At 63.6% G+C, this 54972-nt stretch carries 60 protein-coding genes (2 of these 60 only partly in view); 33 read left to right on the top strand and 27 right to left on the bottom strand.

Annotated features, from left to right (window positions below):
- Positions 1-2046, bottom strand: partial view of a DNA polymerase I gene (gene polA, locus AC1DZ8_RS24390; protein WP_477305136.1) — the 5' portion only. 888 nt of this gene lie to the left of the window's left edge; only the first 2046 of its 2934 coding nucleotides appear in the window; the start codon lies at positions 2044-2046; its stop codon lies beyond the left edge, outside the window.
- A gap of 444 nt (positions 2047-2490) precedes the next feature.
- Between polA and AC1DZ8_RS24385 the strand changes: the two genes are divergently transcribed.
- From AC1DZ8_RS24385 to AC1DZ8_RS24350, 8 genes are all read left to right on the top strand, one after another.
- Positions 2491-3876 carry a M20/M25/M40 family metallo-hydrolase gene (locus AC1DZ8_RS24385; protein ID WP_477305138.1) on the top strand — a complete coding sequence of 462 codons (1386 nt, stop codon included), beginning with the start codon at positions 2491-2493 and terminating at the stop codon, positions 3874-3876.
- Positions 3877-3954: 78 nt separating this feature from the next.
- Positions 3955-4575 carry a ribonuclease D gene (locus AC1DZ8_RS24380; protein WP_477305140.1) on the top strand — a complete coding sequence of 207 codons (621 nt, stop codon included), beginning with the start codon at positions 3955-3957 and terminating at the stop codon, positions 4573-4575.
- A gap of 91 nt (positions 4576-4666) precedes the next feature.
- Positions 4667-4873: a hypothetical protein gene (locus AC1DZ8_RS24375; protein ID WP_477305142.1), complete on the top strand. Its 207-nt coding sequence runs from the start codon at positions 4667-4669 to the stop codon at positions 4871-4873.
- Positions 4874-4980: 107 nt separating this feature from the next.
- Positions 4981-5235, top strand: a complete 255-nt coding sequence (locus AC1DZ8_RS24370; RefSeq protein ID WP_477305144.1) for a GlsB/YeaQ/YmgE family stress response membrane protein — start codon at positions 4981-4983, stop codon at positions 5233-5235.
- 34 nt (positions 5236-5269) lie between these two features.
- Positions 5270-5416, top strand: a complete 147-nt coding sequence (locus tag AC1DZ8_RS24365; RefSeq protein ID WP_477287638.1) for a hypothetical protein — start codon at positions 5270-5272, stop codon at positions 5414-5416.
- A 228-nt stretch (positions 5417-5644) separates the two neighbouring features.
- On the top strand, positions 5645-7930 hold the full coding sequence (locus tag AC1DZ8_RS24360) for a transglycosylase domain-containing protein (RefSeq protein ID WP_477305146.1): 2286 nt from the start codon (positions 5645-5647) through the stop codon (positions 7928-7930).
- Positions 7930-8268 carry a hypothetical protein gene (locus AC1DZ8_RS24355; RefSeq protein ID WP_477305148.1) on the top strand — a complete coding sequence of 113 codons (339 nt, stop codon included), beginning with the start codon at positions 7930-7932 and terminating at the stop codon, positions 8266-8268. Before AC1DZ8_RS24360 ends, AC1DZ8_RS24355 begins: the two co-directional genes overlap by 1 nt.
- 89 nt (positions 8269-8357) lie before the next feature.
- Positions 8358-9110: an SDR family NAD(P)-dependent oxidoreductase gene (locus AC1DZ8_RS24350; RefSeq protein ID WP_477305150.1), complete on the top strand. Its 753-nt coding sequence runs from the start codon at positions 8358-8360 to the stop codon at positions 9108-9110.
- A 15-nt stretch (positions 9111-9125) separates the two neighbouring features.
- Here AC1DZ8_RS24350 and AC1DZ8_RS24345 read toward each other — a convergent pair whose 3' ends face one another.
- The gene (locus AC1DZ8_RS24345; RefSeq protein WP_477305152.1) at positions 9126-10046 is read right to left on the bottom strand and encodes a zinc-binding dehydrogenase; all 921 of its coding nucleotides are present in this window, start codon (positions 10044-10046) and stop codon (positions 9126-9128) included.
- A 100-nt stretch (positions 10047-10146) separates the two neighbouring features.
- On the opposite strand from AC1DZ8_RS24345, the gene AC1DZ8_RS24340 reads away from it, so the two are divergent.
- Positions 10147-10980, top strand: coding sequence for an AraC family transcriptional regulator (locus tag AC1DZ8_RS24340; RefSeq protein WP_477305154.1), 834 nt, complete (start codon positions 10147-10149; stop codon positions 10978-10980).
- Position 10981: 1 nt separating this feature from the next.
- Here AC1DZ8_RS24340 and ybaL read toward each other — a convergent pair whose 3' ends face one another.
- Positions 10982-12781, bottom strand: a complete 1800-nt coding sequence (gene ybaL, locus AC1DZ8_RS24335; RefSeq protein WP_477305156.1) for a YbaL family putative K(+) efflux transporter — start codon at positions 12779-12781, stop codon at positions 10982-10984.
- Between the two features lie 204 nt (positions 12782-12985).
- The gene (locus tag AC1DZ8_RS24330) at positions 12986-13435 is read right to left on the bottom strand and encodes a host attachment family protein (protein WP_352585682.1); all 450 of its coding nucleotides are present in this window, start codon (positions 13433-13435) and stop codon (positions 12986-12988) included.
- A 418-nt stretch (positions 13436-13853) separates the two neighbouring features.
- Between AC1DZ8_RS24330 and cysG the strand changes: the two genes are divergently transcribed.
- The 7 genes from cysG (at position 13854) to AC1DZ8_RS24295 (ending at position 21274) form a co-directional block, all read left to right on the top strand.
- A complete protein-coding gene (cysG, locus tag AC1DZ8_RS24325) occupies positions 13854-15305 on the top strand; it encodes a siroheme synthase CysG (protein ID WP_477305158.1) in 1452 nt (483 codons plus the stop codon).
- Entirely contained in the window at positions 15302-15595 is a 294-nt protein-coding gene (locus tag AC1DZ8_RS24320) for a DUF2849 domain-containing protein (protein ID WP_477305160.1), read from the top strand. Before cysG ends, AC1DZ8_RS24320 begins: the two co-directional genes overlap by 4 nt.
- Before the next feature lie 46 nt (positions 15596-15641).
- Positions 15642-17312 carry a nitrite/sulfite reductase gene (locus tag AC1DZ8_RS24315; RefSeq protein WP_477305162.1) on the top strand — a complete coding sequence of 557 codons (1671 nt, stop codon included), beginning with the start codon at positions 15642-15644 and terminating at the stop codon, positions 17310-17312.
- Positions 17287-18051: a phosphoadenylyl-sulfate reductase gene (locus tag AC1DZ8_RS24310; RefSeq protein WP_477305164.1), complete on the top strand. Its 765-nt coding sequence runs from the start codon at positions 17287-17289 to the stop codon at positions 18049-18051. The genes AC1DZ8_RS24315 and AC1DZ8_RS24310 overlap by 26 nt, the downstream gene beginning before the upstream one ends.
- Before the next feature lie 170 nt (positions 18052-18221).
- Positions 18222-18755, top strand: coding sequence for a DUF934 domain-containing protein (locus AC1DZ8_RS24305; RefSeq protein ID WP_477305166.1), 534 nt, complete (start codon positions 18222-18224; stop codon positions 18753-18755).
- Positions 18756-18851: 96 nt separating this feature from the next.
- Entirely contained in the window at positions 18852-20459 is a 1608-nt protein-coding gene (locus AC1DZ8_RS24300; protein ID WP_477305168.1) for a GMC family oxidoreductase, read from the top strand.
- 194 nt (positions 20460-20653) lie between these two features.
- Positions 20654-21274, top strand: coding sequence for a DJ-1/PfpI family protein (locus AC1DZ8_RS24295; RefSeq protein ID WP_142868981.1), 621 nt, complete (start codon positions 20654-20656; stop codon positions 21272-21274).
- Between the two features lie 47 nt (positions 21275-21321).
- On the opposite strand, the gene AC1DZ8_RS24290 is transcribed toward AC1DZ8_RS24295, so the two are convergent.
- Together AC1DZ8_RS24290 and AC1DZ8_RS24285 are read right to left on the bottom strand one after the other, a co-directional pair.
- On the bottom strand, positions 21322-22344 hold the full coding sequence (locus AC1DZ8_RS24290) for a fatty acid desaturase (protein ID WP_477305170.1): 1023 nt from the start codon (positions 22342-22344) through the stop codon (positions 21322-21324).
- Between the two features lie 105 nt (positions 22345-22449).
- The gene (locus tag AC1DZ8_RS24285; RefSeq protein WP_477305172.1) at positions 22450-22650 is read right to left on the bottom strand and encodes a hypothetical protein; all 201 of its coding nucleotides are present in this window, start codon (positions 22648-22650) and stop codon (positions 22450-22452) included.
- 240 nt (positions 22651-22890) lie between these two features.
- Here AC1DZ8_RS24285 and grpE point away from each other — a divergent pair, with 240 nt between their 5' ends.
- A complete protein-coding gene (gene grpE, locus AC1DZ8_RS24280) occupies positions 22891-23520 on the top strand; it encodes a nucleotide exchange factor GrpE (protein ID WP_477305174.1) in 630 nt (209 codons plus the stop codon).
- Positions 23521-23647: 127 nt separating this feature from the next.
- Positions 23648-24286, top strand: a complete 639-nt coding sequence (locus AC1DZ8_RS24275; RefSeq protein WP_477287673.1) for a trimeric intracellular cation channel family protein — start codon at positions 23648-23650, stop codon at positions 24284-24286.
- 78 nt (positions 24287-24364) lie between these two features.
- On the opposite strand, the gene olsB is transcribed toward AC1DZ8_RS24275, so the two are convergent.
- From olsB to AC1DZ8_RS24245, 6 genes are all read right to left on the bottom strand, one after another.
- Positions 24365-25240, bottom strand: coding sequence for a l-ornithine N(alpha)-acyltransferase (gene olsB, locus AC1DZ8_RS24270; protein ID WP_477305376.1), 876 nt, complete (start codon positions 25238-25240; stop codon positions 24365-24367).
- Between the two features lie 175 nt (positions 25241-25415).
- Positions 25416-27707, bottom strand: coding sequence for a response regulator (locus tag AC1DZ8_RS24265; protein WP_477305176.1), 2292 nt, complete (start codon positions 27705-27707; stop codon positions 25416-25418).
- A gap of 143 nt (positions 27708-27850) precedes the next feature.
- Positions 27851-28840, bottom strand: a complete 990-nt coding sequence (gene acuI, locus AC1DZ8_RS24260; protein ID WP_477305178.1) for an acrylyl-CoA reductase (NADPH) — start codon at positions 28838-28840, stop codon at positions 27851-27853.
- Positions 28841-28921: 81 nt separating this feature from the next.
- Positions 28922-29410: a signal peptidase II gene (gene lspA, locus AC1DZ8_RS24255; protein ID WP_477305180.1), complete on the bottom strand. Its 489-nt coding sequence runs from the start codon at positions 29408-29410 to the stop codon at positions 28922-28924.
- A complete protein-coding gene (locus AC1DZ8_RS24250) occupies positions 29407-30264 on the bottom strand; it encodes a TrmH family RNA methyltransferase (RefSeq protein WP_477305182.1) in 858 nt (285 codons plus the stop codon). The genes lspA and AC1DZ8_RS24250 overlap by 4 nt, the downstream gene beginning before the upstream one ends.
- Positions 30265-30281: 17 nt before the next feature.
- Complete coding sequence (locus AC1DZ8_RS24245; RefSeq protein ID WP_477305184.1) at positions 30282-31358, bottom strand: RsmD family RNA methyltransferase; 1077 nt, start codon at positions 31356-31358, stop codon at positions 30282-30284.
- 282 nt (positions 31359-31640) lie between these two features.
- Between AC1DZ8_RS24245 and AC1DZ8_RS24240 the strand changes: the two genes are divergently transcribed.
- From AC1DZ8_RS24240 to AC1DZ8_RS24215, 6 genes are all read left to right on the top strand, one after another.
- Positions 31641-32864 (top strand): RNA ligase RtcB family protein, encoded by a 1224-nt coding sequence (locus AC1DZ8_RS24240; RefSeq protein WP_477305186.1) that lies wholly within the window; start codon positions 31641-31643, stop codon positions 32862-32864.
- Positions 32851-33468, top strand: a complete 618-nt coding sequence (gene prfH / locus AC1DZ8_RS24235) for a peptide chain release factor H (protein WP_477305188.1) — start codon at positions 32851-32853, stop codon at positions 33466-33468. The genes AC1DZ8_RS24240 and prfH overlap by 14 nt, the downstream gene beginning before the upstream one ends.
- A gap of 102 nt (positions 33469-33570) precedes the next feature.
- Positions 33571-34269 carry a helix-turn-helix transcriptional regulator gene (locus AC1DZ8_RS24230; protein ID WP_477305190.1) on the top strand — a complete coding sequence of 233 codons (699 nt, stop codon included), beginning with the start codon at positions 33571-33573 and terminating at the stop codon, positions 34267-34269.
- 91 nt (positions 34270-34360) lie between these two features.
- Positions 34361-34741, top strand: a complete 381-nt coding sequence (locus AC1DZ8_RS24225; protein ID WP_477305192.1) for a VOC family protein — start codon at positions 34361-34363, stop codon at positions 34739-34741.
- A complete protein-coding gene (locus AC1DZ8_RS24220; RefSeq protein ID WP_477305194.1) occupies positions 34738-35172 on the top strand; it encodes an EVE domain-containing protein in 435 nt (144 codons plus the stop codon). Before AC1DZ8_RS24225 ends, AC1DZ8_RS24220 begins: the two co-directional genes overlap by 4 nt.
- 99 nt (positions 35173-35271) lie before the next feature.
- The gene (locus AC1DZ8_RS24215; RefSeq protein WP_477305196.1) at positions 35272-35694 is read left to right on the top strand and encodes a VOC family protein; all 423 of its coding nucleotides are present in this window, start codon (positions 35272-35274) and stop codon (positions 35692-35694) included.
- Here AC1DZ8_RS24215 and lhpI read toward each other — a convergent pair.
- The 4 genes from lhpI to sppA all read right to left on the bottom strand — a co-directional run bounded on the left by lhpI (position 35684) and on the right by sppA (position 38400).
- A complete protein-coding gene (gene lhpI / locus AC1DZ8_RS24210; RefSeq protein ID WP_477305198.1) occupies positions 35684-36649 on the bottom strand; it encodes a bifunctional Delta(1)-pyrroline-2-carboxylate/Delta(1)-piperideine-2-carboxylate reductase in 966 nt (321 codons plus the stop codon). The two genes, AC1DZ8_RS24215 and lhpI, sit on opposite strands and share 11 nt — an antisense overlap.
- Positions 36650-36679: 30 nt before the next feature.
- Entirely contained in the window at positions 36680-37024 is a 345-nt protein-coding gene (locus AC1DZ8_RS24205; protein WP_477287698.1) for a LapA family protein, read from the bottom strand.
- Positions 37025-37078: 54 nt separating this feature from the next.
- On the bottom strand, positions 37079-37363 hold the full coding sequence (locus tag AC1DZ8_RS24200; RefSeq protein ID WP_006200394.1) for an integration host factor subunit beta: 285 nt from the start codon (positions 37361-37363) through the stop codon (positions 37079-37081).
- Between the two features lie 80 nt (positions 37364-37443).
- Positions 37444-38400 (bottom strand): signal peptide peptidase SppA, encoded by a 957-nt coding sequence (gene sppA, locus AC1DZ8_RS24195; RefSeq protein ID WP_477305200.1) that lies wholly within the window; start codon positions 38398-38400, stop codon positions 37444-37446.
- A 296-nt stretch (positions 38401-38696) separates the two neighbouring features.
- Between sppA and lptC the strand changes: the two genes are divergently transcribed.
- The 6 genes from lptC to ptsN all read left to right on the top strand — a co-directional run bounded on the left by lptC (position 38697) and on the right by ptsN (position 44029).
- Positions 38697-39410 (top strand): LPS export ABC transporter periplasmic protein LptC, encoded by a 714-nt coding sequence (lptC, locus tag AC1DZ8_RS24190; protein ID WP_477305202.1) that lies wholly within the window; start codon positions 38697-38699, stop codon positions 39408-39410.
- Positions 39397-39975 (top strand): LptA/OstA family protein, encoded by a 579-nt coding sequence (locus AC1DZ8_RS24185; protein ID WP_477305204.1) that lies wholly within the window; start codon positions 39397-39399, stop codon positions 39973-39975. The genes lptC and AC1DZ8_RS24185 overlap by 14 nt, the downstream gene beginning before the upstream one ends.
- Positions 39975-40793: an LPS export ABC transporter ATP-binding protein gene (gene lptB / locus AC1DZ8_RS24180; RefSeq protein ID WP_477305378.1), complete on the top strand. Its 819-nt coding sequence runs from the start codon at positions 39975-39977 to the stop codon at positions 40791-40793. The genes AC1DZ8_RS24185 and lptB overlap by 1 nt, the downstream gene beginning before the upstream one ends.
- Positions 40794-40998: 205 nt before the next feature.
- Positions 40999-42525, top strand: coding sequence for an RNA polymerase factor sigma-54 (gene rpoN / locus AC1DZ8_RS24175; RefSeq protein WP_477305206.1), 1527 nt, complete (start codon positions 40999-41001; stop codon positions 42523-42525).
- A 395-nt stretch (positions 42526-42920) separates the two neighbouring features.
- Positions 42921-43505 (top strand): ribosome hibernation-promoting factor, HPF/YfiA family, encoded by a 585-nt coding sequence (hpf, locus tag AC1DZ8_RS24170; RefSeq protein WP_477287710.1) that lies wholly within the window; start codon positions 42921-42923, stop codon positions 43503-43505.
- 59 nt (positions 43506-43564) lie between these two features.
- Positions 43565-44029: a PTS IIA-like nitrogen regulatory protein PtsN gene (ptsN, locus tag AC1DZ8_RS24165; protein ID WP_006200387.1), complete on the top strand. Its 465-nt coding sequence runs from the start codon at positions 43565-43567 to the stop codon at positions 44027-44029.
- Positions 44030-44100: 71 nt separating this feature from the next.
- Here ptsN and AC1DZ8_RS24160 read toward each other — a convergent pair whose 3' ends face one another.
- Both AC1DZ8_RS24160 and AC1DZ8_RS24155 read right to left on the bottom strand, forming a co-directional pair.
- Positions 44101-44358, bottom strand: coding sequence for a BQ00720 family protein (locus tag AC1DZ8_RS24160; protein ID WP_023683072.1), 258 nt, complete (start codon positions 44356-44358; stop codon positions 44101-44103).
- Between the two features lie 77 nt (positions 44359-44435).
- On the bottom strand, positions 44436-44861 hold the full coding sequence (locus AC1DZ8_RS24155) for an Hsp20 family protein (protein WP_013893014.1): 426 nt from the start codon (positions 44859-44861) through the stop codon (positions 44436-44438).
- Between the two features lie 144 nt (positions 44862-45005).
- On the opposite strand from AC1DZ8_RS24155, the gene AC1DZ8_RS24150 reads away from it, so the two are divergent.
- Entirely contained in the window at positions 45006-45947 is a 942-nt protein-coding gene (locus tag AC1DZ8_RS24150) for a nucleoside hydrolase (protein ID WP_477305211.1), read from the top strand.
- A 63-nt stretch (positions 45948-46010) separates the two neighbouring features.
- On the opposite strand, the gene AC1DZ8_RS24145 is transcribed toward AC1DZ8_RS24150, so the two are convergent.
- The 6 genes from AC1DZ8_RS24145 to AC1DZ8_RS24120 form a co-directional block, all read right to left on the bottom strand.
- Positions 46011-46382, bottom strand: coding sequence for a hypothetical protein (locus AC1DZ8_RS24145; RefSeq protein WP_477305213.1), 372 nt, complete (start codon positions 46380-46382; stop codon positions 46011-46013).
- A 13-nt stretch (positions 46383-46395) separates the two neighbouring features.
- Positions 46396-46668 (bottom strand): hypothetical protein, encoded by a 273-nt coding sequence (locus tag AC1DZ8_RS24140; protein WP_477305215.1) that lies wholly within the window; start codon positions 46666-46668, stop codon positions 46396-46398.
- 136 nt (positions 46669-46804) lie between these two features.
- A complete protein-coding gene (locus AC1DZ8_RS24135) occupies positions 46805-47419 on the bottom strand; it encodes a LysE family translocator (protein WP_477305217.1) in 615 nt (204 codons plus the stop codon).
- Positions 47420-47715: 296 nt separating this feature from the next.
- Positions 47716-49164, bottom strand: coding sequence for an amidase (locus AC1DZ8_RS24130; RefSeq protein WP_477305219.1), 1449 nt, complete (start codon positions 49162-49164; stop codon positions 47716-47718).
- A gap of 5 nt (positions 49165-49169) precedes the next feature.
- On the bottom strand, positions 49170-50078 hold the full coding sequence (locus AC1DZ8_RS24125) for a ribokinase (protein ID WP_477305221.1): 909 nt from the start codon (positions 50076-50078) through the stop codon (positions 49170-49172).
- 165 nt (positions 50079-50243) lie between these two features.
- Positions 50244-51149, bottom strand: a complete 906-nt coding sequence (locus tag AC1DZ8_RS24120) for a methylated-DNA--[protein]-cysteine S-methyltransferase (protein ID WP_477305223.1) — start codon at positions 51147-51149, stop codon at positions 50244-50246.
- A gap of 115 nt (positions 51150-51264) precedes the next feature.
- Between AC1DZ8_RS24120 and AC1DZ8_RS24115 the strand changes: the two genes are divergently transcribed.
- The gene (locus AC1DZ8_RS24115) at positions 51265-52080 is read left to right on the top strand and encodes a class I SAM-dependent methyltransferase (protein ID WP_477305225.1); all 816 of its coding nucleotides are present in this window, start codon (positions 51265-51267) and stop codon (positions 52078-52080) included.
- Positions 52081-52089: 9 nt separating this feature from the next.
- On the opposite strand, the gene AC1DZ8_RS24110 is transcribed toward AC1DZ8_RS24115, so the two are convergent.
- A complete protein-coding gene (locus AC1DZ8_RS24110) occupies positions 52090-52584 on the bottom strand; it encodes a DUF2244 domain-containing protein (RefSeq protein WP_477305227.1) in 495 nt (164 codons plus the stop codon).
- Between the two features lie 22 nt (positions 52585-52606).
- On the opposite strand from AC1DZ8_RS24110, the gene nth reads away from it, so the two are divergent.
- Entirely contained in the window at positions 52607-53413 is an 807-nt protein-coding gene (gene nth / locus AC1DZ8_RS24105; RefSeq protein ID WP_477305229.1) for an endonuclease III, read from the top strand.
- 31 nt (positions 53414-53444) lie between these two features.
- Here nth and AC1DZ8_RS24100 read toward each other — a convergent pair whose 3' ends face one another.
- Both AC1DZ8_RS24100 and AC1DZ8_RS24095 read right to left on the bottom strand, forming a co-directional pair.
- Positions 53445-54092, bottom strand: coding sequence for a glutathione S-transferase family protein (locus AC1DZ8_RS24100; RefSeq protein ID WP_477305231.1), 648 nt, complete (start codon positions 54090-54092; stop codon positions 53445-53447).
- Positions 54093-54342: 250 nt separating this feature from the next.
- On the bottom strand, positions 54343-54972 hold the end of the coding sequence (locus tag AC1DZ8_RS24095; protein WP_477401740.1) for a tripartite tricarboxylate transporter permease. The gene runs 879 nt beyond the window's last position; the window shows 630 of its 1509 coding nt (coding positions 880-1509); its start codon lies beyond the right edge, outside the window; it ends in the stop codon at positions 54343-54345.

The raw sequence follows: 54972 nt of genomic DNA, 5'->3' as shown, positions 1-54972 counted from the left end.
TTTCAGCTTGGTCAGCTGGCGCCAATCGACGATCTTGCGCGGCAGTTCGTGGCCCTCCGCAGCGAGATCCTCTAGAAGCTGCGCCGAGGTCGACCACTGCCCGGTCTTGGTCTTGGAGCCGCCGGGCAGGCCCATGCGGCCGAACAGGATGTCGCCGAGCTGCTTTGGCGAACCGATGTTGATGCGTTCGCCGACAAGGCCGTAGATTTCCTCTTCCAGCCGCGCCGCGCCTTGCGCCAGTTCGCCGGAGAGACGCGACAGGATCTGACGGTCGACCGAGATGCCGCGTTGTTCCATCCGGGCCAGCACCGGCACCAGCGGCCGCTCCAGCCGCTCATAGACCGAGACTAGCCCCTTGGCCGCCAGCCGCGGCTTCAGCACCTGCCATAGCCGCAACGCCACGTCGGCATGCCCCGCGGCGTAGGCGGTCGCCCTGTCGATGTCGACCTGCTCGAAGCCGACAGAGCTTCTTCCCGAACCGGCGAGATCCTTGAGCGGGGTGGTCGCATGGCCAAGCCATTTGTCGGCAAGAGACGACAAAGTGTGGTGGCCGGTGCCGGCATCGAGCACGTAGGAGATCAGCATGGTGTCGTCGAAGGGCGCGATGTCGATGCCGTGGCGGCTCATGACGACGATGTCGTATTTGGCGTCCTGGGCGATCTTGAGGACCGATTTGTCCTCAAGCAGCGGCTTCAGCAGCGCCAGCGCCTCGCGGACGGGGATCTGATTCTCCAGCGTGCCGCCGCCGAGCAGGTCGCCGGCGCCGCTCTTGTGCGCCAGCGGCACATAGGCGGCGCGGCCGGGGCCAACCGCCAGGGAGAAACCGATGAGGTCGGCCAGCATCGGGTCCGACGACGTCGTCTCGGTGTCGAAGGCGACGATGCCGGTCTCCTTTGCCTGGGCCAGCCAGTTCTTGAGCGTTGCCGTGTCGCGGATCGCGACATAGGCGTTGGGGTCGATTTTGGCGGCGGACGCCGCTTCGTGACGAAGCGCTGAAAGCAGGGAAGGGGTATCGCCGGCCTTGGCTTCAGCTTGTGCTGCTTCGTTGGTTCCGTCGCCGCGAGCAACTGCCGGTGCACCAGACCCGACATCGGGGCCGTGCGCGGTGTCGGCGCGCTCGACTGTCACAGCGACCGCCTGGACATCGCCGGCTTCGGTGCTGGTCGCCTCAGCCACGCGGCGGGTCAGCGAGGTGAATTCCATGGTTTTCAGGAAGCCGATCAGCTTCGGCCCGTCCGGTGCATGCAGCACGAAATCGTCGAGCCCGTCGGTCACCGGCACGTCGTTCTTCAGCGTCACCAACTGGCGCGATATGCGGGCCTTGTCGGCATTGGCGATGATGGATTCGCGCCTTTTGTCCTGCTTGATCTCGCCGGCACGCGCCAGCAGCGCGTCAAGGTCGCCGAACTGTTCCAGAAGCTGCGCTGCCGTCTTCGGCCCGATGCCGGGCACGCCGGGCACATTGTCGACGGAGTCGCCGGTCAGCGCCTGCAGGTCGATCATCTTTTCCGGCGGCACGCCCCATTTCTCGATCACCTCGGGAATGCCGATCTGGCGGTCCTTCATCGGGTCGTACATGCCGACCGAGGGGCCGACCAGCTGCATCAGATCCTTGTCGGAGGAGATGATGGTGGTATCGGCGCCGGCCTCGTGGGCAAGCTTGCAATAGGTGGCGATGAGATCGTCGGCCTCAAACCCTTCCATTTCGATGCAGGGCAGGTTGAAGGCTACGGTCGCTTGGCGGATCAGGCCGAATTGCGGGATCAGGTCTTCAGGCGGCGCGTTGCGGTTGGCCTTGTATTCCGGGTAGAGCTCGTTACGGAAGGTTTTCGACGAATAATCGAAAATGACGGCGAAATGCGTCGGCACAGTGCCTACATCGGTGTTGCGGGCGTCCTGCATCAGCTTCCACAGCATGTTGCAGAAGCCGGAGACAGCGCCGACCGGCAAGCCATCGGATTTGCGAGTCAGCGGCGGCAGCGCGTGGTAGGCGCGAAAGATGTAGCCGGAGCCGTCGATAAGGAAGAGATGATCGCCTTTTTTCATGCCGGCAGGGATAGCGCGGCAGGGCGGCGCGGTCCATGGCAAAGGCAGGCTTCCAACAGGTGTTGCGGCGCCATCCTGACAGAGCCTGCCTGTGAATGCCTCGTTGCGGAGGCTCGGCCGCTCACAGCCATGTTACAAAAGTGTAATTTTCGTGCCCTTGAAACGCCACGTTCGAAGACACAAATACACGTCATCGGCAGTTTTCGCCGAGTCCGGAGCAAGGCCCGTCCCCCGCCTATCCCGGACAACTGCGGCAGCCTATCCCCCCTCTCCGGGCTGCCGCAACGTTTCGAGTAAAGGCCGCCGTGGTTCCCCCTCCACCACGGCGGCTCTTTTTTTGCCTTTCAACAAGCAAATTCCAGCCCGTGGTCTAACGATCGCGGGCTTTTCGTTTCGATGCGCTGCCTTTACGGTCCCGGCACCGAAAAGAAAGGCCCGCCGGACATGTCCACAATCTCCCCCGTTCTCGACCGTCTCGACAAAAATCTCGACCAGAGCCTGGAGCGCCTGTTCGGCCTGCTCCGCATCAAGTCGATCTCCACCGATTCCGACTATGCCGCCGACTGCCGCAAGGCCGCAGAATGGCTGGTGGCCGACCTCAAGCTGATCGGTTTCGATGCCTCGGTGCGCAACACGCCCGGATATCCGATGGTGGTGGCGCATCACGATGGCCCGGCCGGTTCGCCGCATGTGCTGTTTTATGGCCATTACGACGTGCAGCCGGTCGACCCGATCGAGCTTTGGGAAAACGACCCGTTCGCGCCGGCGATCAAGGAGGTCGGACCCGGCCACAAGGTGATCACCGGTCGCGGTTCGGCCGACGACAAGGGGCAGCTGATGACCTTCGTCGAGGCCTGCCGCGCCTGGAAGCAGGTGCACGGCAATCTGCCCTGCCGCATCACCATCCTGTTCGAGGGCGAGGAGGAATCCGGCTCGCCGTCGCTAAAACCGTTCCTCGAGGCCAATGCCGAAGAGCTGAAGGCCGATTTCGCGCTGGTCTGCGATACCGGCATGTGGGACCGCGAGACACCGTCGATCTGCGTCAGCCTGCGCGGCATGGTCGGCGAGGAGATCACCGTGAAGGCCGCGGATCGCGACCTGCATTCGGGGCTTTATGGCGGCGCCGCCGCCAATCCGATCCGCATCCTGGCGAAGATTCTCGCCGACATTCATGACGAGAACGGCCACATCACCATTCCCGGCTTCTATAACGGGGTTGAGGAAACGCCGTCGCAGATCCTGAAATCCTGGGAAGGTCTCGGCGAGACCGCCGAGACCTTCCTCGGGCCGATCGGACTGTCGATCCCATCCGGCGAAAAAGGCCGCTCGGTGATGGAGCTGACCTGGGCGCGGCCGACAGCCGAGTTCAACGGCATAATCGGCGGCTATACCGGCAAAGGCTTCAAGACGGTGATTGCCGCGGAAGCGTCGTCGAAGATTTCCTTTCGCCTCGTCCACAAGCAGGACCCCGAGAAAATCCGCGTCGCCTTCCGGAAATTCGTCGAGGCGCGCATTCCAGCGGACTGCTCGGTCGAATTCCACCCGCATGGCGGCTCGCCAGCGATCCAGCTGTCCTACGACTCGCCGTTCCTGGCCAAGGCCAAGGATGCGCTGTCGGATGAATGGTCCAAGCAAGCGGTGACGACGGGCAGTGGCGGCTCGATCCCTGTGGTCGGTGATTTCCAGACCTATCTCGGCATGGAATCGCTGATGGTCGGGTTCGGCCTCGACGACGACCGCATCCACTCGCCCAACGAGAAATACGAGCTGACCTCCTTCCACAAGGGCCAGCGCTCCTGGGCTCGTATTCTCGATGCACTGACGCGCTAGGGGCGGAAAACCAGTTTCTGGTTGATTTTTCAGCGGATCGCGGCGAGGACGGCCGTAAACCGCGATCCGGAGAAAAAGATGAGCGACATCCGCTTCCATAAAAACGACCTGCCTGACCTGTCCCACTACAATGTCGACGCGGTGGCCATCGACACCGAGACGCTGGGGCTGAACCCGCATCGCGACCGGCTCTGCGTGGTGCAGATCTCGCCGGGCGATGGGTCGGCCGACGTGATCCAGATCGCGCCCGGCCAGAAGAAGGCGCCGAACCTGGTCAGCCTGCTGCGCAACCGCGGCATCACCAAACTGTTCCATTACGGCCGTTTCGACCTCGCCGTGCTCTACAATGCCTTCGGCGTCATGCCGGAGCCGGTGTTCTGCACCAAGATCGCCTCGCGGCTCACTCGCACCTACACCGACCGGCACGGCTTGAAGGACATCTGCTTCGAACTGCTCGGCGTCGGCCTGTCGAAGGTGCAGCAATCGTCGGACTGGGCGGCCGAGACCTTGTCGCCCGAACAGCTCGAATATGCCGCCTCCGACGTGCTCTATCTGCACCGGCTGCGCGACGTGCTGGCTGGACGCCTAGTGCGGGACGGGCGGAGCAAGGAAGCCGACGCCTGCTTCCGCTTCCTGCCGACGCGCGCCAAACTCGATCTGATGGGCTGGGGCGAGGAAGACATCTTCGCCCACAGCTGACGGTTCCGGTATCTCGGCCGGTCTGGAACCGGATGCGGGCGGCGGCGTTCTGTCGGCTGCAGATGCTTGTTCTGCGCGAAGAGGGGATCACATGGCAGACCGAAAGCCGATAGCAACCGCCCCGACGGACGGGTCCAAGGTCACGGTGCTCTGGAAAGGCGGCGACGGCGTCGTCAGCGAATCCGTGGGGCAGTTTCGCGACGGCGCCTGGTGGGTCTACACCGACAGCGATACCCAGAAGAAGGTCCAGCCGACCAGCTGGCGGCCTGCCTCCAGCGACGATGACGACGACCAGTAGCACCGCTGGCAGCGTCGCGCGCTTTAGCATAGCCTGAAGTCGTTGATAACGAGGCCGATTCGGGGCCTTCCGCTCCGTCGCCGCCTCTCTTCCTGGAGGGACTCGCCATGGGCATTGAAAGCCTTCTCATCTTCCTGATCATCGGCGCCATCGCCGGCTGGCTCGCCGGTCTCATCGTCTCGGGCTTCGGCTTCGGTCTGCTCGGCAACATCATCGTCGGCATCATCGGCGCTTTGATCGCCGGCTGGCTGTTCCCAAGGCTGGGCTTTGCCATTGGCGGTGGCATTCTGGCTGCCATCATCAACGCCACGATCGGCGCCGTCATCCTGCTGGTTCTGGTCAAGGTCCTGAAGCGAGCGTGACGCTCGAAGTTTTTTGCACCAACGGGAGCGCGCCATGAAACAGAATACCCTTTATCTCATCATCGGCGCGCTCGTGGTCGCGGTCATCGCGCTCGGCATCTATGTCTATCACGAACAGACAAAGCCCAAGGGCGTCGAGCTGAAGATCGACGACAAGGGTATTTCGATCCAGCAGAATTGAGCATTTCAGCCTGGCTGGGCTCGCTACCTGCCGCTGCGCAGATGCACGGTGGCAGACGCCCGGCTCAAGCGTCGTGAACAGCGCGGCATTGGTAGCCGGCGTTCTCGGATTTTAGAAATTCTTAAGGAATTTCAAAAGGGTGCATAAACCCTGCTTTAACGCGCCCTTAAACCGCCGCATCTACCCTTCAACCCGAGCGCCATTGGCACCGGGAAGACAGCGCAACGCATGGCGAACCGCAGAGACAGTCGCATCGAACCCAGCTTCGAGGGATCGCGCCCCGCGAAATCCCAGGACGGGTTTTCGGTGAACGAGGAGGATCGCGTCGTGCCGGGCAATCGCAAATCCTCCGCGGGACGCAAACCGGCCAAGGGAAAATCATCGCGCGGCAGGCGCGGTAAACCCCGGCGCGGCCTGTTCGGCGTGATGGCCCGGATGCTCTACTGGTGCTTCGTGCTCTGCATCTGGGGTGGCATCGCGGTGGCCGGCATCGTCGTTTACTACGGCGCCAAGATGCCGGCGGCCACCACCTGGTCGATCCCCGACCGCGCCCCCAACATCAAGATCGTTTCGGTCGACGGCCAGCTGCTTGCCAACAGGGGCATGAGCGGCGGTGAGGCGGTCGGCCTGCACGAAATGTCGCCCTACATTCCCGAAGCCGTCATCGCCATCGAGGACCGCCGCTTCTATTCGCATTTCGGCATCGATCCGATCGGCCTGTCGCGCGCCATGGTGACCAATGTGTTGGGCGGGCACTTCTCGCAAGGCGGTTCGACGCTGACCCAGCAGCTGGCCAAGAACCTGTTCCTGAAGCCCGACCGCACGCTGGAGCGCAAGGTGCAGGAAGTGCTGCTGGCACTGTGGCTGGAGCACAAGCATACCAAGGACCAGATCCTCGAAATGTACCTCAACCGGGTCTATTTCGGCTCCGGCGCCTATGGCGTCGAGGCGGCCTCGCGCCGCTATTTCGGCAAGAGCGCGCGCGATGTCACGCTTTCCGAGGCAGCCCTTCTCGCCGGCTTGCTGAAAGCGCCGTCACGGCTGTCGCCGGCGCGCGACCCGAAGGCAGCAGAGCAACGCTCGCAGCTGGTGCTGGCCGCCATGCGTGACGAAGGCAAGATCAGCGCCAAGGAACTGACCTCGGCCATGAGCGCGCCGGCGACGCGCGCGCCGTCTTACTGGACCGGTTCGGAAAACTATGTCGCCGACACCATAATGGAAGAACTGCCCGACCTGATCGGCGACGTGCGGAGCGACATCGTCGTCGACACCACCGTCGACCTCAATCTGCAGAAGCTTGCCGAACAGTCGATCCGCCGGCTGATCGACGAAAGCGGCAAGAAGCTCAATGTCAGCCAGGGCGCGCTGGTGTCGATCGACAATTCGGGTGCGGTGCGCGCCATGGTCGGCGGCTACGACTATTCGACCAGCCAGTTCGACCGCGCTTCGGAAGCGCGCCGCCAGCCGGGCTCGGCGTTCAAGCCGTTCGTTTATATGGCGGCACTCGAAGCCGGCCGCACGCCCGACAGCGTGCGCAATGACGCGCCGATCAAGATCGGCAAATGGACGCCGGACAATTACGGCGGCAAGTATTTTGGCAAGGTGACGCTGGCGACCGCTTTGGCGAAGTCGCTGAATTCGGTCGCTGCACAGCTGACAATGGAGGTTGGCCCCGACTCGGTGGTCGAGGCGGCACACCGCATGGGCATCCAGTCCGAGCTGACGGCCAACACTTCGATCGCGCTTGGCACCTCGGAAGTCACGCCGCTGGAGCTGACCTCGGCTTACGTGCCGTTCGCCAATGGCGGCTACAAGCCCGACATCCATTTCATCCGCCGCATCACCACGACCGAAGGCAAGGTGCTCTATGACGACAATGGCGGCAGCGCGCCGCGCGTCGTCAAGCAGGACATTGTCGGCATGATGAACTCGATGATGACCGGCACGGTCGAGACCGGTACGGCGAAGAAGGCGGCCTTCGCCTGGCCCTCGGCCGGCAAGACCGGCACCAGCCAGAATTCGCGCGACGCCTGGTTCGTCGGCTACACCGCCAATCTCACCACCGGCGTGTGGTTCGGCAATGATGACGGCACGCCGATGAAGAAGGTCACCGGCGGCGCGCTGCCGGCGCAGGCCTGGCACGAGTTCATGGTTGCCGCGCATGAAGGCGTGCCGGTGAGGCCGCTGCCCGGCACGTGGAAATCAACGCCGCCTGATACCATCGTCCCCGACGAGATACCGTCGGCCGGCAACAATCAAGTAGCGCCGGTCCCGTCGGCATCGGTCGGCCAATCAGCTCCGGCGGCTGCCCCAGCGGCTCCCGCGACCGCCCAGGCACCTACGCCTCCGGCGCGCGCTGTCCGCCCGGCCGAAACGGTTGATGCCGATGGTTTCGATATGCCCGGTGACGGCGGCACCACCGCCTCGATCAAGCATCCGGTGCCGCCCGGCAGCGTCGGCGGCCCAACCAAGAAGCGCAAGACGTCGATCCTGGATATTTTGGGCGGCGGCTGATGGCGAGCGAGCCTGTTCAGCCCGATGATGTGAGAGACTACAAGCGACTAGGCATGTGGCAATCGTTGTTGCTGCTTGGGATGACAGTCCTTGTCGTTGCCATTCGGCACCTGCCATATCTCTACTTTCCCAATCCAGCGTACCTCGATCAGGAAAGAATCGGCGCGATATACGGCTCCTTCATCATGGGGATTTTTTTGCCTTATGGTCTGGCGTGGGGCGTTGCGCGCTTGGCAGGGCGTTCTCGTAGCACGTTCTTATGGGTTCTTTGGTCGCTGGCCGGTTTGGTCTTTCTTCTGAGTCTCGGCCTGCTTGTGGCTTGTCCGACCTGCTATTGAAAGGCTAGGGCGCGGCCGGCTCCCTGGCCTCTTGGTGGCCCTCGCAATCTTAGCCATATTCGGTTAGATCACGCGCCGGAGACCACGCTATGGCTGAGACCGACACCAGAAAAACCATCGTGCTGACCGGCGCTAGCCGCGGCATCGGCCACGCAACGGTCAAGCGCTTTTCGCGTGAAGGCTGGCGGGTCATCACCTGTTCGCGTCAGGCCTTTGCCGAGGACTGCCCGTGGCCGGCCGGCCCGGAAGACCACATCAAGGTCGACCTCGCCGACCAGGAGGATGTCGGCATCGCGGTCTCGGAGATCCGCCATCGGCTGGAAGCGCATGGCGGCCAGCTGCACGCGCTGGTCAACAATGCCGGCATCTCGCCCAAGCTGAAGGACGGCAACAGCCGGATGAACTCGATCGACACGCCGATGCATGTCTGGCGCGACGTGTTCCAGGTCAATTTCTTCGCGCCGATCATGCTCGCGCGTGGCCTCTTCAAGGAGCTTGCCGCAGCGAAAGGCTCGATCGTCAACGTCACCTCGATCGCCGGCACCCGCGTGCATCCTTTCGCCGGCACCGCCTATGCGACCTCGAAGGCAGCACTTGGCTCGCTGACGCGCGAGATGGCACATGATTTCGGCCCGCATGGCATCCGCGTCAATGCGATTGCGCCGGGCGAGATCGACACCGCGATCCTGTCGCCGGGCACCGACAAGATCGTCGAGACGATCCCGCTCAGGCGCCTTGGCACCACGGCGGAAGTCGCCGACATCATCTTTTTCCTGTGCTCGCAGCAGGCGTCCTATGTGACGGGCTCGGAAATCCACATCAATGGTGGCCAGCACGTCTGAGCACGGGCAAGCTGCTCATCCGGCCATGGTGAGAACAGCCTTGCCGCTGAAGCTGCGCTGTCGCAGGGCGTCCAGGGCCTGGCCGATGTCTGTCCAGGGCATGGTCAGGGACACGCGGGTTTCCAGCCGGCCAACCGCGACCAGAGCAAGCAGTGAGGCGATATCGGCGCCAATGGCTGGACCTGATGTGTAGTAGGCGAAGGTCTGAAGCCGCGCGCCCTCGTGGCCGGGAACGAACTGCCTGAAGCCAATCGGCGTCAGTTCGCCGCTGCTTGAGCCGAACATGACGATGGTGCCGCCCGGCGCGACGCGTTCGATGGCGTGAGCGAGGCTTTGGCCGCCGACCGACTCGGTGATCAGCGAGAACGGCCCCTCAGCCAGCTCGATCGACTCTACAACCTGCTGGGCTCCGAGGCCGCGGAGATCCTCGGCGTGCCGGGTGGCGGCGATGGCGGTCACCGTCGCGCCTTGCTCGCGGGCGATCTGAATCTGGAAGCGGCCGACCGCACCACTGGCGCCGGTGATCAGGACGTGCTGTCCCGCGAGGTCGCCGCCGTGGCGCAAGACCCTCAGGGCAGTCGTGCCCGCAACCGGAAGCGTGGCGGCGGAAGCGAAGCTGACCTTGTCCGGGATGACGGCGACACGGTCGGTTGAAACGGCGACATGTTCGGCCCAGCCGGCCTCGTCGACCAATGCCACAACCCGGGCGCCCACGGCTGGCCCGGAGCCATCGGCAGCTGCCTCTTCGACAATGCCGACGACGTCCTGACCAGGTATCCAGCCCTCCGGACGTATGGTGAGCAGCCGCAATTCGCCGCGGTTCAACGAGGTCGCATGGACTGAGACAAGCGCTTCGTTCGCAAGCGGACGGGGTTGGTCGACCTCGGCGAGCCTCAGCCCGCTGGGGCTGTCGGGGGACATGACGAGGGCGCGCATGGGTCATACCTTCAATCTGGTTTGTAGACCCGGACCCTATCGACTCTCCCGAGCAAAGAATTTAGCTATCATGGCGAATAGTCGCTAAAATCAGTCAATCATGAAACAGCCACTTCGCTACCCCTGGGTCGACTTCGATGTCGATGATGTGCTGACGCCAGCCATTGCTGTGCGGGTCGACATACCCGAGACCAAGGCGGAAGCGGGCGTCCATTGGCACCGCAAGGGCCAGCTCGTCTTCGCGCTCGGCGGCGGTGTCACTTGCCGTGTCCCGAGCGGTCTATGGATGGTGCCGCCGCATTGCGGGGTGTGGATTCCCGGCGGGATGGAACACAGCAACATCGCCACCGCCAATGCCCGGATTTTCTTCGTCTATGTCGAACCCGGAGCCGCCGATCTGCCGGACCGCTGCCGCACGCTGTCGATCTCGCCAATGCTGCGCGAGCTGATCATCGAGCTGTCCGACTGCGCGCCGGACGATGCAAGGTGCGCCTTCCTGGGAAGCGTCCTGCTTGCCGAACTGCCTGATATGCCGGTCCAGCAGCTGCATCTGCCGATCTCCGCCGAGCCGCGCCTGCGGCGGATCGCCGAAGCGTTGGCTGAGGACCCAGCCGACCGCAGCACGCTGGCGGAGTGGGCCAATCGCCTCGCGCTCTCAGAAAGCAGTCTTGCCCGTCTGGTGGTGAAGGAGACCGGCTTGAGCTTCGGCCGCTGGCGCCAGCAATTGCACCTGATCGTCGCCATACGCGAGTTGGCCTCCGGCGCCAGCGTACAGCAGGTCTCGGGCGATCTCGGCTATGAATCGGTGACCGCCTTCATCACCATGTTCAAGAAGGCGCTGGGCAAGCCGCCGGGAAAATATCTCAGCGATATCGCGCAGAATGGCGGTTCCGCATTTGCCACAGATCAACCTGGATTGGACAAGAACGCGTAGCTCAAATCGGCTGTGGTTTGACGTCCTTGGCCAGTTCGTCCGGCAGCGAAGAGGTCGGGGCCATCACCACCTCGACAATGCCGCGGGCGATTTCGCGCTCGCCCATAATAACGGTGTCGGCGCCGAGCCCCTTGAGATGCTCGACCTCGGCGTCGGAATGGGCCCGCGCAATGACGTTGATGGCGGGATTGGCGGCGCGAGCCCGGAGCACGATCTGCCCGGCCTCAAAGGCGTTGGGGATGGCAAGGATCAATCGTTTGGCGCCCTGCGGATTGGCGGCGGCAAATACGCCGGCATTGGCGGCATTGCCGGAGACGGTTTCGACGCCGTCGTCTCTCAGCCTCGCCAGCGTCTTGTCCGCGTCCTCAATGACCAGGAAGGGCAGCGATGCAGCTTTCAGCGCAGCACCCACCAGGCTGCCGACGCGGCCGTAGCCGATCAGGATGGTGTGATCGGAAAGCGTCGTGTGCGGTGGCGGGCCATCCTCTTTGGCCGCGGCGGCCACCGAGGCAACTTGTCCCGGCTGTGTCGCCGGGTCGACCGGTTTTGCCTCTTCCGGTGGCGCTGCCTTGGCGCTACGCGCGTCCAGCCATGGCTTCATCCAGTCGAGAGCCAAAAACATCAACGGATTGACGAGAATCGACAGGATGGCGCCGGCCAGGATCAGGTCGCGGCCCTGTTCGGGCAACAGTTTCAGTCCGACGCCGAGTTCGGCCAGGATGAAGGAGAATTCGCCGATCTGGGCGAGGCTGGCCGAGATCATCAAGGCGGTCGCCAGCGGATAGCGGAAGGCGATGACGATGACGAAGGCGGCCAGCGACTTGCCGATGACGATGATGGCCAGCGTCGCCAGGATCGGCCAGCCATTGCTCATCAGGCTGAACGGGTCGAACAGCATGCCGACCGAGACGAAGAACAGCACCGAGAAAGCGTCGCGTAGCGGCAGCGATTCTTCCGCCGCGCGGTGGCTGAGTTCGGATTCGCTCATGATCATGCCGGCGAAGAAGGCGCCGAGCGCCAGCGAGACGCCGAACAGTTTGGCGGCGCCGAAGGCGACGCCGAGCGCGATCGCCAGCACCGCCAGTCGGAACAGCTCGCGCGAGCCGGTATGGGCGACATAGTGCAGGATCCACGGAATAACCCGACGACCGACCACCAACATGACGACGACGAAAGCGACAACCTTGGCCAGGGTAAGGCCGACGACGCCCCAGATGCCGTAGCTGGCAGGTAGCGACAACAGGCTCGCATGATCATCGATCTGTGGCTGGCCGCCGAGCACGCCGGCCAGCGCCGGCAGCAGCACCAGGGCCAGCACCATGGCCAGGTCCTCGACGATCAGCCAGCCGACGGCGATGCGGCCGCGCTCGGTCTCGATCAGTCGCCGCTCCTGCAGCGCGCGCAGCAGGACCACGGTGGACGCCACCGAAAGCGCCAGGCCGAAGACCAGGCCGGCGCCCATCGACCAGCCGAGCATCCAGGCCAGGCCGACGCCGAGCGCGGTGGCAAAGCCGATCTGGACAATGGCGCCGGGCACGGCGATGGCGCGGACCGAGAGAAGATCCTTCAGTGAGAAATGCAGGCCGACGCCGAACATGAGCAGGATGACGCCGATTTCGGCCAGCTCATTGGCAAGGCTGGCATCGGCAACAAAGCCAGGCGTGTTCGGCCCGACCAGCACGCCGGCGACGAGGTAGCCGACCAGCGGCGGAATGCGAAAACGGTTGGCAAGTGCTCCGAAGATGAATGCCAGCCCCAGACCGGCGACGATGGTGGCGATAAGGGGCGTGTCATGCGGCATTGTCTATGGAGCGCCTTTCAAAAACAGGGATGTCGGGGTGCGTCGCCCGAAGCCGCCGCCTTTGCAATATGCTGGAGGGGGTGCCGGCGATGCAACCCGCAAGGCGGAAATTGGTGGCCATACATGCCGAAAAACGAAAGGCGCGCGCAGCAAAACTCTTGCGCGCGCCGCATAGCTGAAGCCGGATAGTCATCCGGTTGGAGTTCAGGCCGCCTGCAGCATGGCCTCGATGTCGATCACGGCGTGATTGGTCAGTGTCTTTGGGATTTCGGCCTGTACCTTGTCGGTGACTTCCTTGTGCAATTTCTTGCGCATCGTGCCGAGCACCAGGGGTGGCGCAATCAGCACGATGTTGTCGAAGATGCCGTTATGGGCGAACTTGTAGAGCCGGTCGGCGATCTCCTCGGCGAAGCGTTCCTTGCCCTGCCGGTGCCAGTCGGTATCCTCGCCCGTGCTGCGGTTGCCGGATGCGCCGTCATTGTAGCGGCCGGGGCTATCGCTGCCTTGCTCGCGCGTTGCCGGATTGTCCTGCTTCATCTCCTGGAAGAGCTGCAGGTTCGGATAGAGATTGTCGCCTTCGTTCTTCAGGAACAGCGCTTTCTCGCCATCGGCCACCATGACCAGAAGGCCATGTTTCAGGTTGATTTTGTTCATTGCGCGCTCCTGCTTGAAGGTTTCATCCAGCCAACGATTGTCAGCTTCGGCAAGGTCAGAACGCGTGGTGGAGCCGGAACGTTCCACTGTTTTGCCGGAGCCGGCAGCGGCCCCCGCTCCGCGACGATTCAACGGACTTGGCAGAGCGAAGCGCCTCCGACGGCTTTAATCTACTAAATTGGTAGAATTTAGAAAAAACAATTTTGCGGCTCGGGTCACTCCTGGATAAAAGAGCCGCAGAACAAGGCCTGCGGCAGCAGCTTGAATCCGCCTGGTATGCGGATGTGGAATATTTTTCTCTTGGCCTTCCGGGTTGCGGAAAAGCGATTGCCTCCCGTCAGGCGATGCGCGAGTGGGTTCCTTCAGCTTTTTCACGCTCGCGCGTAAAACTGCCAAACTATTCCGGAATCTGTTCGTCATGTCGCAGGCCAATCCCAAGCTCAACGCATTCCCGGTGTTCATGCGGGTCGAGGGCGAAGCCGTGGCCATCGTCGGCGGCGGCGACGAGGCTTTGGCCAAGGCGCGGCTGCTCGATCAGTCGAGCGCTGCGCTGCGCATCGTCACCGATGCTGCCGACGCCGAATTGCTGAGCTTCATCGCCGCGACCGGCGCCACCCACATTGACGCTCCATACGATGCCGCGCATCTCGAAGGTGCGGTCATGGTGCTTGCCGCCAGCGGCGACGAGGCGCTCGACCGCCGCGTGGCCGAGGATGCGCGCGCCTTGAGCATTCCGGTCAATGCCGTCGACCGGCCGGAGCTCTGTGATTTCTTCACCCCGGCGCTGGTCAATCGTGCACCGGTCGCCATCGCCATCGGCACCGAGGGTGCCGGGCCCGTGCTGGCGCAGATGCTGCGCAGCCGCATCGACCGGATGCTCGCGCCGTCGCTCGGGCCGCTGGCAACGCTTGCCGCCTCGTTTCGCGGTGCAGCCGAAAAGCTGCTGCCGAAAGGCAATGCCCGCCGCCAGTTCTGGGGGAGTTTTTTCCAGGGCGCGCCGGCCCGTGCCGTCGAGGCCGGCGAGCTTTCGCAGGCGCATGATGCCGCCGTCGATCTGTTGCTGTCGAAAGCTCCGGTTTCGGGCCATGTCGCCCTGGTTGGCGCCGGTCCCGGCGCCGAGGATCTTTTGACGTTGCGCGCTCATCGCCTGCTGATGGAAGCCGACGTCATCGTTTATGACGCGCTGGTGCCGGAGGCGATCGTCGCCATGGGCCGCCGCGACGCCGAGCGCCTGCCGGTGGGAAAGCGCAAGGGCTGCCACTCCAAGAGCCAGGAAGAAATCAATGCGCTGCTGGTTGAACTCGGCCGCGACGGCAAGCGCGTCGTGCGTCTGAAGTCGGGCGATCCGCTGGTGTTCGGCCGCGCCGGCGAGGAAATGGCGGCATTGCGTGATGCCGGCATCGCCTATGATGTGGTTCCGGGCGTCACCGCGGCCTTCGCCGCCGCCGCCGATTTCGAACTGCCGCTGACGTTGCGCGGCGTGTCGTCGTCGATGGTGTTCACCACCGGCCATGATCTCAAGGGCAATTCGCTGCCGGATTGGGCCAAGCTTGCCATTTCCGGCGCCACCGTCGCCGTCTATATGGGCCGCTCGGTCGCGGCCGAGGTTGCGGGGCGGCTGATCGAGGCCGGCCTGTCGCCGGATACGGCGGTCGCCGTGGTCGAGAATGCCAGCCTGCAGAACCGCCGCCGTTTCCACGGCACGCTGGCCGACCTGCCGTCGCTGGAAGCGCGCGCCGATCTGACCGGTCCGGTGATGACCATCATCGGCGACGCGGTTGCGGGCGCCAATTTTGAACGTTCCGAGCCGCTCGCGGCACATAGTCATGAGGGCGCTGCCAACGCGGCTGCCGCAGAGGTCGAACAATGAAGATACTGACCGGCAACCGTCTCACCGACGGCATCGCCGTCTGGTATGCCGATGGCGGCTGGGCCGAAACGGTGGACCACGCCGATCTCGCCCATGACAAGGCGGCCGAGGATCGGCTGGAAGCGATCGGCGCCAAGGCCTATGCCGACAATGAAGTGGTCGACGTCAACCTGATCGACGCTGAGGTCGTCAATGGCGTCGTCGAGCCGGTGCGGTTGCGCGAAAAGATCCGCGCTGCTGGCCCGACCATCCGCAACGATCTGGGCAAGCAGGCCGAGCGGGCGGCATAGCCGGGATTTTGAGTGAAACGGGCGGACGCGCCCTGAAAGACGAAGCATGTACCGTTACGATGAGTTCGATCACGATTTTGTCCATGCCCGTGTCGCCGAGTTCAGCGACCAGGTCGAGCGCCGGCTGTCCGGCAAAATCACCGAGGACCAGTTCCGGCCGCTCAGGCTGATGAACGGCGTCTATCTGCAACTGCACGCCTACATGCTGCGCATTGCGGTGCCCTACGGCACGCTGAACGGCAAGCAGCTGCGGATGCTCGGCCACATCGCGCGCAAATACGACAAGGGTTACGGCCACTTCACCACGCGCCAGAACATTCAGTTCAACTGGCCGGCGCTGTCCGACATTCCGGCGATCCTGGCCGATCTCGCCAGTGTGGAAATGCACGCAATCCAGACCAGCGGCAATTGCATCCGCAACGTCACCGCCGACCATTTTGCCGGCGCCGCCGCCGACGAAGTTGCCGATCCGCGCCCCTATGCCGAGATCCTGCGGCAGTGGTCGTCAGTGCATCCCGAATTCTCGTTCCTGCCGCGCAAGTTCAAGATCGCGGTGACCGGGGCCGAGCGCGACCGCGCCGCCATCCAGACGCATGACATCGGCCTGCATCTGAAGAAGAACGCTGCCGGCGAGCTCGGCTTTGCCGTCTATGTCGGCGGTGGCCAGGGCCGCACGCCGATGGTGGCCAAGAAAATCCGCGATTTCCTGCCGGAAGCAGACCTTCTGTCCTACTGCACGGCGATCCTGCGCGTTTACAACCTCTATGGCCGCCGCGACAACAAGTACAAGGCGCGCATCAAGATCCTGGTGCACGAGACCGGCGTCGAGGAAATCACCCGCCAGGTCGAGGCCGAATGGCAGGAACTGAAGGACGCCGAGCTGAAGCTGCCGGATGCCGACATCCGTGCCATCGACGCCTATTTTGCGCCGCCGGCACTAGCCGATCGGCCGGAAGGCGACGCCGCTATCAAACTGGCGCGGCTTGATTCCAAAAGCTTCTCGGACTGGCTCGACCAGAATGTCGTGACGCATCGCCATCCCGACTATGCGGCGGTGACGATTTCGCTCAAGGGCATTGGCGAAGTGCCGGGTGACGCCACCGACAGCCAGATGGAAGCGGTCGCGGACATCGCCGAAAAATTCGCTTTCGACGAGCTGCGCGTCAGCCATGAGCAGAACCTCATCCTGCCGCATGTGGCGCGCGCCGATCTGAAGGCGGTCTATGACGCGCTGGTCGATATCGGCCTGGCGACGGCCAATTCCAACCTGATCAGCGACATCATTTCCTGCCCCGGCCTCGACTATTGCGCGCTGGCGACGGCGCGCTCGATCCCGATCGCCCAGGAGATTTCGCTTCGCTTCGCCTCGCTCGAGCGGCAGCGCGAGATCGGCGAACTGAAGCTGAAGATCTCCGGCTGCATCAATGCCTGCGGCCACCACCATGTCGGCCATATCGGCATTCTCGGCGTCGAGAAGAAAGGCTCCGAGCTCTACCAGGTGACGCTTGGCGGCTCGGCCGACGAGAATACCTCGGTCGGCGAGATCATCGGCCGCGGCTTCTCCTCGGAAGAGATCACCGATGCCATCGAGCAGATCGTCGACACCTATCTCGGCCTTCGGCTCAGTCCCAGTGAAAGATTCATCGACGCCTACCGCCGTGTCGGTCCCGCGCCGTTCAAGGAGGCGCTCTATGCTGGCGAAACCAAGGCCGCTTGACCGTATCGTCGACGTCGATGACAGCATCGCCGCGAAAGCGGCGGGCTTCGATGCGCTGTACGGACATCTGAAGCCGCTTGAGATCATCGAACGCGCGGCCCGCGAGCTGTTTCACGATGAAATCGCGGCAGTGTCGTCCTTCGGCGCGGATTCGGCGGTGCTGCTGCACATGATCGCCGAGGTCGACCGCACGCTGCCGGTGATCTTCCTCGACACCGGCAAGCATTTTGAGGAGACGCTCGGCTATCGCGATGCGCTCGCCGCCGATTTCGGGCTGACCAACATCAGGGTGATCAAGCCAGAGGAAGCGGCGCTCGAACGGATCGATCCGACTGGCGATCTGCACCAGACCAACACCGACGCCTGCTGCGACGTGCGCAAGGTCGAGCCGCTGGCGCGCGGCGTAGCGCCCTTCCGCGCCTGGTTCACCGGGCGCAAGCGCTTCCAGGCCTCGACGCGGGCTGCACTGCCGGTGTTCGAGGCGGTCGGCCCGCGCGTGCGCATCAACCCGCTGGCGCACTGGACGACATCCGACCAGGCCGACTACATGCGGGCGCATGCGTTGCGCGAGAACCCGCTGGTTGCCTACGGCTATCTGTCGATCGGCTGCTTCCCGTGCACGCAGCCGGTGCAGCCGGGCGAGGATGCGCGCAGCGGCCGCTGGGCCGGTCATGCCAAGACAGAGTGCGGCATTCACCTCTCCGGGTTGGAGAAGTCGCTGACTGACGCATCCCTTTAGGATATGCCGATATTCAGGTGAGGCCGGTCTGCAAATGGCGGCGTCCTGCGCTTCCCGTGCTCACGTACTTCAAGTACGCTCCGCTCCGGTTCTCGGTATCAGCCATTTTCGACTCGGCCTGACCTGAATCTCAACACATCCTCAGCTTGTTTGAATTTTAGGAATTTTTGATGACTGAACCGACGACACCGGAGACCCGGCTCTGGACCCCGACGGGTTTTCGCGAGGATGAGTGGGCGCATGCCGAAAGCGCCGAGGCGCTTTCGAGCAATGGCCGCTTCATCCTGCCGCTGCAGGCGTTTCTCGGCCTCGATCCAGAGGTGCGCCGCTCGGCCAAGGAGCGCCTTGGCGTTGCGTTGCAGCCCGGCGACCAGCTGGAAAAGATCGCCGATCTGCTCGACCAGCTGTCGCTGGTGGCGCTGGCCTTTCCGGCCTTCAACGATGGCCGCTCGTTTTCCAAGGGCGAGCTGCTGCGCAGCCGCTACCATTTCGAGGGCGCGGTCCGTGCCACCGGGCAGGTTCTTGTCGACCAGTTGCCGCATATGCTGCGGCTCGGCTTCGACGAATTCGAGATTTCCAATCCAGTGCTGCTGAAGCGGCTCGAAGAGGGCCGCGTCGGCGGGCTGGGGCTGTATTATCAGCCGACCGAAGCGTCTGAGCCGAAGGGGCCGAAATACTCCTGGCGGCGGCTGCGGGACAACTGACGCAGCGGCAATTCCACCCGCCTTTACATCGGCTGAAATCAAGCCTTCTCTTGGCTGTCACGACGGAAACATCCGCGGGACGCCAGGGAGGAAGCCATGGATTTCGACTATGTCATCGCCGGCGGCGGCTCCGCCGGCTGCACGCTTGCCGCACGGCTTTCGGAAGACGCGTCGAAAACCGTCTGCCTGATCGAAGCCGGTGGCGAGGGCAGGAACCTGCTCATCCGTGCGCCGGCAGGCATCATCGCTTTGCTGCCGGGCCGGCCGAAGATCAACAATTGGGGATTGCAGACGGTGCCGCAGCAAGGGCTCGGCGGCCGCAACGGCTACCAGCCGCGCGGCAAGGCGCTTGGCGGCTCCAGCGCCATCAACGCCATGCTTTACACGCGAGGGCACCGCGGCGATTACGACGAATGGGCCGACCTTGGCTGCCAGGGCTGGTCGTGGGACGAGGTGCTGCCCTATTTCAGGCGTGCCGAAGGCAATCAACGCGGCGCGGACGCGCTGCATGGCGGCGACGGGCCGCTCAGGGTCGGCGAACAGCAGGAGCCGCGGCCGATCTCAAAAGCCTTTGTCGAGGCTTGTGGCGAAAACCAGATCCGCCGCAATGACGATTTCAACGGGCCGGAACAGGAAGGGGCGGGGCTTTATCAGGTCACACAGTTCTGGGGCGGGGCCAGGAATGGCGAGCGCTGCTCGGCGGCCGCCGCCTATCTGCATCCGGCGATGAACCGGCCGAACCTGACCGTTATCACCGGCGCGCATGCGACCGGCATTGTGCTCGACGGCAAACGCGCCAGCGGGGTGCGCTATCGCAAGGGCAACAGCGAAGCGGTGGCGAAAGCCAGGCGCGAAGTCATCGTCTGCGGCGGCGCCTTCGGCTCGCCGCAGCTTCTGCTGTTGTCCGGCATCGGCCCGGCAGCCGAACTTGCCATGCACGGGATTCCAGTCATCCACGAACTGCCCGGCGTCGGCAAGAACCTGCAGGACCATCTCGATTTCATCCTGGCCTGGAAATCGCGCGAGACGGATCTGATGGGCATCGGTTTGCGCGGTCTGCCCGCCCTGCTCAGGCATATGCTGCGCTGGCGCAGAAACGGCATCGGCATGATCGCCACGCCCTATGCGGAAGGCGGTGCTTTCCTCAAATCCGATCCGGCGATCGACAGGCCCGATCTGCAACTGCATTTCTGCATCGCCATCGTCGACGATCATGGCCGCAAGCTGCATCTGGGCTACGGCTTTTCCTGCCATGTCTGCGTGCTCAGACCGCATTCGCGCGGCGAGGTCGGGCTGTCGAGCCCGGACCCGCTGGCGCCGCCGCGCATCGATCCGCGCTTTTTATCCGACGAACGGGACGGTGCCCTGCTGCTCAAGGGTGTCAGGATGATGCGCGGCATATTGGAGGCGCCGGCACTGGCGAAATACCGCGACAAGGAGATCTATACCGCCGGCGTTTCCGCTGATGCCGAGTTGATGGCGCACATCCGCGCCCGCGCCGACACGATCTATCACCCGGTCGGCACTTGCAAGATGGGTGTCGATGCCATGGCCGTCGTCGATCCTGAGCTCAAGGTGCGCGGGCTGCAGGGACTGCGTGTCGTCGATGCCTCGGTGATGCCGACCTTGATCGGCGGCAATACCAATGCGCCGACCATCATGATTGCCGAAAAGGCGGCTGACATGATCAGGGCCGCTGCCTGATTTCCCGCTTGGTGGTCGGACCAACGTTGCCGTTTCCCGCTGGATGCGTTGATGGGTCGCCCAACTCACCTCCAGAAAACTCAATCTGGTCAGACCAATTGTGCGATTTGGGCTTTCCCTGTCACGAGCCTGCCCTTAGGATAGGGTCATTATTTCGCGATCCGAAATAATGGCCAGCAAGGGAGGAGACCGGCATGGCAGGCAAAAAGATATTGATGCTCGTTGGCGAGTTCAGCGAGGAATATGAGATTTTCGTCTTTGAACAGGCCATGCATGCGGTTGGCCACACCGTCCATGTCGTCTGTCCCGACAAGAAGGCCGGCGACATCTTGAAGACTTCGCTGCACGATTTCGAGGGCCACCAGACCTATACGGAAAAGCTCGGCCACGACTACATCCTGAACAAGACGTTTTCCGAGGTCGATCCGGCGCAATATGATGCCGTCTATGCCGCCGGCGGGCGCGGTCCCGAATATATCCGCATCGACAAAAGGGTGCAGGCGCTGGTCAGGCATTTCCATGAGACCGGCAAGCCGATCTTCACCATCTGCCATGGCGTGCAGATCCTGATTGCGGTCGACGGCGTGGTGCGCGGCCGGGAAGTGGCGGCGCTGCAATATTGCGAGCCGGAAGTGACGCTGGCCGGAGGCATCTACATCGATGTCGCGCCGACCGGCGCCCATGTCGACGGCAATCTGGTGTCGGCCAAGGGTTGGCCCGGCCTTGCCGCCTTCATGCGCGAATGTCTGAAGGTGCTCGGCACCGAGATCCGCGACGGCAAGGCGCTGATGCGCGACGAGCGCAAGGCCGCCTGAGCCGGTTTTTGGAAGATGCCGCCGCGCCTTTGGTGCGGCGGTTTATTCTAGGCTAAGGCCCGCGCTTCGCGAAACGAGATCAGCTTGCGGCGCTGTTCGTCCCATAGCGCCAGCTTGACGCAGCGCAGGCTGTCGAGCAGCGTGACGCGGCCGATGCCGCGCAGTTCCGGATAATCGCGCAGCACTTCCTGCAGCCGGTAACCCGGCACCTTGGCCGAGAGATGGTGGACGTGGTGGACGCCGATATTGCCGGTGAACCAGTTCAGCACTGGCGGCAGGTCGTAATAGGACGAGCCGTGCAGCGCGGCATGCTGGAACTCCCACTCTTCGTCTTTCGCCCATTCCGTCTCCTCGAACTGGTGCTGGACGTAGAACAGCCAGATGCCCGCCGAACCGGCGAGGACGACGATGGGCAGATGGACAATCAGGAAAGCGCCGGGGCCGATCCACCAGATGAGCAGGGCTGCGGCAATCGCAATGGCGAGATTCGTCGTCATCGACGACACCCAGGGCGTCAGGCCGCCGCGCATCATGCCGATCGGAAGTCTCTGCTCGAAGATGAACAGCCAGATCGGCCCGAGGCCGAACATCACCAGCGGATGGCGGTAAAGACGATAGGCCAGGCGCCCGCGCCATGACAGGCGCCGGTACTCGGCCAGGGTCAGCGTGCGGATGTCGCCCATGCCGCGTTCGTCAAGATTACCGGCGCTGGCATGGTGCACGGCGTGGGCGCGTCGCCAGCAATCATAGGGCGTCAGCGTCAGCACGCCCAGCGCACGGCCGATCCAGTCGTCAGCGGTGCGGTTGGCGAAGAAGGAACCGTGGCCGCAATCGTGCTGGATCATGAAGATCCGCACCAGAAAGCCGGCAGCGGGAAGGATGAGGACCAGGCCCCACCAGTGGCCGTAGGAATAGGCGGCCGAAGAGAGCGCCCAGAGCGTAACGAAAGGAATGAGGGTGATGGCGAGTTCGAGAGCGCTACGCCGCCGGTCGGGCTTCTTGTAGCGCGCCAGAATCTTCAACCAGGCGCGCTTGCTGTTTGCGGCCGTCTCGGGGGAAATCATGTTCATCAGGAAGCATAGGCGTGGCTTGCCGTTGCCGCAAGGCACAGCTCACGCTAAATTACTGCGCGTAATTGTCACGCGATCCGGTAGTTGCGCGTGCCCGACGCGGCGCTACTGCCGGCGCTGGCCGCCTGCCACGCTGGCTTCTATGCCATCCAGACGGTCGAGCAGATCCCGAAAATGCTCCGGAATGTCGGCCTCGGTGCGGAATGCCGGCAAGCTGCGCAGGAAGCGCTTCGTTGCCTCGGTGCCGAACTGGCGCCTGAGATCGGCGGCGAGCTCTTCGCTCCTGTTGCCGTTGTTGCCTGTCATTGTCCCAAAAATCCTGTGTTGGCTTCGAAACTCCTCCGGCCACGAAATGGTTCCCCCATAGCGGGGTATTGGCAAGCAAAGCCGGCAATCACGGTAAAATTTGAATTAATTTTGAAGGATCTTCGCGATCGGGGCCAAGGTCCTCCGAATGGCTCCAAGCATCGCTTGCCCCTTGATTTTTGGCCACCAAACCTCGATATCGGGCGCAAATCCAAACCATTCGAATGACGGGAAATGGCGATGAGCGACCAGACAAAAGACGAACGCGCGCCCGAGGATATCGAAACGGCCGAGGCCGAGCGCACGCAAGGCGGCATCGACGGCGACTATGAAGCGCTGGTGCGGCTGCTGAAGGAAAATGAAGAACTGAAGGACCGCGCGCTGCGCGTCGCGGCCGAGATGGAGAATTTGCGCCGCCGCACCGCCCGCGATGTGCACGACGCGCGCGCCTATGCGGTGGCCAATTTCGCCCGCGACATGCTGTCGGTGTCGGACAATCTGCGCCGCGCGCTTGATGCCATTCCGGCCGAGGCCAAGGCGGCCGGAGATGCCGGCTTCAAGGCGCTGATCGACGGCGTCGAGATCACCGAGCGCGCCATGCTGTCGGCGCTGGAACGGCACGGGGTGAAGAAGCTTGACCCGGAAGGCGAGAAGTTCGACCCGAATTTCCATCAGGCGATGTTCGAGGTGCCCAATCCCGATGTGCCCGCCAACACCGTGGTCCAGGTCGTGCAGCCGGGCTATTCGATCGGCGAGCGCGTGCTGCGGCCAGCCATGGTCGGCGTCGCCAAGGGCGGCCCCAAATTCGCTGCCGCCGAGACGCCGGTCGAGCCGGGTCCGGTGAATGATGAGGCCGAGAGGGATGCGTGAGTAGAGAATAGGCAGTAGGCAGTAGGCAGTAGGCAGTAGGGAATAGGCAGGCGTATCAATCGCGCGGCTTCGTGTTATTCATACTTTCCCTAATTCCTAATTCCTACTGCCCAATCCCTACTACCTCATGTCCCTGACACCCATCGACCTCCTCGACTATGCTGGCGTCGCCGTGTTTGCCGCGACCGGGGCGCTTGCGGCTTCGCGCAAGCAGCTCGACATTATCGGCTTCCTGTTCCTGGCCAGCGTCACCGGCATCGGCGGGGGCACGCTGCGTGACGTCATCCTCAACCTGCCTGTCTTTTGGGTCGCCAACTCCGGCTATGTGCTGATCTGCGCGGCGGTTGCGGTGCTGGTCTTCTTCATCGCCCACCGCTTCGACTCGCGCTGGAAATGGCTGCTCTGGCTCGACGCGATCGGATTGGCGGCCTTTTCGGTGATGGGCGCAGCCAAGGGGCTGGCGATCACCGGTTCCCCGGTCGTCGCCGTCATCATGGGCGTGCTGACCGCCACATTCGGCGGCATTCTGCGCGATCTGCTGGCCGGCGAGCCGTCGGTGCTGCTGAGGCCCGAAATCTACGTCAGCGCGGCGCTCGCGGGCGCCGGCCTTTATACGCTTGGCGATCTTGCCGGACTGCCGCCGCTTGCCTCTGATCTCGCCGGTTTTGTCGCGGCGTTCCTGGTGCGCGGCGGCGCGCTCAAATTCGGCTGGACGTTTCCGTCCTACAAGAGCCGCCCGGGAAGGCGTCCGGAGGATATTCCGTAAGGAGAGGGATTAGTGAGTAGGGAATAGTCAGTAGTGAGAAGGCATTAATCACGGCAGCCTTCACTACTGCCTACTGCCTTACGCCGCAAACCGCTGCGCTTCGCCGCCATAGTAGTTCACATAGCGGGCGCCGATTTCCTTGACCGGCATCACCACGAACACATCGACGGTCGAGAATTCGCGGTCGATGACGCAGCCGTCGCCGATGCGGGCGCCGACGCGCAGATAGCCCTTGACCAGCGGCGGCATGGCCGCAATCGCCGCCTTGGCGTTGACCGCCTCGATCGGCATCAAATCCATCGAGCAATAGCGTCCGGCGACCGCCCGCACATCCCAGGCCGAATTGGTGCGGCAGTGATGGGCAAGATAGGTGAGCGCCTCGGCATGCGCCGCCGGCACCGTGCCGTGGAACGAGGCGCAGCCAGTCATCACGCCGATTTCATAGTGATTGATGTAAGCCCAGATGCCTTGCCACAACGCCTCGATGGTACGCTTGGAGCGGTATTCCTTAAGAACACAGGAGCGGCCGAGCTCGAGGAAGCGCTGGCCCGGATGGCGCGCGATGAGCTTGGTCAGCTCGAATTCGCCTTCGGAATAGAAGCCGCCGGCGGTCGCCGCGATCTCTTGCCGCAGCAGGCGATAGGTGCCGACGATGCGGCGGTGCTCGGGGCCGGAGATCGAGGTGTCCAACACCAGCAGATGGTCGCAGAGCGGGTCGAAGCGGTCGGCGTCACGCCGATCCTGCGCCTGGAACAGGTCTTTCCTGGCGCCAAGCTCGTCATAAAATACCCGGTAGCGCACTTCCTGCGCGGCAGCGATCTCGGCCTCGTTGCGGGCAAGCCGCACTTCGAGATTGCCGATCCGGCCCAGCGGAGCGCCTGTTGCGACGGCATCGGCACTACGCGCGGCGAGCAAAGCGCCGCCTGCGTTGGGCCGAGTGTCACATTCCGGCATAACTGTATGCACGAGTGATTCTCCTTCGAGCCATCCCTCTTGGCACGGGGATACGGTGTAGGTGCAACAGGATTGTGACAGTACCGTGATACGGCGCTGCGGGCAATACTTCGTCGGCTGGCGAAAACCCTCAACCGGCTACCTTACGTGATGACAGACGCACGCCGAGGTGGCCTCAGGCGGCGACCTGGCCCTCGACAGCATGGACCAGCGCCTCGGGGTCGAGCGGCTTGGTGACGAAGCCGCTGGCACCGTGGGCGAGCACGGTGTGGCGGGTCTTTTCCTGGCTGTCGGCCGAAAGCACCATGATCGGAACCGGCGGCATGGCCATTTCTTCCTCGTGGCGGCGGATGGCGGCAATCGCGTCCAGCCCGTCCATCACCGGCATGTGCAAATCCATCAGCACAACATCGAAACGGTGTTTCAGCCCGGCTTCGGTGATTGCCTCGACCGCGGCCTTGCCGTTGCCGACAACCTTCACCCGATGCCCTGCCTTCAGAAGCGTGGCGCGGGCCAGCATGGCGTTGATGTCATTGTCTTCGGCGATCAGCACCGACAGGCCTTGCTGGCGCGCGCCGACGGCACGAAGGGAGGCCGCGCCACTTTTTTCCGGCTTCTTGGGAAGGGGTAAAGCAGGAGCATGGCTGGTCAACAATACGCGCAGCAGTGTTTCGCCGCGCACCGGCCTTGCCAGGAAGGTGGTGTAGCCGCTGGCGCGGAATTCGCCAAGCATGCCGCGGTCGGTCGGAGCGATCAGCGTGATCGCCTCGCAATTGGTAAAGCCGCTCTGGCGCAGGCGCTTGAGCAGCCTGCCGTCGCTGTCTTCCATGGCGGCATCGATGAACAGCACGTCGCAATGTTCGGCGAAAGGAGCCGCCTGGGAACTGGTCGCGGCGACATCGACGGCACCGCCATGGGCGAGGATGGTGCGAGCGATGGCATCGGCCTCCACAGCGTTGTTCGACACGATCACGGCGCGCCGGCCGGCGAGGATATTTTGCCGGTTCTGCGGCGCTTCGGTTGCCCCTGTGGCCGGGAGTTCGAAGACGAATTCAGATCCCTCGCCAAGCCGGCTCGACACCGAAATGGCGCCGCCCATGGCCGTCACCAGGCGCCTCGATATCGCAAGGCCGAGGCCGGCGCCGCCATGGGCGCGGGTCGAGGTGCCGTCGGACTGTTCAAATTCCTCGAAGATGCGCTCCATGTCTTCTTCGCGCAGACCGGGGCCGGTGTCGGCGACGGTGAAGCAGATGCGGTCGCTGGTCTCGGTGCGGGCTCGTGCGACCGAGACCAGCACACCGCCGGTGTCGGTGAATTTGATCGCATTGCCGATGAGGTTGAGCAGCACCTGTCTCACTCTTCCCGGATCGGCCATGATCATCTGCGGCACGTCGGGTTCGACGTGACAGCCGAGGCCGATGTTCTTGGCGAAGGCCTTCGCCGCCATCAGTTCGATGATGTTGTCGGCAATCTCGCGCACAGATGTCGGTTGCGGCTCCGGGTCGAAGCGGCCGGCCTCGATCTTGGAATAATCGAGCAGGTCCTCGATCAGCGCCAAAAGCGCGCTGGCCGAGGTCGAGACGGCGCCGACATAGGTGCGCTGCTCCGGCGACAGATTGGTGTCGGCCAGCAACTTGGCCATGCCCATGATGCCGTTCATCGGCGTGCGGATTTCATGGCTGACGGTGGCGAGGAAGCGCGACTTGGCCTGGCTGGCATACTCGGCGCGCTCGCGCGCGGTGATCAGCGAGGATTCGGCGCGCTTGCGGGCGGTGATGTCGCGGGCAATCGCCCGGTGCGAAACGGCGCCTGAGTCCTTGTCGCGCACCGACAGTTCGATCCACGAGAACCAGCGCGGGCCGTTCGGCGTGCGGATGGAGACGTCGGTGGAACTCAGGCATTCGTGATCCGAAAAGGCGGCGTCGGGAACGATGCCGACATCGATGCCGAGGTCGGCCAGCGTCCTGCCGGCAAGATCGCGCTGATCTGTTCCGACGAGGCCGGCGAAAACCTTGTTGGCATAGACGATGTGGCCGTCGCGGTCGCGGTGGACGACGAGATCGCCGAGCGCATCGATCAAGCCGCGAAAACGCTCCTCGCTCTCCTGCATCTCCCACATGCGGTCGGCCAGCGTCTCGATCTCGGCGCGGCTGCGGGCGGCTGTTTCGTCGAGCAAGGCCGTCGCGCGATGGACGGTGTGGCGGTTGCGCAGGTGCATGGCGACGCCGCCAAGGCCGGTCGCCAGCAGGCCGAGCGTGAGGAAGATCGGCGCGCCGGTGAGGTGGGACAGGCCCGCCAGCACGACACTGGCGACGACGGTCAGGAACAGCAGGCCTTCGTGCGTGGTGCGCGGAAAATCCGGCGCCAGCGGCGGTGGGACAACAAGCTGCCGCTTCGGCGCCGTCGGGCTCGGCCCGTCGACGCTCTCGGCACGGTTGTTCTCTTTCCTGGCGGACTCCGCGATCATGCGGAAATCCTTGCCAGATAGAGATTATGGAAAAGCGCGGCGGATCGTTCGAATTTTAGCGGTCATGCATTTTTGGGGTCTTCCGCAGCGCATGATCCTTTCCGAAACCCGGATACCACTTTCGGGATCATGCTTCGGGAGCCTCACATATCGACGACCGCCCGGCCCCTGATCTTGCCTTCGACGATGTCGTGAGCGGCGGGGATGATGCCGTCGAAGCCGATGGTCGTCGACAGGCCGGCGAGCTTTTCCAGGTCGAGATCGGTGCCGATGCGGCGCCAGGCTTCGAGGCGCACCGCCTTGGGCGCCATCACCGAATCGATGCCGAGCAGCGAGACACCGCGCAGAATGAACGGGGCGACGCTCGACGGCAGATCCATGCCGCCGGCCAGGCCACAGGCGGCGACCGCACCGCCGTAGGAGGTCATCGACAGCACATTGGCCAGCGTGTGGCTGCCGACGGCGTCGATGCCGCCTGCCCAGCGCTCCTTGACCAGCGGCTTGGCCGGCTGGGACAACTCCTCGCGCGAAATCACTTCCGCGGCACCGAGGTCGATCAGATACGGGCTCTCGGCATTGCGGCCGGTCGAGGCGATGACGTGGTAGCCGAGGCTGGACAGGATCGAGACCGCGACCGAACCGACGCCGCCGGCGGCGCCCGTCACCACCACCGGGCCGCGATCAGGCACAATTCCGTGCCGCTCCAACGCCATAACGCACAGCATCGCCGTATAGCCGGCGGTGCCAACCGCCATTGCATCGTGGGCGCTGATGCCGTCGGGCAACGGCACCAGCCAGTCGCCTCTGACGCGGGCGCGCCCGGCATAGGCGCCGAAATGCGTTTCGCCGACGCCCCAGCCGTTGAGGATCACCTTGTCACCCTTGCGCCAGTCGGCATGCGATGACGAGAGAACGGTGCCGGCGAAATCGATGCCTGGCACCAGCGGCCAGCGGCGGATCACCGGCGCCTTGCCTGTTATGGCCAACCCGTCCTTGTAGTTGACCGTCGTTGCCTCGACCGCGACGGTGACATCGCCTTCCATCAGATCGGTCTCAGTGAGATCGACGATCTCGACCGACTGCTTCTTGTCGGCATCGCGCGAAACGAGGATGGCTTTGAACGTCTCGGACATTTTTTCTCCTCGATCAGGCAGCTGTGAAGGCCGGCAAAGGCTGGCCGGACTGTGCGGCGACCGTCCGGCGACGTCAATTGGTCAAGCGTCCGGACCTTGCGGCTTCGCCTCACGCCGCCAGCCGATGAGTTCGTCGAAGACGATCAGCACGGCGCCGACCGAAATGCAGGCGTCGGCGAGGTTGAAGACAGCGAAGGACCACGTCTGCGTGTGGAACAGGATGTAATCGATGACGTGACCATAGGTAACGCGATCGACGAGATTACCGAGCGCGCCGCCGACGATCAGCGCAAAGCCGATGCGGGCAAACACGTGGCTGCGCGGCGTGAGTGTCGCAAGATAAAGCACGACAGCGACAACGAGGGTGGCAATGACCACTAGGCCAGTATCGCTCAAGGACGAAAACATCGAAAAGGCGATGCCGGTGTTGAAGGTGCGAAACAGCGCCAGGAAAGGCACCAGATCAATCTTCTCCTGAAAGGCGAGGCTGGTCTCCACCAGATGTTTTATCCACTGGTCGAGCGCAAAGGCGACGATGGCCAGCAGGACGTAGGGGGACCATGATTTCACGATTTGGCGTCCTCGGGAGCAAGCTTCAGCGCACCGCGCCGGATCTCGAACAGCATCACGCCAGTGGCGACCGCTAGGTTTAGCGAATCGGCGCGGCCCGCCTGCGGAATCCGGAGCAACCTGTCGCAGCTTTCGGCCAGATTGTCGGGCAGGCCCTGCTGCTCATTGCCCATCATCAACAGCACCGGCCCTCTGGAGAAATCGACCGAGCGGTAATCGACCGCACCCTTCAGATGGGTGCCGACGACAAGGCCGGAAAAGCTGTTGCGCCAGGCCAGAAATGCTTCCGGCGTGGCCCTGGTTACCGGCACGGCGAAGATCGAGCCCATGGTGGCGCGCACGGTCTCGACGGAAAACGGATCGGTGGTCTCGCCAACCAGGATGACACCCTTGGCGCCGACGGCATCGACGGTGCGGATGACTGTGCCGAGATTGCCGGGATCGCGCACTCGGTCGAGCGCCACCCAGACATCGCCATCGTGGGCGCGGATGTCCTTCAGTGGCAGCAGTTTCTGCTGGAAGACGCCGACCACCATTTGTGGGTTGTCGCGGCGAGTGATGGCGACCAGCACCTTTTCGGAGACTTCAAGCACGGTGCCGCCGGCGGCGACCGTGCGCGCCGCAACCTTCTCGACCGCCGCATTGCCGCGTCCGGCCTTGGCGAAGACCAGCGTCCTGATCGACCAGCCGAGGTCGAGCGCGTCGATCACCAGCTTCAGCCCTTCGGCCATGAAGGCGTTCTGCTGGTCGCGGAATTTCTTCTGCGCCAGCGCCTTGATGTCCTTGATCAGCGGGTTGGCAAGGCTGGTGACTTCCTTCACCTGGCCCGGCGCGCCGGCGTGCCGCTCGTTCATTCAAGACTCCCGGGCATTCAGGCCACCCAGCGCGAAAACAGCGATGTCGACAGCGCCCGCCCAGCGGATTGCTCGCGGATGATCAGTTCGCCTGACTCAACCGTACCGCCCATGCCGGCGAAGGTGTCGCGCATCAAGGCATGGATGGCGAAGAAGGAGGCGCGGATCGAATAGGCGGTGAGCACCACTGCCAGCGGCTTCGGCGTCAGGATCGCGCGGCAAAGGTCTGTCAGGCCGGGCAGGTCCTCGAACAATTGCCAGACCTCGCCCTTGGGGCCGCGGCCATAGGCGGGCGGGTCGAACAGGATGATGTCGTAACGGCTGCCGCGGCGCTCCTCGCGCTCGGCGAATTTCACCGCATCGTCGACGATCCAGCGGATCGGCTTGCTGCCGAGGCCGGCCATCTCCTGGTTTTCGCGCGCCCAGCCGATCGCCTTCTTTGAGGCATCGACATGGGTGACCTCGGCGCCGGCGCGGGCCGCCACCAGCGAGGCAAGGCCGGTATAGCCGAACAGGTTCAGCACCTTGACCGGACGCTTCGCCGCCGCGATCAGCCCGGCCATGTGGTCCCAGTGCGAGGCCTGCTCGGGAAAGACGCCGACATGGCGAAACGAGGTGAAGCGGCCGAGATAGTCGATGCCGTCATGCTTCATCGGCCAGGTCTCGCCGAGCGGCGTTTTGGGAAAACGCCAGCGGCCGATGCCTTCCTCGTCGGTGTCGCCGGTGAAGATGGCGTCGGCGCGGTCCCAATCCCTGGCCGGCAAGGCCTTTTGCCAGATCGCCTGACCCTCGGGCCGCACGATGCGATAGGGCCCGTATTGTTCGAGTTTTTCGCCGGCGCCGCTGTCGAGCAGCGCATAGTCCTGATTGGGCGCCACTTCGAGGATCACCGGCAGGCGCTCGGCGGGCAGGGCGCCATCGCGGCGGGCAAGGATGCGAGGCGCTGGCTTCGGATCAGACCGGTCGTCCGGTTTCGTGTCGTGACGCCTGGCTTCCGGTCGCACTGGCGCAGCGGCCGGCTGCGGCCGCACGTGTTCGGCCCTGCCTTTTGCGGGCGGGCGGTTGTCGCGGCGTTTGTCGCGAAAAGACTTCAAGCAGGAGCGTCTCCGGGCCGAGTGGCCGCTTTTGGCATGTGGGCCGCGGCGGCGCAACAAGCGATGACGCTCGTACTGTTGCAGCCACGCACTTGTGTTTTCGCTCGCTTCCTCTAAGAGGGCCGCCTTGTTGTTTCTGGAATGGGAGCGAAAGATGACGACCATCTTCACAGCGCACCCCTTGAGGGTTCCGGCGTAAGCCAGCATTTTTGCTGACGGACGCCGGTCGAACGGATGCCTGACGGCGTCCGAATCCGGACCTGTATCCAGAGATGTTCCATCATGGGCAATCTTATCGGGGGCCTCGGCTCCTCTTCGTCGTGCGTGGCGCAGCCCGCGCACATCCACCATTGTTATTCGCCGCAGACATGGATCGAGGGCGCGGCGCTCCAGCAGTTGAACAACGTCGCGGCGCTGCCCGGCGTCAGCTCGGTTGCGGCCTTTCCAGACCTGCATCCCGGCAAATACGGCCCGACCGGCATTGCCGTGCTGTCCAGGCGTTTGCATCCGCAGCTGATCGGCAACGATATCGGCTGCGGCATGTCGCTGTTCGAACTCGACCTGCCGCTGCGCAAGCTCAGGATCGACAAGGCGGCTGAGCGTCTGCGCCAGCTCGAGGCCGAAAATGTCTTCGATCCAGCCGAGGCGCTTGGGCGCTCCGACCTGCCGCGGGATCTCTATCCCGAGGCGCTCGGCACGATCGGCGGCGGCAACCATTTCTGCGAGCTGCAAGCGGTCGACGGGACGATCGACGCTGCCGGGGAAAGCCTGTTCGATCGCCAGAAGCTCTATCTTCTGGTGCATTCGGGCTCGCGCGGCCTCGGCGCCTTTGTCTTCGGGCAGATGCTCGATCGGCTGTCCACTCTAACCGAGGGGCTCGATCCCGACAGCGCGGACGGAATCTACTGGCGGCGCCAGCACGATGTCTGTGTCGCCTGGGCCTCACTCAACCGCGCCTTGATCGCCGAACGTGCGGCGGCTGCGCTGAAAAGCGATGTCCGGCTGGTCAGCGATATCCCGCACAACCTTGTTCGCGACCGGGGTGACGGACTGGTGCATCACAAGGGCTCGGCGGCGATTGCTGCCGGCGACATCGCGCCGATCGCCGGTTCGCGGGCAAGCCTGAGCTATGTCGTAAGGGCACTGGACGGCAGCGGGTTGTCGCTGGGCGCCATTTCGCATGGCGCCGGCCGCAAATACGACCGCGCCACCATGCATGGCCGCGTCGGCCGCAACAAGTCGGAGCGCGACGCGCTGTTGCGAAATGAATGGGGCGGGCAGCTGATCTGCGACGACCGCAATCTGGTCATCGAGGAAGCGGCAACCGCCTACAAGGATGCCGGCCAGGTGGTGCGGGATCTCTCCGAGGCCGGGCTGGTGACGGCACTGGCGGCGATGAGGCCGCTGGTAACCTACAAGAAGGCCATCGAAGGTCCGCCCGATCGCACGCGTGGCAAACCAAACCGCGACCGCCGGGAAAGGAGGGATCGCCATGCCCGCGATTGATCTTCTCGTCACCTCTGGCAACGGGCCGGTGGAATGCCGCGTTGCGCTGATGGCGCTGGTTGGAATCATCGAAGCCGAAGCCGCCCGGCGCGGCGGCACCGTCGAGACCACCTTCGGCCATCAGCCGGACCGGCACGGCGCCAAATCCGCTTTGCTTTCCGTCGAAGGCGCATCCGCGCCGGCGCTGGCGGCGGAGTATTGCGGGACCGTCAAATTCGTCTTCAAAAGTACGGTGCGCCCGGGCCACAAACGCCAGAACTGGTTTGTCGGCGTGAAGACGGTGGATCTGGCGGCGGCAGCGCCTGCCGATGCTTCGATCGCACTCTCCGATGTGCGCTTCGAAACACTGCGCGCTGGCGGTCCCGGCGGGCAGCATCAGAACACCACAGACAGTGCGGTGCGCGCCGTGCATCTGCCGACAGGCATCGTGGTGACGGCACGCAACGAGCGTTCGCAACATCGCAACAAGGCCATCGCGCTCAGGCGGCTGGAAGCCATGCTGCGGGTTCTCGCCGACCGCGAGGTAGAGCAGTCGAAGGCGGACATCTTCATCGCCAACAAGGCGTTGGAGCGCGGCAATGAGGTCAAGGTGTTTCGCCTCTGACGGGAGCGGGCGCGGCAGCATTCCGAGTGGCTCGGACCGTCATGGCTTCCTGCCGCGCCCATGCGGCTCTATCGTGGGTCTGGTCGCAACTCCTCGAGAATCATGTCCCGTTCCGAACGCCTGCTCGACCTGATCCAGATCCTGCGCCGGCATCGCCGGCCGGTCAGCGGCCACACGCTTGCCGGCGAGATGGGCGTTTCGATCCGCACGCTCTACCGCGACATCGCCACGCTGCAGGGCCAAGGCGCGCCGATCGAGGGCGAGGCGGGGCTGGGCTATGTGCTGAAGCCCGGCTTCATGCTGCCGCCGCTGATGTTCACCGACGAGGAAATCGAGGCCATCGTGCTGGGGTCGCGTTGGGTTGCCAGACAACCGGACAAGCGGCTGTCGGAGGCAGCCACCGATGCGCTGGCCAAGATCGCCGCCGTGCTGCCGGACGATCTGCGCGAGGATCTCGATGCCACCGCGCTTCTGGTCGGGCCACGCAACGAATTGGTCGAAAGCGTCGACCTCGGCGTGGTGCGGCAGGCGATCCGCAACGAGAGAAAACTCGGCTTTCTCTACCGTGATGCCGGCGGCGCCGCGTCCGAACGCATGGTCTGGCCGTTTGCGCTCGGTTTTTTCGACAAGGTGCGAGTGGTGGCGGCCTGGTGCGAGACGCGGCAGGATTTCCGCCATTTTCGCGCCGACCGCATGTCCGATCTCAACACCACCGATATCCGCTATCCACGCCGGCGGCAGGTGCTGCTGAAGGAATGGCGGGCGACATTGGATGCGTCGAAGCGTCAGCCCGGCGCCTGATGCTTCTTTCCGCCTGCTTGTCGATCGCTGCTGCCAGAATCTGACAGTAGGGCCGCCTATGCTCCTCCAATCGAAACCTTGGAGAGCAGACATGAACACCCCCAATTTCGTCATCCTCTATGTCGACAGCCCGGAGCGGAGCGGCGCCTTCTACAGCGCGCTCTTGGGACGCCAGCCGGTGGAGACGTCACCGACCTTCGTGCTGTTCGTGCTCGACAATGGCTTCAAGCTCGGCCTGTGGTCGCGCCACACCGTGGAGCCGTCGGCGGCGGCCGCGGGCGGCGGTGCGGAGTTGGTCTTCGCACTGGACCGGCCTGATGCGGTGGACGCCGCCCACAGCGACTGGGCAGGGCGCGGCCTGACCATCCTGCAAACGCCGACCGACATGGATTTCGGCCGCACGTTCGTTGCGCTCGACCCCGACAACCACCGGCTGCGCGTCTATTGGATGAACGACGGAGAACAGGGATGAGCGCTCATTGGATCGCGGTGGCCTCGGCGCAGCATGTGCGCCGCGGCCGCGAGGCCGGCTTCATGCAGGTCAATCACGGCAAGGCGGCACCGCTGCGCCGGATCAAGCCCGGCGACGGTGTGGTCTATTACTCGCCGACCACCATTTTGCGCGAGAAGGACGGCCTGCAGGCATTCACCGCCATCGGCACGGTGCGCGAAGGCGAGCCGTATCAGGGCGACATGGGCGGCGGCTTCACGCCGTTCCGGCGCGACGTTGCATGGTCGAACGGGGCGGAAGCGCCGATCAAGCCGTTGCTCGAACAACTCGACTTCACCAGGGGCAAATCGAACTGGGGCTATCAGCTGCGCTTCGGCCTGTTCGAGATCAGCCAGCATGATTTCCGGCTGATCGCGCAGGCGATGGGCGCCAACATCGCCGAGGCGGCGTGAGGTCTTCGGCTTGATGGCTGCCGACGCCAAGCCGCCAGCAGCCTGGCGACAACAGGTATCATGGTTTGAACCGCTGCAACTTGTTCCAAGGAGAATAGTATGGACTTCGTATCGATCCGCATCATCACCGATGAGATCAAACCTCTTGTGGCCTTCTACGAGGCGATCACCGGCCTTGGCGCAAGCTGGTTCACGCCAGATTTCGCCGAACTGGCAACTGCTTCCTGCACGCTGGCGATCGGCAGTACGCGCACTTTGGCGCTGTTCGGCACCGATGTGGCGCAGCCGGCCGCCAATCGTTCGGCGATCATCGAGTTTCGCGTTGCAGATGTCGACGCCGAGTACGGCAAACTGGCGGAAATCATTGGTGATTTCGGGCAGACGCCGACGACGATGCCGTGGGGTAACCGATCGCTGCTGCTGCGCGATCCCGATGGCAATCTGGTGAACTTCTTCACGCCGGTCAGCGCCGAAGCGATCAGAAAGTTCGATCGCAGGGCTCCGGCGGACGCTACGGCTTGAGCGCGTTGTAGACGGCGATGCCGGCGGCGAGATCCTCGAGCGCGGCGCCGACCGACTTGAACAGCGTGATCTCGCCGGGGCTCTGCCGGCCCTGTTTTTCGCCGCGCGCCAGCTCGTGCAGATCGGCGACGATGGCTTCCGGCTTGAGCACGCCGGAGGCGAGCGGCTGGACGATGTCGCCGGCTTCCTTGGTGGCGCCGGCGCGGGTGTCGACATAGATGCGGGCGCGCTTGATCGCATCGTCATCGCTTTCGCGCATAGTCGGCGTGAAGCCGCCGACCAGATCGACATGCGCGCCCGGCTTCAGCAGCGCGCCCTTGACCAGCGGCGTCGTCGTGATCGTCGCCGACGAGACGATGTCAGCCTGACCAAGTTCGGCGTCGAGATCGCTAGCGGCCTCGGCCGCAAAACCTTGCTCGCGCAAATCCGCCACGACCTTTTCGGCATTGGCCGGCGTGCGGTTCCAGATGCGGATGGTCTTGATCGGCCGCACCGCCGAATGCGCCTTGGCCAGGAATGGCGACAGCGCGCCGGCGCCGACCACCAGGAGCCGCGAGGCGTCCTCGCGGGCGAGATAGGAGGCAGCTAGCGCCGAGGCGCAAGCGGTGCGCCACTGCGTCAGCCGCTGGCCGTCGATCAGCGCCTCGGGCTCGCCGGTGGCGCCATTGAGCAGCAGATAGAGCCCCATCACCGCCGGCTTGCCGATGGCGTTGTTGTCGGGCGAGACGGTAACGATCTTGACGCCGATATGGCCGCCCACCGATGTGCCGGCGGCATGGAAGTCGGTCCAGGCCGGCATCAAAAGCAGTGTGGACGTGGCGCCGTCGGGCCGCTCGACGCCGTGATGGTGTCGGACGGGTTGCACAGCACCCTCGCGGAAGGCCGTGCGCAATGTCTCGACCAGTCCGGGAAAGGTCAGCGCCTGGTCGACAGCGTCGGCCGAAATGGTCAGCATGCAAAACTCCGCGAAGGTAAAAGCGCCGGCTCAGGCCGTTGGCTTCGGTAGCGCTGTCCCTGGGGCAGAGCCTTGCGGCGCGGCCGGCACGCGGCTGACCGCCTGGCGCAAATTCTCGGCCTCGACGCCTCGCTGGCGCGCCAGCTTGCGGTAGCGGCCCTGCTTGACCCAGGTCGCCAGGCTGCCGACGACCATGCCGATGGCGAGCGCCACGAACAGGTAGATGAACAGCGGCAAGTTCAGCGTCAGCTTCGGGTTGCCGGGATTGAACGGGTCGAGCGTGAAGGCGACCAGTTCGCGGTTGGCGACGGCCAGCGCAATCAGGATGACAGCCAGCGGCACGAAGACCACGATGAGTATGAAGCGGTTGAACATAGAGATTCCTTGGCGAGGGCAAGCCTTGAGAAAGGCCGGCGCGTTGGTCCGCGCTTATTTGCCGCCGTTCAGCCTTTCACGCAATTCCTTGCCGGTCTTGAAGAACGGCACCCACTTCTCCTCGACCTCGACGGATTCGCCGGTGCGTGGGTTGCGGCCGGTGCGGGCAGGGCGGTTTTTCACCGAAAAAGCGCCGAAGCCGCGCAACTCGACCCGGTTGCCTTCGGCAAGGGCATCGGTGATCTCGTCGAATATCGCCCCCACGATGTTTTCGACGTCGCGCAGGAAAAGATGCGGGTTGCGCGTGGCAATGATCTGCACAAGCTCGGATTTGATCATCAGACAGGTCCCCGTGAAAGCGCTGCGGTCAAATTATCAGGATGATTTTATTTGCTTTTTTACTCGCCCCAGACGGCAGATCAAGGGTGCCAGACGGAAACGAGACCGTCAAGAAACAAGCGATCAGCGCCAATTTCGTGAAGAACGTCGCTTCCTGAGTCCGACAGGCCGAGCGCGCTGCCGACGCTGCGCGCAACTGCTTTCGAGAACAGGAAGCCGCCACGCCGTTCGGTGTCCTTCCATTCCACCACCTTGAGCTTGGCGTCGACGCCCTTGGTTGCCAGCCAGTCGACCGCCACGCTTTCGCCGCCGACGGCGTCGATCAGCCCGTTGGCGAGACCCTGGCGGCCGGTGAAGATCGACCCGTCGGCGAGCGCCAGTGCCTGCTCGCGGGTCATCTTGCGGCGCTCGGCGACGATGCCGACGAACCAGTCATAGCTGTCGAGGATGAGCTTGCGGACCATGGCGCGCTCATCGTCATTGGTCGGCTTGAAGGGCGAGGGCGCGGCCTTCAGCGGCGAGGATTTCACCTCTTCGAGCTTGATGCCGACCTTGTCCATCAGGCCGCTGACATCGGGATACTGGATCAGCACGCCGATCGAGCCGACGATCGAGGTCTTGCGGGCGACGATGTGGTCGCTGGCGCTGGCGATCATGTAGCCGGCCGATGCGGCCAGCGTGCCGACCTCGGCCACCACCGGCTTGTCGGCGGCGAGCTTGCGCACTTCTTCGTAGATCGATTCGCCGCCGACCGTGGTGCCGCCGGGCGAATCGATGGCCAGGATGACGCCCTTGACCTGCGAGGAGGTGCGGATGGTTTCCAACCGCTTGATCAGCTCCTCATCCTCGGTGATGGTGCCTTCGATCCTGACCTTGGCGATGTGGTCGACGGAAGAGCCGCCGAGGTCTTCGCCATAGAACCAGCCTGCGAGCGCAATCACCCCGAGGGCCACGATGGCAATAGCGGCGCCGCGCCAGAAGGTCAGCTTGCGCCGCAAGCGGCGGCGGTCGATCAGGTCGTCGGCTCTCAGTGCCATGGTCTGCCTCATAGTCGGTGGGAAGCGATGCTTTTAAAGCAAGCGTCCGCGCCCGGCTACCTCTTCCTCACGGGCCTGCGACGAAGCGACCGTGGCTGCATAGGCATTTCAGGAAAAAATGACGCGACGCGTTCGTTTCTGCTATGAAGTGCCGAAATTGTGTCGCCTGATTTCCGTTTGCAAAAACAACGGCCGTCACATTTTTGCGGTTTTCCTCCGCTTGTGCTTGCTTGCGGGGGCCGGCAACCCACCTATAGCAGGTGTTTTGACGGACAAGGGCTTATTAGAAGACAGTCATGCTAGCTCGATCGGACGAACCGACCAACGCCGATGCGGCCTTGGCGCCCACGGCGCCAGCGGGCACGCGCGGTGACGCCTTCGACCGCGCCCAGCGCCATTCGCGCCGCGTGCGGGTGCTGAAATTCGCAGTGCCGCTGCTTGCCGCCGGCATCGCGGTTGCGTTTCCGGTCTATTCCTATCTCGCGGCGCCGATCAACATTTCGATACAGGCCGACGGCACCGCTTTTGCCGACGGCAAGCTGGTGATGGCCAATCCCAAGCTCAACGGTTTCACCAAGCAGAAGCTGCCCTATTCGCTGACGGCCGAGCGCGCCATCCAGGACGTCGGCAAGCAGGACATCATCGAACTCGAAGGCATCCATGCCAAACTGCCGCTGACGGCCGACAATGTGGCGGTCGTTGACGCCAAGCGCGGCATCTACAACCGCAGCGCCAACACGATGGACATGACCAGCGACGTCACCGTCACCACCACCGACGGCGTCGCGGCCATCTTCAAATCGGTCTTCCTCGACATGGGCAAAGGCTCTATGAAGACAAGTGATCCGGTCGATGTCAGCCGCAACGGTTCGCGGATCACGGCGGGTTCCATGGCGGTCGAGGAAAATGGCAAGGTTGTCGTTTTCGAAAACAAGGTAAGCGTTCACATCGATCCGGCCACTATGAAGGCGGCAGAGGCAAAGAGCGGAGAATCGAATGCGTCCCAGTAATTCGGCACGGCTTGTCGCCGCAGCTTCGGCCTTGCTGTTGCTGGGTATGGCGCCGTCCTGGGCGCAGTCCAGCGCCACCAGCCAATCGGGGCTCAAGCTGTCCGGCGACCAGCCGATCCAGATCGAAAGCGACAAGCTCGAGGTCCGCCAGGCCGACAGCATGGCGCTATTCAGCGGCAACGTCACCGTCACGCAGGGACCGACGCTGCTCAAGGCCGGTAAAATGGAGGTCTACTACGTCAAGGACCCCAATGCCGCCAAGGGCGCGGCCGCCGGCGCATCGGCGATGACCGGTTCGGCCAACATCGACCATCTGGTGGTTACCAACAAGGTCTACATCAAGTCAGACGACCAGGTCGCCACCGGCGACAAGGGCAGTTTCGACATGAAGACGCAGGTGCTTGTTCTGGACGGCGCGGAAGTCGTGCTGTCCCAGGGACCCAACATTCTCAAGGGTTGCAAGCTCACCGTGCAGATGAAAAGCGGCCTGGCCGAGGTCAAAGGGTGTCCGCGCGTCATCATGTCGATGACGCCGCCGCCGAAATCCGAGGCGCCGAAGAACTGATGGCCGGCGTATCGTCGCTGCTGACCCGTCTTCCGGGACGGGCAGCCAGCAAAGTTGCTACACCCGACAAAGTCACCGTCGATTCCGCGAAGTTCAAGGGCACCCTGATCGCCAAGGGTCTGACCAAGAGCTACAAGGGTCGCAAGGTGGTCAGCGGTGTCACCATCGGCGTGCGCGCCGGCGAGGCTGTCGGGTTGCTCGGCCCGAACGGCGCCGGCAAGACCACCTGTTTCTACATGGTCACCGGCCTGGTGCCGGTCGATGAAGGCACGATCGAGATCGACGGCTTCGACGTCACCTCGATGCCGATGTATCGCCGCGCCCGCCTCGGCATCGGCTATCTGCCGCAGGAAGCGTCGATCTTCCGCGGCCTCAATGTCGAGCAGAACATCCGCGCCGTGCTCGAAGTGGTCGAGAAGGACCGCAAGGTCCGCGAGCGCAATCTCGACGAACTGCTCGAGGAATTCCACATCAGCCATCTGCGCAAGGCACCGTCCATGTCGCTGTCCGGCGGCGAGCGGCGGCGGCTGGAAATTGCCCGCGCCCTGGCGACGCGGCCGGCCTACATGCTGCTCGACGAGCCCTTCGCCGGCATCGACCCGATTGCCGTCGCCGACATCCAGCAGCTTGTGCGCCATCTGACGGCGCGCGGCATCGGCGTGCTCATCACCGACCACAATGTGCGGGAAACGCTCGGCCTCATCGACCGCGCCTACATCATCCATGCCGGCCAGGTGCTGACGCATGGCCGCGCCGACGAAGTGGTGGCAAACCCCGATGTGCGCCGGCTTTATCTCGGCGAGGGTTTCACGCTCTGAGCGTGAAATTTGTTTCCTGACGTGATTTTTGCCGCTCTTTTTCTCCGATTTTGCGTGAGATAATGCTCCGGCAGGAGCCTTTTGCCAGCATTCGCCTTGACAAGCAAAAGCCGGGCCAGTTTCTATGGAGGGTCGGAAAAATTCATTTTCCGGCAGCTTCTGATATGTAGGCTTGCGGGTGCAGAAGGGCGTTTGAAACCGAACCATGGCGCTGGCGGCGAAATTACAGCTACGACAATCCCAGTCGCTGGTGATGACGCCGCAACTGATGCAGTCGATCAGGCTGCTGCAGCTCACCCACATCGAGCTCGACCACTTCATCGACGACGAGATCGAGCGCAATCCGTTGCTGGAGCGCGCCGAGCCCCAGGATGACGCCGCAAGCGACCAGGTGCAGAAGAGCGATGCAGCGCCTGAGCCAGCCGCCGATGGCGACTGGTTCGAGAGCGAGACGGCCTGGAGCGCCGAGGCGATCTCGGACAAGCTCGACAGCTCGCTGGAAAACCTGTTTCCCGACGATCCCGGCACCAGCGAGCGGCTCGGTCCCGACCTGACGGCGCAGTGGAAGTCGGCCACCGGCAATGGTTCGTCCGGCTCGTCCGAAGGCTTCGACGTCGGAGACATGGCTGCCGCCGCCATCACGCTGCGCCAGCATGTCGGCGAGCAGATCGCGCTTGCCTTTGCCGATCCGGCCGCAAGGCTGATCGCCGGCGAACTGGCCGATGGCCTGGACGAGGCAGGCTATCTGCGCGCCGACCTGGCTGACATTGCAAAACGGCTCGGCGGCGATCAGGCCATGGTGGCCAAGGTGCTGGCGGTCTGCCAGACATTCGAGCCGGTCGGCCTGTTTGCGCGCGACCTTGCCGAGTGCCTGTCGCTGCAGCTTGCCGTGCGCGATCGCCTCGATCCGGCGATGAAGACGCTGATCGGCAACCTCGAACTTCTGGCGCGGCGCGATTTCCAGACGCTGAAGCGGCTGTGCGGGGTCGACGAGGAGGATCTCCTCGACATGCTGGCCGAAATCCGCGCGCTCGACCCGCGCCCGGGCACGGCGTTTTCGGGCGGCACCAGCGACGCCATCGTTGCCGATGTCGAAGTCCGCGCCGCCAATGATGGCAGCTGGACGGTCGAGCTCAATGCAGAGACGCTGCCGCGCGTGCTGGTCGACCACATCTATTTCGCCCAGGTTTCGCCACAGGCCAAGAACCAGGCGGAGAAGGATTTTTTGGCCGAATGCCTGCAGAACGCCAATTGGCTGACGCGCAGCCTCGACCAGCGGGCAAAGACGATCCTGAAAGTGGCGTCGGAAATCGTGCGCCAGCAGGACGCTTTTCTGATCCATGGCGTACGCCACCTGCGGCCGCTCAACCTGCGCACGGTGGCCGACGCCATCGGCATGCACGAATCGACCGTCAGCCGGGTGACGGCCAACAAATACATGCTGACGCCGCGTGGCGTGTTCGAGCTGCGCTATTTCTTCACCGCCTCGATCGCGGCGTCGGGCGGTGGCGATGCACATTCCTCGGAGGCGGTGCGCGACCGCATCAAGCAGCTGATCGACGAGGAAAAGCCCGCCGACGTGCTGTCCGATGACGCCATCGTCGACATGTTGAAGGAAAGCGGCGTCGATATTGCCAGGCGCACCGTGGCCAAATACCGCGAGGGCATGAACATTCCCTCCTCGGTGCAGAGGCGGCGTGAGAAACGCGCTCTGGCCAGTGCCGGGCGCTAGAGCGGTTCGCCGTTTCGTGGAACCGACGAACCACTCTATCTCTTTGTTTTTGCGCAATTCCGGATGGAAAAACCGCCCACACTTTTCCTGGAATTGCTCTGGTTTTGCTTGCCCGGAAGGGGCATTTGCTACGGCTGGATTTCCACGAGTTTAGAGCTTCATTGACAAGCTGCAATGAAGTGTCTAGAAGCCCGCCCGCATGAGACGGGCTTGCGCCCGCATGCGGATGGTCCGTCACGATGAAGGCCACGGGACGGCCAAGAAGGCGGATTGTGATCAACCGGAAAGTTCGGATCTAAAATCGGCGCGAGTTGACGCCGCAAAGCTTGTGCGCACGGACCACGAGTATAAACTCTGGCCAGTTTGAAGCCTGAGCAAGGAAGGTCAGTTTTCAGATGAAGCTGCGCATATCGGGAAAGCACATGGATATCGGCGATGCGTTTCGTACGCGCATCACCGATCGTGTCGGCGAAGCGATCGGCAAATATTTCGATCGCGGTTTTTCAGGGCATGTCACGGTCATCAAATCAGGGTCGCGCTATTCGGCCGATTGCATGATCAGGCTGGATTCCGGCGCTTCGCTGCAGGCGACCGGCGACGCCCAGGATCCCACGCTTGCCTTCGAGGCGGCGGCGGATCGCCTCGAAACCCGGCTTCGGCGCTACAAGCGTCGGCTGAAATCGCACAATTCAGGCAATGGCAACGGCGAAATCACCGACATCGCCTATACGGTGATGGCGCCGCTAGCCGACGACGACGAGGAGTTTCCGGAGGATTTCGCCCCGGCCATCGTCGCCGAATCAACCATGACGCTGCAGACCATGTCGGTGGCGTCGGCAGTCATCGAGCTCGACACCAAGGAGAGCCCGGTCTTCGTCTTCCGCAACGCCGGAAACGACCACCTCAACATCGTCTATCGGCGGCCGGACGGAAATATCGGCTGGATCGACCCGTCCACGACCAAAGTCGCACAAGGATAATTGCCAGCCGCGCGAGGGGCGAGGACTGGCGACGGCAGGCGAATAAGGGATTTTCAAGCATGGATCTGAGCGATCTTATCAACGTTCCGGCGATCATGCCGGCGTTGAAGGCGAACTCCAAAAAGCAGCTTCTGCAATTGCTGTCCGAGAGAGCGGCGGCGATTTCCGGCATTCCGGAGCGCGAAGTGTTCGACACCATCCTGCAGCGCGAGCGGCTGGGCTCCACCGGCGTCGGCAACGGCATCGCCATTCCGCATGGCAAGCTCGCCGGGGTGAAGCGCATCGCCGGCGTCTTTGCCCGGCTGGAGACGCCGGTCGATTTCGAGGCGCTGGACGACCAGCCGGTCGATCTGGTGTTTCTGCTGCTGGCCCCGGAAGGCGCCGGCGCCGATCACCTCAAGGCGCTGTCGCGCATCGCGAGGGTTCTGCGCGACGCCGATACGGTGGCCAAGATCAGGGGCACGCGCGACGCGGTCGCCATCCACGCCCTGCTGTCGGACACGCAGGCTTCGCACGCCGCCTGAAGTTCTGTTGGATTAAGCCTTCCAGGGGCCGCCAAAGGCGGCCCTTTGCATTTCCGATCCTGACAATCGCCTTAGTGAATGGCGACGGTGGTCAGGTCGTTTTCCATGGCGCCGGCCAAAGCCCGGTCTTTCGCATCCGAAAGCAGGATCGGCTGGCCATTGGCGGCAAACAGGGCCCATAGCACCATTCCGGGCGCGATTTCGCCGAGATTGGGGAAGCGGCCGAGCAGTTCGTCGCTCGAGACCTTGCGGAGGTAAGCGACCGAGCCTTCGCCGAGATGGGCGAATTCGCCGCTGGTCATGGTGATGGTTTCGTCAGTTCTGGTCATTTCAAGCCTCCTTGGCGCGAGACGCCGCCCTTGTCCAAGGGCGTGGGGCCATCCCGCATGAGAGCCATCGGTAAAGATCAGTCTTTCACCGATATGTTTATTTTCCGTACCAGCCGTTCGGACTCCGGCCGATCGAGATCAATCGACAAAAGGCCGTTCTTCAGTTCCGCTGCGATCACCCGCATGCCGTCGGCCAGCACGAAACAGCGCTGGAACTGGCGCGCGGCGATGCCGCGGTGGAGGAATTCGCGCTCGGTATCGTCGGTCTGACGGCCGCGCACGACCAGCTGGTTTTCCTCAGTGGTGACATCGAGATCGCTTTCGGCGAATCCCGCCACAGCGAGCGTAATGCGCAGCCTTTCGGCCTTGCCGTCGGCACCGCTGAGGCGCTCGATGTTGTAGGGAGGATAGCTGTCACCGGATTTCGCCAATCGTTCCAGGGTCTTTTCCATGGCATCAAAACCCAGGAGAAGCGGGCTGGAGAAGGGCGTCATTCGGCTCATGTTACACTGTCCTCTTTGGAGCGACATAAACTGGAAAAACCCGGATGGCATTTTTCCCGATGGTCTTGATATGGTCCGCGCCGCGGCCAAGTTCAAGCCGTCTAAAACCCCCGCCAAAAAGACTCCCCCGCATAAGGAAATGAAATGCCCCAAACCCGCAAGATCATCATCGACACGGATCCCGGCCAGGACGATGCCGTCGCCATATTGCTGGCGCTCGGCAGCGCCGAACTGGAGATCGTCGGCATCTCCGCTGTTGCCGGCAACGTGCCGCTGAAATTGACCGAGAAGAACGCCAGAAAAATCTGCGAACTGGCCGGCCGGCCCGACATCAAGGTCTATGCCGGCGCCATCCGTCCGCTGGCGCGCGAACTGGTCACCGCCGAGGAAGTGCATGGCAAGACCGGCCTCAACGGCCCGCAACTGCCCGACCCGAAGATGAAGCTGCAGCACCAGTATGCGGTCGATTTCATCGTCGAAACGCTGATGAAGGAGGAGGCCGGCACCATCACGCTGTGCGCGCTCGGCCCGCTCACCAATGTCGCACTGGCGCTGATCCGCGAACCGAAGATCGCACCGCGCATCAAGGAAATCGTGCTGATGGGCGGCGGTTTCTTCGAAGGCGGCAATGTCACGCCGACCGCCGAGTTCAACATCTATGTCGACCCGCAGGCCGCTGACCTGGTGTTCAAATCCGGCATTCCGATCGTCATGATGCCGCTCGACGTCACCCACAAAGCGTTGACCACGGCCAAGCGCACGCAAGCCATCCGCCAGCTCGGCACCAAGGTCGGCACCGCGACGGCCGAGATGCTGGAATTCTTCGAGCGCTTCGACGAGGAGAAATACGGCACCGATGGCGGGCCGCTGCACGACCCGTGCGTCATCGCCTATCTCTTGAAGCCGGAGCTGTTCAAGGGCCGCAACTGCAACGTCACCGTCGAAACGGCTTCCGAGCTCACCATGGGCATGACCGTGATCGACTGGTGGGGCGTGACCAAGCGGCCGAAGAACGCCATGGTGATGCGCGACATCGACCATGACGCCTTCTTCGCGCTGCTGGTGGAGCGGTTGGCGCGGCTGTAAAACCCATGCCTTGATGCACCTCATCGCCCGGAGGCGTAGCGCTTCCGGGCGATGTCTGGCTGCCTATTCGCGGAGCAGGCGATAGGTTTCAGTGTCGTTGCGGCGATGCTGTCGCTCGATCGAAACCTTGGAGCCGATGGCTCGCGGCGCTGTTGCGTCGCCATAGACGAACACCAGGCGGTCATTTTCGTCGAGGCGGATACCATACAAATAGATGAACCCTCTGCCGGCCGAGCTTTCGGGATCCGGAGTCGTGTTGAGAACGTTGATCACAGTACCGGCCAGGCGTTCCACGTTGACTATGGGGCTGCTTTGCCTTGCAATCGGGATGCCAATTGCAAGGGCGCAGACGCCCACGACGAGGATGGTGATGAGGATGCCCCTGAGGTTCTCCTGCAGGGTTATCCAGGCAAGGGAATGCCGAGCATTGGCCATGACGCGTCGCCGTTCACTCTGCAAATCGATAAAAGACGACGCTATTTTCGCGTGTGACACGCTCCATGTTTGCCGGCGCGCCGATCAGATGCGGTCGATCGTCATCGACAAGAATGGACGATCCGTTTTCGAGGGAAACCAGATAGAGGGTGCGGCCATCGTCCGAATGGGCGCTTTTGACTATTGCGTCGATTGGCTCGACCGACCGGATAGGGCTCGCATCATTCGTCCATCTGTAGACAGCCGAAGGAACCATCACCGCGAACATGGCGACGATCAGGACCACGCCGGGCGCGTCCCTTTTTATGTCAGCGTAAGTCCAAGACATCGACATGAACCCCCCAATGCGGATTCATGTGGTGGCGTGAAGGCTGACTGTCAATCAGCCCTCATTTGCCATTGAGAACGCCCATCCGAGGTTGTTACTTCGCCTTTGAGAACGCCAGCCACAGGCCGCCGCCGACCAAAAAACTGCCGCTGATTCTGGACATCAGCTTGATGCGGCTGGCCGAGAGCAGGCGCCCGGCGCGGCTGGCGGCGAGCGCGTAGGTTGAATCCGAGACGGCGGCGAAGATCATGGCGGTGAAGCCCATGACCACGATCTGCAGCGTGTAATTGCCCTGCGGGGCGATGAACTGCGGGAAGAAGGCGCCGAAGAACACCAGCGTCTTCGGGTTGCTCAGCGCCACCAGCAGGCCTTGCAGGAAAAAGCCGCCGCGCGGCTTCCTCGCCGTGCCGTCGGCATTCAGCGTGCCTTTGGAGCGAAACATCTGCACGCCCATCCAGATCAGATAGGCGGCGCCGATCAGGCGCACCCATTCGAACCAGTGGCCCATGCCCGATATCAGCGTGTTGAGGCCGATGCCGACGATGGCGATCATCACGGCAAGGCCGGCCTGCGTGCCGGCGACATTGGCAAGCCCGGCGCGTGCGCCGTGGCGGATGCTGTTGGCGATGATCAGCGTGACGGTCGGGCCGGGCACCAGGATGATGACGATGCAGGCAAGGACATAGGCGGCGTAGAGTTCCAGCGACATGGGGATTTCCTCAGGCAGAATGCGCCTCGCACGGGCGCGTCAGGGCCTGATCATGCACGACAGCAAGGCCGGTGCAAGCCGGCTTGGAGAGGAGAGCCAATCAAGAATGGTGGCAGAGGCAAGGAGTGAGCTGCCCTTTTCTCACCCGGTGCCCAAGACCCTGGGCGCGGTCAGCATTACCCTCTGTTGCCCCGTGTGGGGCTGGCCTTCCCCTCTGCCACGTCGGAATTATACAACAACCTTGAGGGAGCGACAGGCGGATCCAGGATTTCAATTCGGACCGAAGGTATCGGTATCTATGCGCCTGCTTGCCACGGCAGCGTTGCCTCATAGACGGCTCCGGCCCTGAGCACCGCAAGATCGCCGCGCGGCCGGCCTATCAGCTGCATGCCCATCGGCCGGCCGCTGGCGTCGAAGCCGACCGGCACGTTGAGCGCCGGACAGCCGCCGAGCGTGGCGAAGGCGGAAACCTGCATCCAGCGGTGATAGCTGTCCATGGCGCGTCCGGCGACCTCATGCGGCCAGTGCGTTCCGACGTCGAAAGGAAAGACCTGCGCCGTCGGCAGCGCGATGAGATCGAAGCGCTCGAACAGCGACAGCAGCGTGCGGTGCCAGGAGGTGCGGATAACCGATGCCGCGCGGATCTGCGGCGCCGTCAGCCGCATGGCGTTCTCTACCTCCCAGACGGCTTCCGGCTTCAGCAGGGCGCGCTTGTGCGGGTCGTCATAGTGGATTTTGAGCGCAGATCCGCTGGTCGACTGGCGCAGCGTCACAAAGGCTTGCCACAGCGCCTCGACATCGACATCCGGCAGCAAGGGCTCGCTCACGAAGGATGCCTCGGCGAAGCGGCCGAGTGCGGATTCACACAGATGGAGGATGCCGGCTTCAACCGGCAGGTGGCCGCCGAGATCGCCAAGCCAGCCGATGCGGCCGCCGCTTGCCGGCGTGGCCAGCCCTTCGAGGAACGAGCCAGGCTTGTCCAATGACAGTGGCGCCTGCGGGTGGTAGCCCGCCTGTACATCGAGCAGCAGCGCCATGTCACGTACGCTGCGGCCCATCGGCCCGTCCACGCCCATCTGGGCATGGAAGACCTCGACGTCCGGTCCGCCGGGGACAAGGCCCTGCGATGGGCGGAAGCCATAGACATTGTTCCAGGCGGCCGGATTGCGCAGCGAACCGCCGAAATCACTGCCATCGGCGACAGGCACCATGTCCAGCGCAAGCGCAACCGCAGCGCCGCCGCTCGAGCCGCCGGCGGTGAGCGCCGGATCGAAGGCGTTCAACGTCGGGCCGAACACGTTGTTATAGGTGTTGGACCCCAGCCCGAATTCGGGAACGTTGGTTTTGCCGATGATGATGGCGCCGGCCTTGCGGATGCGCTCGACGAAGAAATCGTCTTCCTGCGGCACGAAATCGGCGAAGATCGGCGAGCCGGAACTGGTCCTCAAGCCGCGCGTCATGGCGAGGTCCTTTATCGCCATCGGCAGGCCGAACAGGGTGCCGGCCGGCTTTCCTTGCGCCAGATGCGCGTCAGCCTCGTCGGCCTCGCGCAAAATGTCGGCGCGCTCGCGCAACGACACGATGGCGTTGACCAGCGGGTTCACCGCGTCGATGCGGTCGAGGAAGGCGGTCACCACCTCGCGCACAGACAGACGGCGGCTCTTGATCGCCTCGGCAAGATCGACGGCGGACATCCGGCAGATGTCGCCGGCCGGCGGCACGGCGTGTTTTGTCGTTGGGCGCATTTCTGTCAACCGGCGTTGCTGCGCAGGGCAGCATCGACATCCGCGGCCAGCGGGATCGCCGGCTGGGCGCCGGGCTTCAGGCAGGCGAGCGAACCGGCGGCTGCGGCACGGGTGAGAGCCTGTTCGAGCGGCAGGTTGGACGCCAGCCCGGCCGCAAGATAGCCGCAAAACGTGTCGCCGGCGCCGACTGTGTCGACCGGGGTGATCTTCAGCGCCGGCACGGTCAGGAAATCGTCCGGCGTCGCAGCCAGCACGCCATCGCCGCCGAGCGTGACGACGATGGTGCGGCCGGTCTTGCCGGCGAAGTCGCGCATGCGCGCCGGGCGGTCGCGGCCCTTCAGCGACAACGCCTCGCCGTAAAGGTCGAATTCGGTTTCGTTGGCGACGGCGTAATCGGCCTTGCCGAGAAACGCCGCCGCCTCGCCGCGGAAGGGCGCGGTGTTGAGCACGGTGATGGCGCCGGCAGCGCGCGCGGCGTCAAGCGCGGCATCGACCGTCTGCAGCGGGATTTCGTGTTGCAGCAGGACAACATCGCCTTTGGCAAGGAACGCCTTGGCAAGATCGCCGGGCAGTACCGAGTCATTGGCGCCCGGCACCACGGCGATGACGTTCTCGCCGTCGGCGCCGACCAGGATCAGCGCCGTGCCGGTGGAGGCGAAGCTCTGGCCGACACCGGAGAGATCGACCATGCCGGCCACAAGCAGCGCCTGCGCCTCGGTGGCGAAGTTGTCCTTGCCGACGGCACCGACCATGCGCACCTTGGCGCCGGCGCGCGCCGCGGCCAGCGCCTGGTTGGCGCCCTTGCCGCCGGGCGCGGTGGTGAAGCCTGAGCCGCGAACCGTTTCACCCGGCGAGGGCAAGCGGTCGACATTGGCGATGAGGTCGAGGTTGATCGAGCCGATAACGATAATCAAGAAAATGCCTCCAGCAGAATGTGCCGGACGCTAACCCGTAAGCCGGCAGCTTGCCAGACCATGCGGATGTTTTGCGCAAATTGCGAGTGGCTTTGCCGATCGCCTAGGGCGAGACGCAAAAACACCGGCGAAGGGTTTCGCCGGTGTTGCTTGGTGCGGACCGTCTCAGGATGCGGTCTGGCCCGCTTCCCAGCCAAGGATCGCACGCTTGCGGGTCAGACCCCAATGGTAGCCGGTGAGCGCACCGGATTTGCCGAGCGCCCGGTGGCAGGGCACGACGAAGGACATCGGGTTAGCGCCAACCGCCGCGCCCACCGCCCGACTGGCCTTCGGCGCGCCGATCTGGGCTGCGATCGAGGAATAGGTGCAGGCCCTGCCCATCGGGATGCGCAGCAGGGCGTCCCAGACGCGCAGCTGGAAGTCGGTGCCGATCATCACCACGCGCAGCGGCTGGTCGGCGCGCCACAGCGTCGGATCGAAGATGCGCGCGGCATAGGGCTGGGTAGCGCTCATATCCTCGACATAGGTCGCGTTCGGCCAACGGCCCGACATGTCGGCGAAGGCCGCCCGCTCGCCGCCCGGATCGTTGAAGGCGAGCCCGGCAAGGCCGCGGTCGGTGACCATGATGAGCGCAATGCCGAAGGGCGAGATGTGGTAGCCATAGCGGATGGTGAGCCCGGCGCCGCGCGTCTTGTAATCGCCTGGCGACATCGCTTCATGGGTGACGAACAGATCGTGCAGCCGGCCGGGGCCGGACATGCCGAGCTCGAACGATGTTTCAAGCAGCGGCATACCGGAATCGAGCAGCTTGCGCGCATGGTCGAGCGTGACCGCCTGCAGGAAGGCTTTTGGCGACAGGCCGGCCCAGCGGGTGAACAGCTTTTGTAAGCCGGTCGGCGTCTCGCCGACATCGGCGGCCAAGGCTTCCAGCGAGGGCTGGTCGCGATAGTCGAGGCTGATCTTCTCGATGGCGCGGCGCACGACCTCGTAGTCGCTGCCTTCCGGGGTGATGTCGTTCTGCAGGATCGCCGTCGGTTTCATCTGCGTATTCATGGTCATCTGGGCGTTCATGGCAATATCTCCTTGACCGCGAATATCGTTCTTTCCGCCCTTTGCAACCACCCGAAACTTGCCTTGTCGCCGCCCGTTCCCAAATAGAGACTGGATTGCGAGCCAGGAGATGCCGATGGCCGGCGAAAAGGTAACCCTGAGCGGGGCAAGGGAGACCTTGCTGATGACGCTCTATGGTAAAGCGCTGGAAAGCCGGCTGCCGTATTCGCTGCTCAAAGACCGTTTTGCCGATGAGGCGGTGCGCGCCATCGACTATGATTTCTCACGGCTGAAGGTCGACAGCAATCTTGGCATCGGTCTGGCGATCCGGGCGAAAACGTACGACGTCCGCGTCCAGGATTTTGTCGCCAGAAATCCCGGCGCCATCGTGCTGCATCTCGGCTGCGGGCTCGATACGCGCATTTTTCGCGTCGATCCGCCCGACGGCGTCGAGTGGTTCGATGTCGATTTTCCTGACGTCATCGAACTCAGGCGCAAGCTCTACCCGTCCCGGGACAATCATCATCTCGTGGCGTCATCGGTCACTGAACCGGACTGGCTGGCGCAAGTGCCCCGCAACCGCCCGGCAGTCGTGGTGATGGAGGGGCTGACGCCCTATCTCCCTGAAGAGGAGGGGCCACGGTTGTTGTCGCGCCTTGTCTCGCATCTCTCCGGGGGCGAGCTGATGTTCGACGCCTACAGCCGTTTCGGCCTGAAACTGCTGCGCCTCAACCCGACCATCAGGGCGACGGGCGCCGAGGTCCACTGGGCGATCGACGACCCGCACGAACTGGAGCGCGCCGTTCCGAAGCTGCGCTTCGTCGATGATATCTCGGCCTATAGCGCTGAACGGACCACCGGCATGGGCTGGTCCGCGAAACTGTTCATCGGGCTCTGGAGAAACATTCCCGCTCTGCGCAAGGTCGGCAGGATCCTGCGCTTCCGTTTCTGAGGCGCCGGCTCAGCGCGCCTTGGCGGTTGCCAGCGCCCGCGAAAAGGCGGTGGCAAAACTTTCGCGGGAATCAGGATCGAGAAAGCCACCGATCGGCACGTTCTGGCCTTCGCCTTCCACTGCCATTCTGGTGATGCCGATCTCGGCGTGGCGGGCGACGGAAAAGCGCGCCCAGAACGGGTTGAAGCGATGCGCTTCCGATTTTCCGGATGGTGCGGTCTTGCGGATGTCGAGGCTTGTGCGCGACACCGACACTTCCTCGCGGGCGCGGGCGGCGCGGTAATTGGCGCGGAAGGCGATGTAGACGGCAATCACGTCGAGGCCGAAGAAGCCGAACACCGGCCAGGCGCCGCGCGACAGGAAGAACGCTCCGGTCACCACCCAGCCGAACAGCAGCGCGCCCATCAGGATCAGGAAGCCCGTCCTGCCCAGCGACCGGTGTGGGGTCAGCAATGCGTGGAAGAAGGGCTCATCAGCCTGAAACGAGGCGTTTGTGTCGCTCATGGCGGGATATTATAGGAGGGAAATGGCGAGCCCCAAGTCCAAAGATTCTTCCCTACCCAAAAATGAACTGCCGCCCGGGCGGCGCGACGGCTCGAACGCGATGCTGCGACCGCGGCCGGCACGAGCCCGCTCGCTCTACAGCGCGGCCGAAGTGCATGAGATCTTCCGGCGGTTTTCGGTGCAGCGGCCGGAGCCGAAGGGCGAGCTCGAACACGTCAACGCCTTCACGCTGCTCGTAGCGGTGGTGCTGTCGGCGCAGGCGACCGACGCCGGCGTCAACAAGGCGACGCGGGCGCTGTTCAAGGCCGCCGACACACCTGAAAAAATGCTGGCGCTGGGCGAGGCAAGGGTCGGCGAATACATCCGAACAATCGGGCTTTGGCGCAACAAAGCCAAGAACGTGATTGCGCTGTCGGAGGCGCTGATCCGCGACTATGGCGGCGAGGTGCCTGGCGAACGTGATGAGCTGGTCAAGCTGCCGGGGGTCGGACGCAAGACGGCCAATGTCGTGCTCAACATGGCGTTCGGCCAGCATACGATGGCGGTCGACACCCACATTTTCCGCATCGGCAACCGGCTTGGCCTGGCGCCGGGCAAGACGCCGGAACAGGTCGAGCAGGGACTGCTCAGGATCATCCCGGACGAATACATGCGCCATGCGCATCACTGGCTGATCCTGCATGGCCGCTATGTCTGCAAGGCGCGCAAGCCGGATTGCCCGGCCTGCGTCATCGCCGATATCTGCAAGGCGGCGGAGAAGACCACCGATGTGCCGGCGCCGCTGGTGGAAATCCCGGCGCCCGGCCCGGTTGGCGAGCAAGCACAATAGCGAGGACCTTGGTCCCGAGCGTGTGGTGATCTCAGCCGGTCGATGCGGCGTTAACCGCAAATTGCGCGGCGAATGCCCTGGCATAAGCGGGCCGGGCTTCCCCGCGCGCGACATAGGCTGCCAGGTTTTGATATTCGTCCAGAATGCCGGACATTCTCAGGCGCAGCAGCACCGACACCATCAACAAATCGCCGGCGCTGAACGCACCATCGAGCCAGTCGGCGGCGCCCAGGTGAGCCGAGAGCGGGTCCAGCCGAGCGCGAACACGGTCCTTTACCAGCGGCAAGCGCGCCTCGCTCCAAGGCTTGTCGACTTCGAATATTCTTGCCGTCGTCAGGTCGAGGATCGGCGGCTCGACGGTGTTGAGGGCGGCAAACATCCACGTGATCGCACGCGCTCGCGCGTCGCGATCCCTGGGCAGCAGGCCCGCATGCTGTTCGGCAAGATGAAAGACGATCGAGCCGGTCTCGAACAGCGATAGGGAACCGTCCTCATAGGTGGGGATCTGGCCGAAGGGATGGATGGCCAGATGCTCAGGCGCCTTCATCTTTGCGAAGGAAACGAGACGAACCTCGTAAGGCTGCCCCACCTCTTCCAGCGCCCAGCGGACGCGCGTATCGCGCGCCAGTCCCTTGCCGCCATCGGGCGATCGTTCAAAGGCTGTGATGGTGATCGTCATCGTCTCCGTGTCCTTGCCTGGGCGAATTTCTTCCGCCCCCTGACATGAAGACGAATAAGCCTGCCGAAAAACGACAGCGGTCCTGAACTATTTCGCTGCTCGGACCCAACTCCGCACGGCCGCGCCCAGGGTCTACGCAGGGCTACGACCTAGAGCGTTTCACCGTTTCACGGAAACGGCGAACCGCTCTATCTCTTTGTTTTTACGCAATTCCGAACGGAAAACCGCTCACACTTTTCCTGGAATTGCTCTAATTCTCCTCCACGAACACCTCTTCGCGCTTCTTCTTGACCGAGGGCAGGAAGACGACGACGAGCACGGCAAGTGCCACGAGCAGCAGGCCGGCGCTGATCGGTCGCTCCACGAAGGTGCTCGGATCGCCGCGCGACAGGATCATGGCGCGGCGCAGGTTTTCCTCGAGCAACGGGCCGAGCACGAAGCCGAGCAGCAGCGGAGCGGGTTCGCAGCGCAGCTTGGTCAGGACGTAGCCGAGCAGGCCGAAGAAGGCGACGGCATAGAGATCGAAGGCGTTGGTGTTGACGCTGTAAACGCCGATCGAGCAGAACGCCATGATGATCGGGAACAGCACGTAGTAGGGGATCGTCAACAGCTTCACCCACAGCCCGATCAGCGGCAGGTTGAGCACGATCAGCATCAGATTGCCGATCCACATCGAGGCGATGATGCCCCAGAACAGCGCCGGCTGCTCGGTTGCGACATTGGGACCGGGCACGATGCCCTGGATGATCATGGCGCCGATCATCAGCGCCATGACCGGGTTGGCCGGAATACCCAGCGTCAGCATCGGAATGAAGGAGGTCTGGGCGCCGGCATTGTTGGCCGACTCCGGTCCGGCGACGCCGGCGATGGCGCCCTTGCC

Source organism: Mesorhizobium sp. P2_F7, from assembly GCF_056403695.1.
Note: the sequence above shows the minus strand (reverse complement) of the source record. Positions and strands in the feature narration are given on the sequence as shown.

Bases quoted from the DNA above. Each gene is read 5' to 3' on its own strand.
- AC1DZ8_RS24385 (WP_477305138.1), top strand. From the start codon at position 2,491: ATGTCCACAATCTCCCCCGTTCTCGACCGTCTCGACAAAAATCTCGAC.
- AC1DZ8_RS24380 (WP_477305140.1), top strand. From the start codon at position 3,955: ATGAGCGACATCCGCTTCCATAAAAACGACCTGCCTGACCTGTCCCAC.
- AC1DZ8_RS24375 (WP_477305142.1), top strand. From the start codon at position 4,667: ATGGCAGACCGAAAGCCGATAGCAACCGCCCCGACGGACGGGTCCAAG.
- AC1DZ8_RS24370 (WP_477305144.1), top strand. From the start codon at position 4,981: ATGGGCATTGAAAGCCTTCTCATCTTCCTGATCATCGGCGCCATCGCC.
- AC1DZ8_RS24365 (WP_477287638.1), top strand. From the start codon at position 5,270: ATGAAACAGAATACCCTTTATCTCATCATCGGCGCGCTCGTGGTCGCG.
- AC1DZ8_RS24360 (WP_477305146.1), top strand. From the start codon at position 5,645: ATGGCGAACCGCAGAGACAGTCGCATCGAACCCAGCTTCGAGGGATCG.
- AC1DZ8_RS24355 (WP_477305148.1), top strand. From the start codon at position 7,930: ATGGCGAGCGAGCCTGTTCAGCCCGATGATGTGAGAGACTACAAGCGA.
- AC1DZ8_RS24350 (WP_477305150.1), top strand. From the start codon at position 8,358: ATGGCTGAGACCGACACCAGAAAAACCATCGTGCTGACCGGCGCTAGC.
- AC1DZ8_RS24345 (WP_477305152.1), bottom strand. From the start codon at position 10,046: ATGCGCGCCCTCGTCATGTCCCCCGACAGCCCCAGCGGGCTGAGGCTC.
- AC1DZ8_RS24340 (WP_477305154.1), top strand. From the start codon at position 10,147: ATGAAACAGCCACTTCGCTACCCCTGGGTCGACTTCGATGTCGATGAT.
- ybaL (WP_477305156.1), bottom strand. From the start codon at position 12,781: ATGCCGCATGACACGCCCCTTATCGCCACCATCGTCGCCGGTCTGGGG.
- AC1DZ8_RS24330 (WP_352585682.1), bottom strand. From the start codon at position 13,435: ATGAACAAAATCAACCTGAAACATGGCCTTCTGGTCATGGTGGCCGAT.
- cysG (WP_477305158.1), top strand. From the start codon at position 13,854: ATGTCGCAGGCCAATCCCAAGCTCAACGCATTCCCGGTGTTCATGCGG.
- AC1DZ8_RS24320 (WP_477305160.1), top strand. From the start codon at position 15,302: ATGAAGATACTGACCGGCAACCGTCTCACCGACGGCATCGCCGTCTGG.
- AC1DZ8_RS24315 (WP_477305162.1), top strand. From the start codon at position 15,642: ATGTACCGTTACGATGAGTTCGATCACGATTTTGTCCATGCCCGTGTC.
- AC1DZ8_RS24310 (WP_477305164.1), top strand. From the start codon at position 17,287: ATGCTGGCGAAACCAAGGCCGCTTGACCGTATCGTCGACGTCGATGAC.
- AC1DZ8_RS24305 (WP_477305166.1), top strand. From the start codon at position 18,222: ATGACTGAACCGACGACACCGGAGACCCGGCTCTGGACCCCGACGGGT.
- AC1DZ8_RS24300 (WP_477305168.1), top strand. From the start codon at position 18,852: ATGGATTTCGACTATGTCATCGCCGGCGGCGGCTCCGCCGGCTGCACG.
- AC1DZ8_RS24295 (WP_142868981.1), top strand. From the start codon at position 20,654: ATGGCAGGCAAAAAGATATTGATGCTCGTTGGCGAGTTCAGCGAGGAA.
- AC1DZ8_RS24290 (WP_477305170.1), bottom strand. From the start codon at position 22,344: ATGAACATGATTTCCCCCGAGACGGCCGCAAACAGCAAGCGCGCCTGG.
- AC1DZ8_RS24285 (WP_477305172.1), bottom strand. From the start codon at position 22,650: ATGACAGGCAACAACGGCAACAGGAGCGAAGAGCTCGCCGCCGATCTC.
- grpE (WP_477305174.1), top strand. From the start codon at position 22,891: ATGAGCGACCAGACAAAAGACGAACGCGCGCCCGAGGATATCGAAACG.
- AC1DZ8_RS24275 (WP_477287673.1), top strand. From the start codon at position 23,648: ATGTCCCTGACACCCATCGACCTCCTCGACTATGCTGGCGTCGCCGTG.
- olsB (WP_477305376.1), bottom strand. From the start codon at position 25,240: ATGCCGGAATGTGACACTCGGCCCAACGCAGGCGGCGCTTTGCTCGCC.
- AC1DZ8_RS24265 (WP_477305176.1), bottom strand. From the start codon at position 27,707: ATGATCGCGGAGTCCGCCAGGAAAGAGAACAACCGTGCCGAGAGCGTC.
- acuI (WP_477305178.1), bottom strand. From the start codon at position 28,840: ATGTCCGAGACGTTCAAAGCCATCCTCGTTTCGCGCGATGCCGACAAG.
- AC1DZ8_RS24250 (WP_477305182.1), bottom strand. From the start codon at position 30,264: ATGAACGAGCGGCACGCCGGCGCGCCGGGCCAGGTGAAGGAAGTCACC.
- AC1DZ8_RS24240 (WP_477305186.1), top strand. From the start codon at position 31,641: ATGGGCAATCTTATCGGGGGCCTCGGCTCCTCTTCGTCGTGCGTGGCG.
- prfH (WP_477305188.1), top strand. From the start codon at position 32,851: ATGCCCGCGATTGATCTTCTCGTCACCTCTGGCAACGGGCCGGTGGAA.
- AC1DZ8_RS24230 (WP_477305190.1), top strand. From the start codon at position 33,571: ATGTCCCGTTCCGAACGCCTGCTCGACCTGATCCAGATCCTGCGCCGG.
- AC1DZ8_RS24225 (WP_477305192.1), top strand. From the start codon at position 34,361: ATGAACACCCCCAATTTCGTCATCCTCTATGTCGACAGCCCGGAGCGG.
- AC1DZ8_RS24220 (WP_477305194.1), top strand. From the start codon at position 34,738: ATGAGCGCTCATTGGATCGCGGTGGCCTCGGCGCAGCATGTGCGCCGC.
- AC1DZ8_RS24215 (WP_477305196.1), top strand. From the start codon at position 35,272: ATGGACTTCGTATCGATCCGCATCATCACCGATGAGATCAAACCTCTT.
- lhpI (WP_477305198.1), bottom strand. From the start codon at position 36,649: ATGCTGACCATTTCGGCCGACGCTGTCGACCAGGCGCTGACCTTTCCC.
- AC1DZ8_RS24205 (WP_477287698.1), bottom strand. From the start codon at position 37,024: ATGTTCAACCGCTTCATACTCATCGTGGTCTTCGTGCCGCTGGCTGTC.
- AC1DZ8_RS24200 (WP_006200394.1), bottom strand. From the start codon at position 37,363: ATGATCAAATCCGAGCTTGTGCAGATCATTGCCACGCGCAACCCGCAT.
- sppA (WP_477305200.1), bottom strand. From the start codon at position 38,400: ATGGCACTGAGAGCCGACGACCTGATCGACCGCCGCCGCTTGCGGCGC.
- lptC (WP_477305202.1), top strand. From the start codon at position 38,697: ATGCTAGCTCGATCGGACGAACCGACCAACGCCGATGCGGCCTTGGCG.
- AC1DZ8_RS24185 (WP_477305204.1), top strand. From the start codon at position 39,397: ATGCGTCCCAGTAATTCGGCACGGCTTGTCGCCGCAGCTTCGGCCTTG.
- lptB (WP_477305378.1), top strand. From the start codon at position 39,975: ATGGCCGGCGTATCGTCGCTGCTGACCCGTCTTCCGGGACGGGCAGCC.
- rpoN (WP_477305206.1), top strand. From the start codon at position 40,999: ATGGCGCTGGCGGCGAAATTACAGCTACGACAATCCCAGTCGCTGGTG.
- hpf (WP_477287710.1), top strand. From the start codon at position 42,921: ATGAAGCTGCGCATATCGGGAAAGCACATGGATATCGGCGATGCGTTT.
- ptsN (WP_006200387.1), top strand. From the start codon at position 43,565: ATGGATCTGAGCGATCTTATCAACGTTCCGGCGATCATGCCGGCGTTG.
- AC1DZ8_RS24160 (WP_023683072.1), bottom strand. From the start codon at position 44,358: ATGACCAGAACTGACGAAACCATCACCATGACCAGCGGCGAATTCGCC.
- AC1DZ8_RS24155 (WP_013893014.1), bottom strand. From the start codon at position 44,861: ATGAGCCGAATGACGCCCTTCTCCAGCCCGCTTCTCCTGGGTTTTGAT.
- AC1DZ8_RS24150 (WP_477305211.1), top strand. From the start codon at position 45,006: ATGCCCCAAACCCGCAAGATCATCATCGACACGGATCCCGGCCAGGAC.
- AC1DZ8_RS24145 (WP_477305213.1), bottom strand. From the start codon at position 46,382: ATGGCCAATGCTCGGCATTCCCTTGCCTGGATAACCCTGCAGGAGAAC.
- AC1DZ8_RS24135 (WP_477305217.1), bottom strand. From the start codon at position 47,419: ATGTCGCTGGAACTCTACGCCGCCTATGTCCTTGCCTGCATCGTCATC.
- AC1DZ8_RS24130 (WP_477305219.1), bottom strand. From the start codon at position 49,164: ATGCGCCCAACGACAAAACACGCCGTGCCGCCGGCCGGCGACATCTGC.
- AC1DZ8_RS24120 (WP_477305223.1), bottom strand. From the start codon at position 51,149: ATGAACGCCCAGATGACCATGAATACGCAGATGAAACCGACGGCGATC.
- AC1DZ8_RS24115 (WP_477305225.1), top strand. From the start codon at position 51,265: ATGGCCGGCGAAAAGGTAACCCTGAGCGGGGCAAGGGAGACCTTGCTG.
- AC1DZ8_RS24110 (WP_477305227.1), bottom strand. From the start codon at position 52,584: ATGAGCGACACAAACGCCTCGTTTCAGGCTGATGAGCCCTTCTTCCAC.
- nth (WP_477305229.1), top strand. From the start codon at position 52,607: ATGGCGAGCCCCAAGTCCAAAGATTCTTCCCTACCCAAAAATGAACTG.
- AC1DZ8_RS24100 (WP_477305231.1), bottom strand. From the start codon at position 54,092: ATGACGATCACCATCACAGCCTTTGAACGATCGCCCGATGGCGGCAAG.